42 protein-coding genes (1 of these 42 running past the window's edge) are annotated in these 41685 nt (G+C 66.3%); 11 read left to right on the top strand and 31 right to left on the bottom strand.

Annotation, left to right across the window (positions count from 1 at the left end):
- Positions 1-16 precede the first annotated feature (16 nt).
- The 10 genes from pdxJ to rpoE all read right to left on the bottom strand — a co-directional run bounded on the left by pdxJ (position 17) and on the right by rpoE (position 9018).
- Complete coding sequence (pdxJ, locus tag OXS31_RS13725; protein ID WP_027598583.1) at positions 17-757, bottom strand: pyridoxine 5'-phosphate synthase; 741 nt, start codon at positions 755-757, stop codon at positions 17-19.
- 3 nt (positions 758-760) lie between these two features.
- Positions 761-1444 (bottom strand): DNA repair protein RecO, encoded by a 684-nt coding sequence (gene recO, locus OXS31_RS13720; RefSeq protein ID WP_027598582.1) that lies wholly within the window; start codon positions 1442-1444, stop codon positions 761-763.
- A 2-nt stretch (positions 1445-1446) separates the two neighbouring features.
- The gene (era, locus tag OXS31_RS13715) at positions 1447-2352 is read right to left on the bottom strand and encodes a GTPase Era (protein WP_042136905.1); all 906 of its coding nucleotides are present in this window, start codon (positions 2350-2352) and stop codon (positions 1447-1449) included.
- A complete protein-coding gene (rnc, locus tag OXS31_RS13710; RefSeq protein ID WP_007161997.1) occupies positions 2345-3034 on the bottom strand; it encodes a ribonuclease III in 690 nt (229 codons plus the stop codon). Before rnc ends, era begins: the two co-directional genes overlap by 8 nt.
- The gene (locus OXS31_RS13705) at positions 3031-3426 is read right to left on the bottom strand and encodes a DUF4845 domain-containing protein (RefSeq protein WP_007161996.1); all 396 of its coding nucleotides are present in this window, start codon (positions 3424-3426) and stop codon (positions 3031-3033) included. Before OXS31_RS13705 ends, rnc begins: the two co-directional genes overlap by 4 nt.
- A complete protein-coding gene (gene lepB / locus OXS31_RS13700) occupies positions 3423-4277 on the bottom strand; it encodes a signal peptidase I (RefSeq protein WP_108582567.1) in 855 nt (284 codons plus the stop codon). Before lepB ends, OXS31_RS13705 begins: the two co-directional genes overlap by 4 nt.
- Before the next feature lie 5 nt (positions 4278-4282).
- Positions 4283-6082 carry a translation elongation factor 4 gene (gene lepA / locus OXS31_RS13695; protein ID WP_027598578.1) on the bottom strand — a complete coding sequence of 600 codons (1800 nt, stop codon included), beginning with the start codon at positions 6080-6082 and terminating at the stop codon, positions 4283-4285.
- A 147-nt stretch (positions 6083-6229) separates the two neighbouring features.
- Positions 6230-7654, bottom strand: coding sequence for a DegQ family serine endoprotease (locus OXS31_RS13690; RefSeq protein WP_027603057.1), 1425 nt, complete (start codon positions 7652-7654; stop codon positions 6230-6232).
- Between the two features lie 221 nt (positions 7655-7875).
- Positions 7876-8403 carry an RseA family anti-sigma factor gene (locus OXS31_RS13685; protein WP_267399542.1) on the bottom strand — a complete coding sequence of 176 codons (528 nt, stop codon included), beginning with the start codon at positions 8401-8403 and terminating at the stop codon, positions 7876-7878.
- 33 nt (positions 8404-8436) lie between these two features.
- Positions 8437-9018, bottom strand: coding sequence for an RNA polymerase sigma factor RpoE (gene rpoE, locus OXS31_RS13680; RefSeq protein ID WP_026083736.1), 582 nt, complete (start codon positions 9016-9018; stop codon positions 8437-8439).
- 329 nt (positions 9019-9347) lie between these two features.
- Here rpoE and nadB point away from each other — a divergent pair, with 329 nt between their 5' ends.
- Positions 9348-10970: an L-aspartate oxidase gene (nadB, locus tag OXS31_RS13675; RefSeq protein WP_267399541.1), complete on the top strand. Its 1623-nt coding sequence runs from the start codon at positions 9348-9350 to the stop codon at positions 10968-10970.
- Here the strand turns inward: nadB and OXS31_RS13670 are convergent.
- Positions 10927-11379 carry a protein YgfX gene (locus tag OXS31_RS13670; protein ID WP_267399540.1) on the bottom strand — a complete coding sequence of 151 codons (453 nt, stop codon included), beginning with the start codon at positions 11377-11379 and terminating at the stop codon, positions 10927-10929. The two genes, nadB and OXS31_RS13670, sit on opposite strands and share 44 nt — an antisense overlap.
- Entirely contained in the window at positions 11363-11620 is a 258-nt protein-coding gene (locus OXS31_RS13665) for a succinate dehydrogenase assembly factor 2 (RefSeq protein ID WP_027603054.1), read from the bottom strand. Before OXS31_RS13665 ends, OXS31_RS13670 begins: the two co-directional genes overlap by 17 nt.
- A gap of 122 nt (positions 11621-11742) precedes the next feature.
- On the opposite strand from OXS31_RS13665, the gene OXS31_RS13660 reads away from it, so the two are divergent.
- Positions 11743-12660, top strand: a complete 918-nt coding sequence (locus OXS31_RS13660; protein WP_267399539.1) for a folate-binding protein YgfZ — start codon at positions 11743-11745, stop codon at positions 12658-12660.
- Positions 12661-12701: 41 nt separating this feature from the next.
- On the top strand, positions 12702-13532 hold the full coding sequence (locus OXS31_RS13655) for an HDOD domain-containing protein (RefSeq protein ID WP_027598573.1): 831 nt from the start codon (positions 12702-12704) through the stop codon (positions 13530-13532).
- 2 nt (positions 13533-13534) lie between these two features.
- Here OXS31_RS13655 and OXS31_RS13650 read toward each other — a convergent pair whose 3' ends face one another.
- Both OXS31_RS13650 and OXS31_RS13645 read right to left on the bottom strand, forming a co-directional pair.
- Entirely contained in the window at positions 13535-14938 is a 1404-nt protein-coding gene (locus tag OXS31_RS13650; RefSeq protein WP_007161985.1) for a sensor histidine kinase, read from the bottom strand.
- Positions 14931-15602, bottom strand: a complete 672-nt coding sequence (locus OXS31_RS13645; RefSeq protein ID WP_007161984.1) for a response regulator — start codon at positions 15600-15602, stop codon at positions 14931-14933. The genes OXS31_RS13650 and OXS31_RS13645 overlap by 8 nt, the downstream gene beginning before the upstream one ends.
- Positions 15603-15932: 330 nt before the next feature.
- Here OXS31_RS13645 and OXS31_RS13640 point away from each other — a divergent pair, with 330 nt between their 5' ends.
- Genes OXS31_RS13640 through OXS31_RS13630 form a run of 3 tightly spaced genes read left to right on the top strand, consistent with a single transcriptional unit; the run spans position 15933 to position 18930 of the window.
- On the top strand, positions 15933-16913 hold the full coding sequence (locus OXS31_RS13640; RefSeq protein ID WP_007161983.1) for a tripartite tricarboxylate transporter substrate binding protein: 981 nt from the start codon (positions 15933-15935) through the stop codon (positions 16911-16913).
- 48 nt (positions 16914-16961) lie between these two features.
- The gene (locus tag OXS31_RS13635) at positions 16962-17420 is read left to right on the top strand and encodes a tripartite tricarboxylate transporter TctB family protein (protein ID WP_007161982.1); all 459 of its coding nucleotides are present in this window, start codon (positions 16962-16964) and stop codon (positions 17418-17420) included.
- A gap of 1 nt (position 17421) precedes the next feature.
- Positions 17422-18930 (top strand): tripartite tricarboxylate transporter permease, encoded by a 1509-nt coding sequence (locus OXS31_RS13630; RefSeq protein WP_027598571.1) that lies wholly within the window; start codon positions 17422-17424, stop codon positions 18928-18930.
- A 55-nt stretch (positions 18931-18985) separates the two neighbouring features.
- On the opposite strand, the gene OXS31_RS13625 is transcribed toward OXS31_RS13630, so the two are convergent.
- The 7 genes from OXS31_RS13625 to ppc all read right to left on the bottom strand — a co-directional run bounded on the left by OXS31_RS13625 (position 18986) and on the right by ppc (position 26259).
- Positions 18986-19768 (bottom strand): class I SAM-dependent methyltransferase, encoded by a 783-nt coding sequence (locus OXS31_RS13625; RefSeq protein ID WP_267399529.1) that lies wholly within the window; start codon positions 19766-19768, stop codon positions 18986-18988.
- A gap of 31 nt (positions 19769-19799) precedes the next feature.
- Entirely contained in the window at positions 19800-20501 is a 702-nt protein-coding gene (locus tag OXS31_RS13620) for an extensin family protein (protein WP_267399527.1), read from the bottom strand.
- Between the two features lie 108 nt (positions 20502-20609).
- Positions 20610-21467 carry a DUF72 domain-containing protein gene (locus OXS31_RS13615; protein ID WP_145250215.1) on the bottom strand — a complete coding sequence of 286 codons (858 nt, stop codon included), beginning with the start codon at positions 21465-21467 and terminating at the stop codon, positions 20610-20612.
- The gene (locus OXS31_RS13610; protein ID WP_042136892.1) at positions 21467-21826 is read right to left on the bottom strand and encodes a hypothetical protein; all 360 of its coding nucleotides are present in this window, start codon (positions 21824-21826) and stop codon (positions 21467-21469) included. The genes OXS31_RS13615 and OXS31_RS13610 overlap by 1 nt, the downstream gene beginning before the upstream one ends.
- A 137-nt stretch (positions 21827-21963) precedes the next feature.
- A complete protein-coding gene (tsaB, locus tag OXS31_RS13605) occupies positions 21964-22647 on the bottom strand; it encodes a tRNA (adenosine(37)-N6)-threonylcarbamoyltransferase complex dimerization subunit type 1 TsaB (RefSeq protein ID WP_007161976.1) in 684 nt (227 codons plus the stop codon).
- Between the two features lie 137 nt (positions 22648-22784).
- Entirely contained in the window at positions 22785-23432 is a 648-nt protein-coding gene (adk, locus tag OXS31_RS13600) for an adenylate kinase (protein ID WP_007161975.1), read from the bottom strand.
- 190 nt (positions 23433-23622) lie between these two features.
- A complete protein-coding gene (gene ppc, locus OXS31_RS13595; protein WP_042136888.1) occupies positions 23623-26259 on the bottom strand; it encodes a phosphoenolpyruvate carboxylase in 2637 nt (878 codons plus the stop codon).
- A gap of 163 nt (positions 26260-26422) precedes the next feature.
- Between ppc and OXS31_RS13590 the strand changes: the two genes are divergently transcribed.
- The 3 genes from OXS31_RS13590 (at position 26423) to OXS31_RS13580 (ending at position 28276) form a co-directional block, all read left to right on the top strand.
- The gene (locus tag OXS31_RS13590; RefSeq protein ID WP_007161973.1) at positions 26423-26758 is read left to right on the top strand and encodes a hypothetical protein; all 336 of its coding nucleotides are present in this window, start codon (positions 26423-26425) and stop codon (positions 26756-26758) included.
- 267 nt (positions 26759-27025) lie between these two features.
- A complete protein-coding gene (locus OXS31_RS13585; RefSeq protein ID WP_007161972.1) occupies positions 27026-27457 on the top strand; it encodes a DUF4398 domain-containing protein in 432 nt (143 codons plus the stop codon).
- Between the two features lie 45 nt (positions 27458-27502).
- Positions 27503-28276, top strand: coding sequence for an OmpA family protein (locus tag OXS31_RS13580; RefSeq protein ID WP_267399507.1), 774 nt, complete (start codon positions 27503-27505; stop codon positions 28274-28276).
- Positions 28277-28334: 58 nt separating this feature from the next.
- Here OXS31_RS13580 and OXS31_RS13575 read toward each other — a convergent pair whose 3' ends face one another.
- The 5 genes from OXS31_RS13575 to msbA all read right to left on the bottom strand — a co-directional run bounded on the left by OXS31_RS13575 (position 28335) and on the right by msbA (position 35511).
- Positions 28335-29825, bottom strand: a complete 1491-nt coding sequence (locus OXS31_RS13575; RefSeq protein WP_267399505.1) for a helicase HerA-like domain-containing protein — start codon at positions 29823-29825, stop codon at positions 28335-28337.
- Positions 29826-29874: 49 nt separating this feature from the next.
- Positions 29875-31302, bottom strand: a complete 1428-nt coding sequence (gene hldE, locus OXS31_RS13570; RefSeq protein ID WP_027598567.1) for a bifunctional D-glycero-beta-D-manno-heptose-7-phosphate kinase/D-glycero-beta-D-manno-heptose 1-phosphate adenylyltransferase HldE — start codon at positions 31300-31302, stop codon at positions 29875-29877.
- A gap of 90 nt (positions 31303-31392) precedes the next feature.
- The gene (locus OXS31_RS13565) at positions 31393-32808 is read right to left on the bottom strand and encodes a PIG-L family deacetylase (RefSeq protein ID WP_267399502.1); all 1416 of its coding nucleotides are present in this window, start codon (positions 32806-32808) and stop codon (positions 31393-31395) included.
- A 1-nt stretch (position 32809) separates the two neighbouring features.
- The gene (locus OXS31_RS13560; RefSeq protein WP_267399500.1) at positions 32810-33706 is read right to left on the bottom strand and encodes a GNAT family N-acetyltransferase; all 897 of its coding nucleotides are present in this window, start codon (positions 33704-33706) and stop codon (positions 32810-32812) included.
- Positions 33700-35511, bottom strand: coding sequence for a lipid A export permease/ATP-binding protein MsbA (gene msbA / locus OXS31_RS13555; protein WP_042136879.1), 1812 nt, complete (start codon positions 35509-35511; stop codon positions 33700-33702). The genes OXS31_RS13560 and msbA overlap by 7 nt, the downstream gene beginning before the upstream one ends.
- Positions 35512-35615: 104 nt before the next feature.
- On the opposite strand from msbA, the gene OXS31_RS13550 reads away from it, so the two are divergent.
- Positions 35616-36212 (top strand): serine acetyltransferase, encoded by a 597-nt coding sequence (locus OXS31_RS13550; RefSeq protein ID WP_027598563.1) that lies wholly within the window; start codon positions 35616-35618, stop codon positions 36210-36212.
- Here OXS31_RS13550 and OXS31_RS13545 read toward each other — a convergent pair.
- Together OXS31_RS13545 and OXS31_RS13540 are read right to left on the bottom strand one after the other, a co-directional pair.
- Complete coding sequence (locus OXS31_RS13545) at positions 36187-37026, bottom strand: glycosyl transferase (RefSeq protein ID WP_027598562.1); 840 nt, start codon at positions 37024-37026, stop codon at positions 36187-36189. The two genes, OXS31_RS13550 and OXS31_RS13545, sit on opposite strands and share 26 nt — an antisense overlap.
- A gap of 22 nt (positions 37027-37048) precedes the next feature.
- On the bottom strand, positions 37049-38098 hold the full coding sequence (locus tag OXS31_RS13540) for a hypothetical protein (protein ID WP_027598561.1): 1050 nt from the start codon (positions 38096-38098) through the stop codon (positions 37049-37051).
- A 117-nt stretch (positions 38099-38215) separates the two neighbouring features.
- Between OXS31_RS13540 and OXS31_RS13535 the strand changes: the two genes are divergently transcribed.
- Complete coding sequence (locus OXS31_RS13535; protein WP_027603044.1) at positions 38216-38857, top strand: lipopolysaccharide kinase InaA family protein; 642 nt, start codon at positions 38216-38218, stop codon at positions 38855-38857.
- Between the two features lie 160 nt (positions 38858-39017).
- On the opposite strand, the gene OXS31_RS13530 is transcribed toward OXS31_RS13535, so the two are convergent.
- The 3 genes from OXS31_RS13530 to OXS31_RS13520 form a co-directional block, all read right to left on the bottom strand.
- Entirely contained in the window at positions 39018-40184 is a 1167-nt protein-coding gene (locus OXS31_RS13530; protein ID WP_044342189.1) for a hypothetical protein, read from the bottom strand.
- A 5-nt stretch (positions 40185-40189) separates the two neighbouring features.
- Positions 40190-40921, bottom strand: a complete 732-nt coding sequence (locus OXS31_RS13525) for a glycosyltransferase family 2 protein (protein ID WP_267399567.1) — start codon at positions 40919-40921, stop codon at positions 40190-40192.
- Between the two features lie 80 nt (positions 40922-41001).
- Positions 41002-41685 carry the 3' portion of a glycosyltransferase gene (locus OXS31_RS13520; RefSeq protein ID WP_027598557.1) on the bottom strand. 276 nt of this gene lie beyond the right edge of the window, so only the last 684 of its 960 coding nucleotides appear in the window; the start codon falls outside the window, past its right edge; the stop codon is at positions 41002-41004.

The raw sequence follows: 41685 nt of genomic DNA, 5'->3' as shown, positions 1-41685 counted from the left end.
CAGAGCAGGTCAACAGTTATTTTACGATTGAGTTGCAGCGGATCAATTCGGCCATGTCTTTGACCGCCTGCTTGAAGCCGACGAAGACCGCCTGGGCCACGATGGCATGGCCGATGTTCAGCTCGTTAATACCCGGCAGCGCCGCGATGGGCTGGACATTATGGTAGTGCAGGCCATGACCGGCATTGACCACCAGCCCGAGGCCGGTGGCGAATTCCACCGCCCTGGCCAGGCGCTGCAGCTCATGGGCCTGCGCTTCCTGGGTCTCGGCTTCGGCATAGCGACCGGTGTGCAACTCGATCACCGGAGCACCGCTGTCCTTGGCCGCCTGAATCTGCTGCAGATCGGGATCTATAAAGAGGGACACTTCCGAAGCGGGCAGTGCGGCGATGGCGTCACGGATGCGCTGCACCTGACCCAGCACATCCAGGCCACCTTCGGTGGTCAGCTCTTCCCGGCGCTCGGGCACCAGGCAGACGTGCTCGGGCCGGATCTCCTGGGCAAAGGCCAGCATCTCGGGGGTCAGGGCGACTTCGAGATTCATGCGGGTCTGCAGGAGGTCGCGCAGCAGGCGGACATCCCGCTCCTGGATATGGCGACGGTCCTCGCGCAGGTGCAGGGTGATGCCATCCGCCCCTGCCTCCTCGGCATCCAGCGCCGCCTTGACCGGATCGGGATAGCGGGTACCCCGGGCCTGGCGCAGGGTGGCGACATGATCGATGTTGACGCCCAACAGAACACGACTGAACTCTTTCATGGCTTATTCACTTGGCTTGGCGAACAATTCGCGACTCATCAGGGGTTTGCTGCCCAGGTGCGGCGCCAGGGCCTGGCGCATCAGGCGCTTGGCAGCGCGGACTACGGTGGGATCGTCCCACTCGCCACGCTCCAGTGCCAGGATTTCCGCGCCGGCCAGACAGCCCGGGCGAACTTCGTCGACGGCTTCGAAGCCCTGGTCCGGAATGAAGCGATAGAGGCGCTGGGCGTCGATGGCCTGGCCATCCAGCGCCAGCGACAGCGAGAAGCCGTAGCCCAGCAGGTCGAGCAGGCGCCATTCGAAGGTACGCAGCAGGGGCTCGACCGGTCGCCCCTGGGCGAGGGCCGCCAGGGTCAGACCATAGAGTTCGAAAAGCGCGGGATAGGGATCTTCGGCGGGCAGTAGCCGGACCAGCAGCTCATTCAGATAGAAGCCGCTGAACAGCGCCTGCCCCTGGAGCAGATAGGGTGGCGCCAGGGCCGCCACCTTTTGCAGATTCTTCAGCTCCCCTCGCCCACTGAGCTGAGCCTCGAGGGGAATGAAGGGCCTGGCCAGACTTCCGGAGCGGGAGCGGGCCGCGCGCAACACCGTACGGACCCGGCCGAAGGCGCCGAACACATCCACCAGCGCACTGCTTTCCCGATAGGGACGCGCATGCAGGACGAACAGCGGCTCGGACGCCTGCATCGCTAGAGGTCGGAATAACCCAGAGAGCGCAGGGCGCGCTCGTCATCGGACCAGCCGCCTTTGACCTTGACCCAGAGATTGAGCATGACCTTGGCGTCGAACAGGGTTTCCATGTCCTGGCGGGCTTCCTGGCCGATGCGCTTGATGCGCTCGCCGGCCTGGCCGATGAGGATCTTCTTCTGGCCATCGCGCTCGACCAGGATCAGGCCGTGGATGTGCAGTACCCCGTTGTCGTACTTGAATTCCTCGATCTCGACGGCGACCTGGTAGGGCAATTCCGCCCCCAGCTGACGCATGATCTTTTCGCGGATCAGCTCAGCCGCGAGGAAACGACTGGATCGATCGGTGATCTGGTCTTCGGGGAAGAAGTGCTCACCCTCCGGCAGGCGCTCGGCGACCAGCTCTTCGAGGGCATCGAGATTGTGGCCGTGCTGGGCGGAGATCGGAATGAGCGTGGCTTCCGGCAATTGCTCCTGCAGCCACTGCAGGTGCGGCAGCATGTCGGCCTTGTCTTCCAGACGATCCATCTTGTTGACGGCGAGCAGCACCGGGCACTTCACGAAGCGGACCCGCTCCAGCACCATCTGGTCTTCGTCGGTCCAGCGGGTACGATCGACCACGAACACCACGACGTCCACATCGCGCAGGGCGGTGACGGCCGTCTTGTTCATGAAGCGGTTGAGCGCCTTCTGGTTTTCCTTGTGCAGACCGGGGGTATCCACATAGATGGTCTGCACCTCACCCTCGGTCTTGATGCCGAGCATGTTGTGCCGGGTGGTCTGCGGCTTGCGCGAGGTGATGGCCAGCTTCTGCCCGAGGATATGGTTGAGCAGCGTGGACTTGCCGACGTTGGGACGGCCGACGATGGCGACGTAGCCGCACCGCGATGCCTTCAGCTCATCATTCATGACCATTCTCCACGCCCAGGGCGATCAAGGCCGCCGAGGCGGCTATCTGTTCGGCGATACGGCGACTGGCGCCCTGCCCCGTCGTCTTTTCGTTGAGCATGGCGATCTCGCATTCGACAAAGAAGACCCGGCAATGGGGCTCTCCTTCGATGGCGACCACCTCGTAGCGCGGCAGGTCGCACGCCCGCGCCTGGAGAAACTCCTGCAGGCGGGTCTTGGGATCCTTGTTGGTATCCACCGGCGTCAGCTCGCGCAATTGCGGGCCGAGCCAGGCCATGACCCGATCCTTGGCCGCATCCATGCCGGCATCCAGATAGATGCCGCCGATCAGGGCTTCCATGGCATCGGCAAGAATGGATTCGCGACGGAAGCCGCCGCTCTTCAGCTCACCGGACCCCAGGCGCAGGTAGTCACCCAGCTCGAAGCTGCGCGCCAGCAGGGCCAGGGTCTCGCCTTTCACCAGCTTGGCGCGCAGGCGGGACAGCTGGCCTTCGCGGGCCTGGGGGAAATGATCGTAGAGGGCTTCGCCGATGATGAAGTTGAGGATGGCGTCGCCGAGGAATTCGAGGCGTTCGTTGTTGCGACCGGCAAAGCTGCGGTGCGTGAGGGCGAGCAGCATCAGGTCCGGGTCCTTGAAGGTATAACCCAGCCGACGCTCGAGGCGATCTAGAGATAATGTCACGGGAGATTTATACGGAAATCACGATTGAAACGAACGACCAGATCGATGTTGCGGATCAGGTGTTCACGTTTTTCATAGTCGAGGTGGATCTGCAGGTGGTTGCCGTCGGCTTCGACGCGCATGGCCTTTTGCAGATCGAGATCACGGATGTCGTTCACCTGCATACCCTTCCCCACGTAGCTGTAGACGTCGGACACGCTGCGAATCTGGTTATCGGGGTTGTCGCCGATGGATTCGATGACCTTAGTCAGAGCATTGTAGTCCAGGTAATGCGGCACGAGCTTCATGGCCGTACTGGCCAGGAAGGCGATGACGCAGAGTGCGAGCAGACCACCGAGAAACGACAGCCCCTGCTGACGCGACGGACGACCGGACACTCTGCGTTCATTCATCTGATGATACCTACGCGAGACAGGGTGGGCATGCTCTGCAGCTTGGGCTCAGGCCAGCTCAGCCAGACGGCGAAGGCCTTGCCGACGATGTTGCGGTCGGGAACCATGCCGAGCAGGTCACGGGGAATGTTGGGATCGTCCCAGTAGCGACTGTCGTTGGAGTTGTCGCGGTTGTCACCCATCATGAAGTAGTGACCGGCCGGCACCTTCCATTCGTGGTCGGGCTCCATGCGGTAGCGGGTCATCTCTTCGCGGATCAGGTGCTCGGTCTTGCCGAGTTGCTCCTTGAACAGTTTGACGCTGCCCAGGGAACCCGGCTCGTCACCCACCAGTTCCTCGCTGACGCGCTGGCCGTTGATGTACAGCTGCTTGTCGCTGGTATAGCGGATGGTATCGCCCGGCACCCCGATCACTCGCTTGATGTAGTTGACGCTGGGATCGCTGGGATAGCGGAACACCATGACGTCGCCACGCTGCGGATCACCGATCGGGATGACCTTGAGGTCGATCACCGGCAGGCGGATGCCGTAGGCGAATTTGTTCACCAGGATGAAATCGCCCACTTCCAGGGTCGGTTTCATGGAGCCCGAAGGAATCTGGAACGGCTCCACCAGGAAGGATCTCAGGATCAGCACGATGGCCAGGACGGGAAAGAACGACTTCCCGTACTCGACCAGCGCCGGTTCCTTGTTCAACTGCTCCAGTACCGCGGGATCAGGCTCGCTGACCTGCTGCCCGTAGGTCTGGATCGCCTTGCGACGACGCGGTGCGAGTACCAGCAGATCGATGAGTGCCAGGGCGCCGCAGACGGCGACCGCGAGAACCAGCAACAGAGGGAAGTTCCAGGACATGGGCTTCAGCTATCCACCTTGAGCACGGCCAGGAAGGCCTCTTGAGGAATCTCTACGCTACCAACCTGCTTCATGCGCTTCTTGCCCGCCTTCTGCTTTTCCAGCAGCTTGCGCTTACGGGACACGTCACCGCCGTAGCACTTGGCCAGAACGTTCTTGCGCAGCGCCTTGACCGTGGTCCGGGCCACGATCTGACCGCCGATGGCCGCCTGGATCGCCACGTCGAACATCTGCCGCGGGATCAGCTCCTTCATCTTCTCGGTCAGGGCGCGACCCTTGTAGTGCGCCTTGTCGCGATGGACGATCAGCGCCAGGGCATCGACCTTCTCGCCGTTGATGAGGACGTCGAGCTTGACCAGGCTGGCGGCTTCGAAGCGATCGAAGCTGTAGTCCAGCGACGCATAGCCACGGCTCACCGACTTGAGGCGGTCGAAGAAGTCCAGGACCACCTCGTTCATCGGCAGGTCGTAGCTGACCTGCACCTGGCTGCTGAGGAACTGCATGTCGCGCTGGACGCCACGCTTCTCGATGCACAGGGTGATGACGTTGCCCAGGTGCTCCTGGGGTACCAGGATGTTGGCGCGCACGATGGGCTCGCGCATCTCGGCGACAGAGGCCAGGTCTGGCAGCTTGGACGGGTTGTCGACATAGATGATGCTGCCATCCTTGAGCACCACCTCGAAGACCACGGTCGGCGCGGTGGTGATGAGGTCGAGATCGTATTCGCGCTCCAGGCGCTCCTGGATGATCTCCATGTGCAGCATGCCGAGGAAGCCGATGCGGAAGCCGAAGCCGAGGGCCTCGGAGCTTTCCGGCTCGTATTGCAGGGCCGCATCGTTGAGGGTCAGCTTCTGCAGGGCTTCGCGGAAGTCCTCGAAGTCGTCGGAACTGACCGGGAAGAGACCGGCGTAGACCTGCGGCTTGACCCGCTGGAAGCCCGGCAGCACGGCCACGTCCGGGGTGGCGCTGAGGGTCAGGGTGTCGCCGACCGGGGCGCCGAGGATTTCCTTGATGCCGGCGATGATGAAGCCCACTTCGCCCGCCTTGAGATCGACCGTCTCGGTGTGCTTGGGCGAGAAGACGCCGACGCTGTCGACCTGGTGCACCTTGCCGGTGGACTTGACCAGGATCTTGTCGCCCTTCTTTACCCGCCCGTGCTTGACGCGCACCAGCGAGACGACGCCCAGGTAGTTGTCGAACCAGGAGTCGATGATCAGCGCCTGCAGGGGCGCGTCGATCTCGCCCTCGGGCGGCGGAATGACCTTGACCAGTTGCTCGAGGACATCGGGTACGCCCATGCCGCTCTTGGCACTGCAGGGCACGGCGTCGGTGGCGTCGATGCCGATGATGTGCTCGATCTCGGCCTTGACCTTGTCCGGCTCGGCCTGGGGCAGGTCCATCTTGTTCAGCACCGGCATGACCTCGAGGCCCTGCTCGATGGCGGTGTAGCAGTTGGCGACCGACTGGGCTTCCACGCCCTGCCCCGCATCCACCACCAGTAGCGCGCCTTCGCAGGCGGCCAGCGAACGGCTGACTTCATAGGTGAAGTCGACGTGGCCGGGGGTGTCGATGAAGTTGAGCTGGTAGGTCTTGCCGTCCTGGGCCTTGTAGTACAGCGTGACGCTGTGGGCCTTGATGGTGATGCCGCGCTCGCGCTCGAGATCCATGGAATCCAGGACCTGGGCCTCCATTTCTCGGTCGCTCAAACCACCACAGATCTGGATGAACCGATCCGCAAGCGTCGACTTGCCGTGATCGATGTGGGCGATGATGGAGAAATTGCGGATATGGCTCAGATCACTCACGAATCAGCACTCGAATAGCCAGCAGCGGAACATCCGCCGGGAAAATAGCGGGGGAGTTTACCTGAATGCGGCAAACAAGGGGACTCGCGCCGTTCGAGCGGACAAAAAGAAGGGGCAGTCGCCTGCCCCTCGCTTCGTCCCCTGCCGTTACTTGCCCGGCAGTTTGAAGGTGATGAAGCTGGCGCGACCCTCACGCACCACGCGCATCGAAATGGAGCGCCCTGCCGGCAGTGCCGAGGTGATTTTCTCGAAGGCGGCGGCGGATTCGATGGGCTGATTGTTGAGGTGGGTGATGACGTCGCCCGGACGCAGGCCGATAGCCGCGGCAGGACCGTCGCCACTGAGCTTGTTGATGACCACGCCGCCCTGGATGTCCAGGGTCTTCTTCTGCTCGGCGGTCAGGTTGGCCACGGCGATGCCCAGGCGATTGCTGGCCCGATCGGACCCGCGCTCGCCGCCGGAAGCGGCCTGGTCGTCCTTGGGCATGTCGCCCACGGTAACGCTCAGGTTTTGCCGCTTGCCTTCACGGATGATCTCCATGTCGGCCTTGGCACCCGGCTTGAGATTGCCGATCAGGTGCGGCAGGTCGGCGGATTCCTCGATCTTCTGGCCATTGACCGAGAGGATGACGTCGCCGACCTTGATGCCGCTCTTGGCTGCGGGACCGTCGTCCAGGGTCTGGGCGACCAGGGCACCGGCCGGACGATCCAGGCCGAAGGATTCGGCGAGATCCTTGTCCACTTCCTGGATGACCACGCCCAGCCAGCCGCGGCTCACCTTGCCATCGGTCTTCAGCTGATTGGCCACGTTCATGGCGACGTCGATCGGAATGGCGAAGGATAGCCCCATGAAGCCACCGGAGCGGGTGAATATCTGCGAGTTGATCCCGACCACCTCACCCTTGAGGTTGAACAGCGGACCGCCGGAGTTGCCCGGGTTGATGGCCACGTCGGTCTGGATGAAGGGCACATAGCTTTCGTTGGGCAGGCTGCGACCCTTGGCGCTGACGATACCGGCGGTGACCGAGTGATCGAAGCCGAAGGGCGAACCGATGGCCAGGACCCATTCACCGACCTTGAGCTGATCGGAATTGCCCAGCTTGAGGGTGGGCAGGTCCTTGGCGTCGATTTTCAGCAGGGCGACGTCGGTACGGGGATCCGCGCCGATCAGCTTGGCGGTGTGATCACTGCGGTCGGACAGCCGTACCAGGATCTCGTCGGCATCGGCGACCACATGGTTGTTGGTCAGAATGTAGCCATCGGGCGAGATGATGAAGCCCGAGCCCAGGGACTGGGCCTGCTCCTGCTTGCCACGGGGACCGCGCGGCATCTGCGGGATGCTGCGCTCGAAGAATTCACGGATGCCCGGCGGCAGGCCTTCCAGATCGGGCATGGTCATGGCGCCGGCGCCACGACCTTCAGGAATTTTCTGGCGGGTGCTGATGTTGACGACCGCTGGAGATGCCGCCTCGACCAGGCCGGTGAAATCCGGCAGATCGGCCCGAGCCATGGCCGTCAGTCCCATCAGCCAGAGCCCCATCAGGGCGGCCGTGTAATGCTTTAGATTGCGCATGCGCGTGCAGCTCCACTCTATCCAATGACTTGAACACATCGCTGGCGACCTGCCTGCTCCGCAACGGCGGCACAGTCAGAGACGACTGGCAGCAGAAATAGCACGGCCTTGCTGAACGATAGCTTTCGAAGCATTTTGCGCTCCATCCGGACATCCGGCAGGCAAAAAAAAACGGCGCCCGGAACAGAGTCCGGACACCGTTTCGAGGTGAAGCCAGCGAATCAACGCTGGGCAGGGGCTTCCTGCTTTTCACCTGCCATCGGCTTATCAGCCTTGGCTTCGGCATTCGCCTTGGTGCTTTCTTCGCTGAAGCTGGCCAGCACGGCCGGGCTACGCGCGGGTTGCGGCACAGTCAGCTGGCTCGGCGCCTGCTGGGCCAGACCCTGGGTGGAGACGTCGGACTGGTTGTACATCCGCACGCCTGCCAGTACGGCGAAGGTCACGGACGCGGCGACCGCGACACGACCCAGGCTCGACCAGCCACTCTTGCGCGCCTGGGCAACGACGGGCGCTGCCGGGGCTGCGATGGCCTCATCACGCTCCAGCGTGGTGGTGACGCCTTTGGCGATATCCAGATTCGGCAACATGGGCTCACCGCGAATCACGGCGCTGACCATGGCGTAGCGCGACCAGGTGGCGCGCAGTTCCGGGTCCTTGCTGACCTCGGCGATGACACGCCGGGTTTCGAATTCGTCCGCTTCGTTATCCATAACAGCGGACAGGGATTCCAGCAGGGCTTCACGACTCATACGTATTACCTCTCTAAAAGCTGTCGCCGCTGTCTATGCATCACGCAGCAGGGGCTGCAATGCTTTGTCTATCGCTTCCCGAGCTCGGAAAATCCGAGACCGGACCGTTCCCACCGGACATTGCATGACGTTCGCAATGTCCTCGTAGCTGAGGCCTTCGAACTCACGAAGGGTCAGCGCGGTGCGCAGATCTTCCGGGAGCTGCTGGATGGTCCGATGCACGGTGGCCTCGATCTCATCCCGCAAAAGGGACCGCTCTGGGGACTCGATATCCTTTAGAGCATGGTCGCCTTCATAAAATTCCGCATCTTCGGCACTGACGTCGCTGTCCGGTGGACGACGACCCCGGGCAACCAGATGGTTCTTTGCCGTGTTGATGGCGATGCGATAGAGCCAGGTGTAGAAAGCACTATCGCCACGGAAGTTCCCGAGCGCGCGATAGGCTTTGATGAAAGCCTCCTGAGCGACGTCCTGGGCTTCCTGGGTATCGTGGACGAAACGCACGATCAGACCGAGAATCTTGTGCTGATACTTGAGCACCAGCAGATCGAAAGCACGCTTGTCGCCGCGCTGTACGCGCTCGACCAGTTGTTGATCCTGCTCCTGGGTGGGCAGGGCTTGCTTGCTGTCCTTGGCTTGCAGCTCGGTATCGTCCTTGCTTTCACTATCGACGCGCGCTGCTAGACTGGGCTGTTGCACGAAAGTTCTCCCCTCCACAGCAGTTGATGAGCGAGCACTAAGATGGCTGCTGATCGCTCCTGGGTGTCACTGAATTAGCTTTGGCAGATGGCCCATTCTCGTCTTGGCGTTCCGGCCGCACGGATGAGCAATTATCTATACATAGACCCCGCCTGACGCCCGCGAGTTCCCTGCCGATCCATCCGATGGCTATGCCGTCAGCCGCCTTGTTCCTATACTCGCCGTCCCGGTGAGAAGGAAACGTCATGGCGCGTCATCTGGAATTCGATGTCCTGGTAATCGGCAGTGGCGCCGCGGGCCTGACGCTCGCGCTCAATCTACCGGCGACGCTGTCCATCGCGGTCTTGAGCAAGGGCGAACTGGCGCATGGTTCGACCTACTGGGCCCAGGGCGGCGTCGCCGCGGTGCTGGACGAAGGCGACACCGTCGAGGCGCACGTGCAGGATACCCTAATCGCGGGCGCCGGGCTGTGTGACGAGGGCGCCGTGCGCTTCACCGTCGAACACAGTCGCGAGGCCATGCAATGGCTGATCGACCAGGGCGTGCCCTTCACCCGCGAGCAGGACGCCGGCAAGGGCGGCCTGGGCTTTCACCTGACCCGCGAAGGCGGCCACAGCCACCGGCGCATCATCCACGCGGCCGATGCCACCGGCATGGCCATCTTCGACACCCTGCTGCGCACCGCCGAAGGCCGGCCCAACATCCAGTTGCTCAGTCAGCGGGTGGCGGTGGATCTGATCACCACGGAAAAGCTCGGCCGGCCGGGCGCGCGCTGCCTGGGCGCCTATGTGCTCGACCGGACCAGCGGCCAGGTCGATACCCTGCACGCGCGCTTCACGGTGCTGGCCACCGGCGGCGCCAGCAAGGCCTACCTCTATAGCACCAATCAGGACAGCGCCAGCGGCGACGGCATCGCCATGGCCTGGCGCGCCGGCTGTTCGGTCGCCAACCTGGAATTCAACCAGTTCCACCCCACCTGCCTCTATCACCCCCATGCGCGCAGCTTTCTGATCACCGAAGCCCTGCGTGGCGAAGGCGCCGTCCTGCGTCTGCCGGATGGCGAACGCTTCATGCCGCGCTTCGACCCCCGCGCCGATCTCGCCCCACGCGACGTGGTGGCGCGCGCCATCGACCACGAGATGAAGCGCCTGGGCATCGATTGCGTCTTTCTCGACATCAGCCACAAGCCGGCGGACTTCGTGCAGGAGCACTTTCCCACGGTCTATCGCCGCTGCCTGGAACTGGGCATCGACATCACCCGGGATCCGATCCCGGTGGTGCCGGCCGCGCACTACACCTGCGGCGGGGTGCGCGTCGACCAGCACGGGCGCGCGGACCTCGGCGGCCTCTATGCCATTGGCGAAACCAGCTGTACCGGTTTGCACGGCGCCAATCGCATGGCCAGCAATTCGCTGCTGGAGTGCTTCGTCTATGCCCGCTCGGCGGCGCTGGACATCCAGGCGCAAGCGGCCGAGATCGGCATGCCGCGCGACCTGCCCGACTGGGACGCCAGCCAGGTGACGGATTCGGACGAGGACGTGGTGATCGCCCACAACTGGGACGAGTTGCGGCGCTTCATGTGGGACTATGTGGGCATCGTGCGCACCACCAAGCGGCTGGTGCGCGCCCGCCATCGCATTCGCCTGCTGATGGACGAGATCGACGAGTTCTACAGCAACTACAAAGTCAGTCGCGACCTGATCGAATTGCGCAACCTGGCGCAGGTGGCGGAGCTGATCATCGAAAGCGCTCTCGCCCGCCAGGAGAGTCGCGGTCTGCACTTCACCCTGGACTATCCGCAACTGGCCAGCAGCGCCCGGGACACTATTCTGGCGCCGCGAACCGGCGCGGAGCGAAGCGAAGTCTGACTCTCAGGCGGCGGTGGGCGTCCGCGGCGAGGCTGTCGCGGGCGATGCAGAGACTGCGGGTACGTCTCGCCGCTGGCAGTCGATAGCGCAGGACCACCAGCCGCGGCAGGGCCAGGCTGTCCGGGCGCAGCTGGATGGCCTGCCAGCCGGTCGCCGGCGACCACAGCTGCCAGCCTTCTGCGCCATGGCGCAAACCGCGCGGCACCTCTGGACAGCGCTGCTGGAGCTGGCGCTGGCGCTGGCGGTGCCAGGACCAGAGCACCAGCAGCGTCAAGAGAGGTTTGAGCGTCCAGGGAATGGCCGCCAGCCAGGGGCAGATCCCCGCGGCGAACGCGGCCAGGGCATGCAGTCGCAGGAGGCCGGCGGAGGCACTCCAGCGACATTCGAAGGGCTCAAGCCGGCTGGACACGGTCCAGGATCATGCGCACGATGATCTGCAGATCGGCGTCTTCCGGCTCACCGCGCTGCATGAACCAGTGGAACATGTCCTGATCCTCGCACTCGAGCAGCTTGCGGTAGCGTGCCTGGTCTTCCGCGCCCAGGGAGGAATAGACCTCCTTGACGAAGGGCACCAGCAATACATCCAGTTCCAGCATGCCGCGGCGGCTGTGCCAGTACAATCTGTTGAGTTCGGTAGCTTCGGTACTCATGGGGACTCCTGCGACAATCGGCGCAGTATAAGCCCGAAGCGCCCCGCCGCGCAGTGCGCCTGACATTCCCCCCGGGCGAGCCTATGATGAGCGGCTTCACTCGACAGGGAGCTGCAGCCGCAATGGCCGACTCGCCGTATTTCTGCCGCTTGACCCACGAAGGCGTCCTGGCCATCCGCGGGGTCGATGCGACCAAGTTTCTCCAGGGGCAGGTCACCTGCAACCTCAATTATCTCGCTGACGACCAGGCCGGCCTGGGAGGGCGCTGCACGCCCAAGGGACGGCTGGTCTCCAGCTTCCGCATCGTCAAGCAGGCCGACGGCTATCTGCTGGCGATGGCCGCGGAGCTGGTCGAGCCGCTGCTGACCGATCTGAAGAAATATGCGGTCTTCTCCAAGTCGGTGCTGACCGACGAAAGCGCGCAATGGCAACGGCTGGGACTCTCGGCCGCCGGCTTCGCCAGCGCCTATCCCGACGTGGCGCTGGGCGAGCAGGCCAATGCCGTGGCGCCGCTCGAAGGCGGCTTCGCCCTGCGGTTGGAGGATAGCCGGGTAGAGACCTGGCGCGCGGCCGACGCAGCGGCGCCGGCGCTGCCGGAGGTGGCACTCGACGAATGGCTGCTGGCCCAGGTGCGGGCTGGCGTGGGCCAGGTGTTCGGCGCGACCCGCGAGCTGTTCGTCCCGCAGATGATCAATCTGCAGGCGCTGGATGGCGTGAGCTTTCGCAAGGGTTGCTACACCGGCCAGGAGATCGTCGCGCGCATGCAGTACCTGGGCAAGCTCAAGCGGCGCCTCTATCGCCTCGCCAGCAGCGAGCGGCCCCCTGCCGTGGGTACCGAGCTGTTCTCGCCGGTGCATGGCAGCAGCGTGGGCGAGGTGGTGCTGGCCGCGGCCAGCCCGGAGGGTTGCGAATTCCTGGCGGTGCTGCAGGGCGATGCTGCCGAGGACGGACGTGTCTCGGTGGGCAGCTCGGACGGGCCAAACTGCCGTTTACTCGATTTGCCCTACTCACTCGATAGCGATCGTGAAATAAAGCGCTGAAGGTTGGGATCGCCTTTATCCGCTCCTCACACAGGTACGTCATGACTCCTCTTGCCGAAAAAGTTGTCCAGGATCTTCTCCACGCGATAGACACCGATCGCGTGGTGCTGCCCACCCTCCCCGAGGTGGCACTGAAGGTCAGAGAAGCGGCCGAAGACCCCAACGTGGGCGTCGCCGAGCTGAGCCGGGTGATCGCCATGGACGCCGCCCTGACGGCGCGCCTGATCAAGGTGGTCAACAGCCCGCTCCTGCGCACCAGCAAGGAGATCACCGACCTGCAGATGGCGGTCGGGCGCCTGGGTATCAACTACACGGCGAATCTGGCCACGGGCCTGGCCATGCAGCAGATGTTCCAGGCCACCAGCGACGCCGTGGATCGCAAGATGCGCGAGGTCTGGAGCCAGGGCACCGAGATCGCCGCCATCAGCCATGCGCTGTGCAAGAAGTACACGCGGCTGATGGCCGACCGCGCCCTGCTCGCCGGCCTGGTGCACCAGATCGGCGTGCTGCCGATCCTCACCTATGCCGAAGAACAGGAAGACCTGCTGGCCAACGCCATCACCCTCGACCAGGTGACGGCGCGCATTCATCCGCAGATCGGCGAACGCATTCTCAAGGTTTGGGATTTCCCGGCCGACATCGCCTGCGTACCGCGGGAATATCTGGCGCTGGAGCGGCAGCCCGCGGCGGCCGACTATGCCGATATCGTGCAGGTCGCGACCCAGCTGCACGCGCAGCGCCAGGGTCAGCAGGAGATCGCGGTCCAGACGCTGCCCGCCGGTATCCGCTTGGGGCTGAACAACCAGCCGGATCCGGCCCAGGATCAGTCCTTCTGGGACGCGGTGGAACAGTCGCGCACCCTGCTCGGCTGAGCTTAGGCTTCCTCGGCGGGAAATTCGACCCGCACCCGCAGTCCGCCGAGCGCGCCGTCCAGCAACTGGATGCGCGCCCGATGGGCGGCGCAGATCTCACCGACGATGGCCAGTCCCAGACCGGCACCCCCGGATTGCGGATCCAGACGCTGAAAGCGCTCGAAAACCTTGGCCCGCGCATTGGCCGGAATGCCGGGACCGTCATCCTCGACTTCCAGTACCGCCGGGGCCAGCACCCGCACCACGATGTTGCCACCTGACTGGCTATGGGCCAGGGCGTTTTCCACCAGATTGCAGAGCAGCTCGTTGAGCAGTGTCGGCTCGCCGATCACCGGCGCCTTGGCGAAGGGCTCGAAGGCCAGGGCGACGCCCTTGGCATGGGCCAGGGGGGCCAGCGCCATGGCCAGTTCCCTGGCCAGATCGCTGAGTTCCAGGCGTTCGGCGCCGCCTTCGGCGATGGCCTGGGCGCCGCTCTCGATCCGCGCCAGTGACAGCAGCTGGTTGGCCAGGCGCGCCAGGCGATCGGTGCTGGCGCGGGTCTCTTCCAGGGTGGCGTACCAGGCCTGGGGCTCGCGTTCGCGCAGGCCCAGCTCGACCCGCGCCTTGATCGCCGCCAGCGGGGTACGCAATTCGTGGGCGGCGTTGGCGATGAAGTCCGCCTGACGCTCGAACAGCCGCCGCAGGCGCAGGGTGAAGCCTTCCAGGGCATGCACCAGCGGCAGCAACTCCTGGGGCGCCCGCACCTCGGGCAGCGGCCGCAAGTCGTCCACGCCCCGCTCTTCCACCGCCTGGCGCAGACGCTCCAGGGGGCGCAGGGCGGCGCCGACCGCCATCCACACCAGCAGGATGGCACCCAGCCCCATCAGTCCGAGGCGGATCAGGGTGTCGGTGAGCAGGCTGCGGGCCACCTCCTCGCGGGCTTCGGCGGTCTCGGCGACGCGGATCTCGGCCATGCCGGTGAGATCCGGCTGGCTGACCGGCTGGGCCAGGCTGACCACCCGTACGTCCTTGCCGCGATAGGTACTGTTGTAGAAGCGCGCCAGGGCCGGATAGTCGCGGGTCAGCGGAGCGTCCGCTGGCGGTGGTGGAATCTCTTCGTAGCCGGAGATCAACCGGCCGCGGGTATCCAGCACCTGGTAGAAGATGCGCCCGACGTTGTCGTAGGCGAAATTGTCCAGGGCGATGTAGGGCACGTCGGCGCGCAGGGTGCCATTGGTGGCCGACAGGCCGGCGGCGATGGTGCGGGCCGAGGCCAGCAGCGTCCGGTCATAGGCCACGTCGGCCAGCCGCCGGCCATTGAGATAGGCGGCCAGGCTGCTGACCGCCAGGATCACCGCCAAGAGCACGACCAGTCGCAGCAGCAGTCGCCCACGCAGACTGCCAGCCGCCTTCGCCACTTCAGCCATGCTGCTCTTCCAGCAGATAGCCCAGGCCGCGGAAGGTGACGATGCGCACGGCGCCGGCTTCCAGCTTCTTGCGCAGGCGGTGGACGTAGATCTCGATGGCCTCGGGACTGGCTTCCTCGTCCAGGCCGAAGACCTGGGCGGCCAGTTGCTCCTTGCTCATGACCCGTCCGGGGCGGGCGATGAGCGCGGCCAGCACGGCGTGCTCGCGCGAGGTGAGCGACAGCGCCTCCTCGCCCAGGGTGAAGCGCGAGGTGTTGAGGTCATAGATCAGCGGGCCGCAGCGCTGCTGGCGATCGCCGCCCAGCACGCTGCGGCGCAGCAGGGCCTTGACCCGGGCTTCCAGTTCGGTGAGTTCGAAGGGCTTGGCCAGGTAGTCGTCGGCGCCGAGGTTGAGCCCCTGCACCCGATCCTTGACCTCGCCGCGGGCGGTGAGCATCAGCACCGGCAGGCGATCGCCGCGCTCGCGCAGGCGCGCCAGCACCTCGAAGCCATCCATGCGCGGCAGGCCGACGTCGAGGATGGCCAGGGCATAGCTTTCGCTCTGCAGGGCCAGGTCGGCGGCCACGCCATCGTTGAGCAGATCGACGTTGAGTCCGGCATTCTTGAGCGCCTGGGCGACGCTTTCGGCCAGTGGCGGATGATCTTCGACCAATAGGATGCGCACGCTGACAGCTCCCGCTCAAAAAATCCGAGTTTACCGGATACCGGCCGGCTGGCCTGCAGCCGGAACCCCACTATCGCCGCCTTTCACATCTGAAAGGCTGTTGAAAGCTTGGCGGTCTAGAGTGAAAGGTAGCGGTCCCAGAACCGCATGATGCTTGCCCAAGCGCCACCCCTGGTTGGCCAACAACAATAACAAGCGGAACGACATCCATGCTCGCCCTCGCGCAGCTCCACGTGCTCCCGTATCTCTTCTCCGAACGATCGCCGCCCTGGCGAGCCTGAGCCGTGTCCGCCTGTCAGCTTCTGAAATAACAACAAAAGGAAGACGTCGATGAGCACCACCTTGCGCACCCTCACCCTGACCCTGGCCGCCTCCGTGCTGCTGTCCGCCCAGGCCATGGCCGAACCCAAGCGTCCCGAATGCATCGCCCCGGCCTCCCCGGGTGGCGGCTTCGACCTGACCTGCAAGCTGGCCCAGAGCGGCCTGGTGGAAGCCAAGCTGCTGGACAAGCCCATGCGCGTGACCTACATGCCCGGCGGCGTGGGCGCGGTGGCCTACAACACCGTGGTGGCCCAGCGGCCGGCGGACGGCGACACCATCGTCGCCTTCTCCAGCGGTTCGCTGCTGAACCTGGCGCAAGGCAAGTTCGGTCGCTTCGACGAGAAGGCCGTGCGCTGGCTGGCGGCAGTGGGCGCCAGCTATGGCGCCATCGCAGTCAAGGCAGATTCGCCCTACAAGACCCTGGGTGACCTGGTCGAGGCACTGAAGAAGGACCCGAGCAAGGTGGTGATCGGCTCCGGCGGTACCGTGGGCAGCCAGGACTGGATGCAGACCGCGCTGATCGCCAAGGCTGCCGGCATCAATCCCAAGGACCTGCGCTACGTGGCTCTGGAAGGCGGCGGCGAGATCGCCACCGCGCTGCTGGGTGGGCATATCCAGGTCGGCAGCACCGACATCTCCGACTCCATGCCCCATGTCGAGGCCGGCAACATGCGCCTGCTGGCGGTCTTCGCCGAGCAGCGCTTCGACGAACCGGCGATGAAGGACATCCCCACCGCGCGCGAGCAGGGCTACGACATCGTCTGGCCGGTGGTCCGCGGCTTCTATGTGGGCCCGAAGGTCACCGACGAGCAGTACAACTGGTGGAAGACCAGCTTCGACAAGCTGCTGGCCTCCGACGACTTCGCCAAGCTGCGTGATCAGCGCGAACTCTTCCCCTTCGCCATGACCGGCTCCGAGCTGGACGCCTATGTGCAGAAGGAAGTCGCGCGCTACCGCGGCATGGCCAAGGAATTCGGCCTGATCCAGTAACGAGCCCCCGCCCCTGGCGCCCTTCCGGGCGCCTTCGAGGATGTCGACATGATCTTCCAACGCGCCTTCATGGCGGTCTGGCTGGTGGCCGGACTCGTCATGCTGTTCATCGCCCGGGATTACCAGGCGCCCTTTTCCTACGAGCCGGTCGGTCCGCGAGCCTATCCGATGCTGATGTTCGGGCTGATGAGCCTGGGCCTGGCCTATCTGATCATCCGCCCCACGCCGATCGGCGATGGCGAAGACCAGAAACCGCTGGACGCCTCCTCGCTGCGCAAGGTAGTGGCCTGCTGCGCCATCCTGCTGGGCTATGCCCTGACCTTCCAGCCGCTGGGCTTTCCGCTGAGCGCCTTCATCACCGCCACCCTCTGCGGTCTGCTCTACGGCGGTCGCCTGATGCCCTGCGCCCTGGTCAGCCTGCTGCTCGCCATCGGCCTCTATGTGCTGTTCGACCGGGTGATGGAAGTCCCCCTACCCCTTGGCGTGCTGGAATTCCTGGAGGGCTGACATGGATACCTTGAATTTTCTGATGCAGGGCTTCGGCGTCGCCATGACGCCGACCAACCTGATCGTGGCCCTCATCGGCACCCTGATCGGCACCGTGGTCGGCCTGCTGCCGGGTCTCGGACCGATCAACGGCATCGCCCTGCTGATCCCGGTGGCCTTCGCCCTGGGTCTGCCGCCGGAGACTTCGCTGATCCTGCTGGCGGCGGTCTATCTGGGCTGCGAATACGGCGGGCGGATCTCCTCGATCCTGCTGAACATCCCCGGCGAAGCCGCGACCATGATGACCTGCCTGGACGGCTATCCGCTGGCCCGCCAGGGCATGGCCGGCGTGGCCCTGTCGCTGTCGGCCTGGAGCTCCTTCATCGGCGCCTTCATCGCCACCTGCGGCATGGTGCTGTTCTCGCCCCTGCTGGCGAAATGGGCGATCGCCTTCGGTCCGGCGGAATACTTCGCGCTGATGGCCCTGGCCATCCTCAGCCTCTCCGGCATGGCCGCCGAGAAGCCGGTCAAGACCCTGGTCGCCGCCCTCTTCGGCCTGGCCATCGCCTCCGTGGGCATCGATGCCAACAGCGGCGTCTACCGCTTCACCTTCGACAACGTGCACCTGGCCGACGGCATCGACTTCGTGATCCTGGTGCTGGGTCTGTTCTCGGTGAGCGAACTGCTCCTGCTGCTGGAGCAGACCCATCATGGCCAGGTCGCGGTCAAGGCCACCGGGCGCATGCTGTTCAACGTGCGCGAAGCGCGCAGCGTGTTCATGGTCAACCTGCGCAGCTCGGTGAGCGGCTTCATCATCGGCGTGCTGCCGGGTGCCGGCGCGACCCTGGCCAGTGCCCTGGCCTACACCACCGAGAAGCGCATGGCCGGTGCCGATGGCAAGTTCGGCAAGGGTGACCTGCGCGGCCTGGCAGCGCCGGAAACCGCCATCGGCGCGGCGGTGTGCGGCAACATGATTCCCATGCTGACCCTGGGCATCCCCGGCTCGGGCACCACCGCGGTGATGATCGGCGCCCTGACCCTCTACAACATCACCCCCGGCCCGCTGCTGTTCCAGAACGAGCCGAATCTGGTGTGGGGTCTGATCGCCTCGCTGTTCATCGCCAACGTGATGCTGCTGATCCTCAACGTGCCCATGGTGAAGATGTTCACCAAGATCCTCGAGGTGCCGAACTGGTCGCTGGCCCCGGCCATCGCCATCATCACCGGCATCGGCGTCTATGCGGTGCACGCCACCACCTTCGACCTGGTGCTGATGGTCTGCGTGGGCATCTTCGGCTACATCATGCGCAAGCTGGACTTCCCGCTGTCACCGCTGCTGCTGGGCTTCATCCTCGGCGAGCTGATGGAAACCAGCCTGAGACGCGCACTGTCGATCTCCAACGGCGACATGGGCATCCTCTGGCAGAGCGGCATCAGCCAGGCCATCTGGATCGTCTGCATCCTGATGGTGGCCCTGCCCTTCTACCGTGCCTGGCGCAAGCGTCGCGCGCCCAAGCCCGCGACCGTCTGAGGTCGGCGACACCCGCGCCCGCGGCCGGAGTCCTTCCGCCCGCGGGCTTTTTCATTCAAGAAGTTTTGAAGCTCTTCTTCGGATAGATATCGTAGCGGCTGGACTTGCCCTCCAGCACATAGCCCGGCTTCACCCCCTCGATGGCCGGCGCCTTTCGCGGGCGCTTGACCACCACCCGGTGACTGGCGCGGGCCAGGGCCGCGGCCAGCAGCGCCGGGGCGTCCAGGTCGTCGCCCACCAGCGGCCGGAACAGGCGCATCTCCTTCTTCACCAGGGCGCTCTTGTCGCGGTGCGGGAACATGGGATCCAGGTAAATCACCTCGGGCGCCTCGCCCTCACCGCGCTGCAGGTAGGCGGTGGAGTCGGCCTGCACCAGGGTCATCAGGGCGGCAATGGCGGCCGCCTCGTGATCCCGCGCGGCGCGGGCAAGGCCGTCTTCCAGCAAGGCAGCGATCAGCGGCTGGCGCTCGACCAGCGTCACCGCACAGCCCAGGGTGGCCAGCACGAAGGCGTCGCGCCCCAGACCCGCGGTGGCGTCGAGGATGCGCGGACGCACGCCCGGGCCGATCCCGACCGCCTTGGCGATCATCTGGCCGGCGCCGCCGCCGAACTTGCGCCGGTGCGCCGCCGCGCCCTCGACGAAATCCACCCGCACCGGACCCGGCGCCTCCGGGCCGCGCTGCACCAGTTGCAGGCCCTGGGCGCCCACCTGCACGGCGAATTCCTCGGTGGTGGCGCTGCCCAGGGGCAGGCCCAGGCGCGCGGCCCAGGCCGCGGCGGCCTCGGTGAAGGCGGGTTCCAGGGCTTCGACGATAAGCGCGGGGTGGGCGGTGGACATGGGCGACTCGCAGGCGAAAAGACCCGTCATTCTACCGGCAGACGCGAAAGCCACCCATGTCGACATGGAAATGATCGCGGTGCGCCGCGTTGTAGTCCGGTCCCAGGGTGGTATTGAAGGACCGGCAGGCCCCGTCGCGCACCAGCCGCAGGAAGCGCTGGGCCTGGGGATCGCCGGTCCAGTCCCGCGCCACGCTGATGCGCCGCCCATCGGCCAGGCGCAACCCGGCGATGTCCAGGGCATTGGCGGTGGCGTGCTGACTGCGCCGGCCACTGGCGCGGCCATAGATATTGCGGCAGGCGAAGCTGCCATAGTGCTCCACCTCGGCCACCCGCTGGCCATAGACGGCTTCGGCCGCCGGCTGCAGCGCCTGTCGCTCGAACAGCGCGAAGCTCACCGCCAGGGGACAGCTGGCGACAAAGCTGCCGCTGAGTCTCATCCCTTCACCGCGCTGGATGCGCACGGCCCGCTCCAGCGGACAGTCGGCCGACCCCGCATTGCCGCGCAATTCCCGATAGTTGAGCGCCGAGGTGGCCAGGGACGCCGCGCAATAGTCGGCATCGGCCTGCAGACGCCAGAGCTTGAGGCGAGTGACGGCATTGGTGGGGGCCTGGATATCCAGCGGCGCCCAGGGATTGTAGGCCGGCGGAATGCGCAGCCAGCCCTGGTCGAAGGCGGTATGCAGACCGCCATAGAGCAGGATGACGAGACCGAGCAGGTGTCTGGCTTTCATGCGGCGCGCCGAAGGGGATTCGCGAGGCGGTAGACCTCATCTGACAGGAGCGAGCCGCGGGAATGCCGGCGAAAACGTCGCCAAACGTATCGCGACAACCGGCGTGGGCTAGAGCAGACCGAGTTGTTCGGTGTCGGCGGTGCTCAGCTCGGGCAATGCCGGCAGACCGGGCAGGCGTTCGCGCAGCTGGGCATGGAATCTCAGGGCCAGCTCGGGCGCCTGGCGGTTGTCTGGGGTGTGCAAGAAGACATAGGGCACCTTGCCCGCTTCGATCCAGTCGGCCACCCGGGTGACCCACTTGGCCAGGTAGTAGTCGTTGGCGGCCAATTCCAGGCGGCCGATGAAACGCACCTGGGGATGCTCGCTGAACGCCAGGGCGCGAGCCGGAACCCGCGGTTTCTTGGCTTGGGCCAGGCGCACGGCCGGCTCGCTTGGATCGGCGCTGAACAGGGCGGCCGAATCCAGGCCGACGCGCTCCACGCCCAGGTCCATGAGCAGCCGGTTCAGGGCCCGCTCGGACTCGCCCTTGTCGAAAAAGGCCAGGTGCCGGACCTCCACCGCCAGGGCGCAACGCGGCGCCATGGCCGAGAGAAAGACCTGCAGTTCCTTGAGCCGATCGGGCCCGAAGCCCGCTGGCAGTTGCAGCCACAGCGGGCTGGCCCGTTCACCCAGGGGCGCCAGCGATTCGAGAAAGGTACGGGCGCTGGCGAGTTGCACCCGCAGATCCTCGGCATGGCTGATGTCGCGGGGAAACTTGGCGCAGAAGCGAAAGCCGGCCGGCATCAATTCGGCCCAGCGGCGGATGGTGTCCGCCGCGGGCCAGGCGTAGAAGGTGGTGTTGCCTTCCACGGCGTTGAACACCTGGGCGTAACGCGGCAGGAAATCACCCGGACGCAAGCCGTGGTAGAGGCTCTCGCGCCAGGCGTTATCGTTCCAGGAGGGGCAGCCGAGAAAGTACGGCAGCATCAGGCGTAGAGGTCGAGGCCCACGACGCTGGAGGAGCCGTCCGGCTCGGCGCCGAAGGCGGCGGTGCTGCCGTAGCTGGCCAGGGCCTGCTGGGCACGGGCGGTGAGCTGGCTGGCGAAGCGCCCTTCGCGCTCGCTGAGCACCAGGCCGTTACCATTGCCATTGCCGGCATCGGTCGCCGCAGCCGCTTCCACACGGCGGAGGGGCGCGACGTCGGGCCGGGGATTGCCTGCGGCCTCCCGGGCGATGGCATTCTGGCGGGCGTCCTCATCCTTCGCCACCTCGCGTACGGGCGTGACCGCGCGCGAGGAACGATTCAGGGGATAAGCAGAGGAGGCATAGCCGCTGTCAATGCGCATGGCAGGTCCCGAACGGATGGCACTACTCTAAGTAGGGTCGAAAGCTATGACAATCAAGGGCCGGACGCCCGTCGCGACCGGCGGACGAGCGGCATCTACAGCTTGGACGTCAGACTATTACGCGTGGTTTCCTGCCGTCAGACCGACTGCTTGGGAGTGGCGACCCGATCACGCAGATAAACGGGTTGCGCCGCTTCGGACTCGGCCGACACGGCTTCGCCGCGCTGCCAGGCGGTGGCCGCCAGAACCGCCAGGTCCCGGGCATGGGGCAACAGAGTGGCATCCTGCTCGATCAGCGGCACGGCCATGCGGCCGACATAGCCCCAGCCGGTGCCGGCACCGAACCAGTCGCCGGTGGCGGCGGCCGGCAGGGCAATGGCCTCGGGCGCCAGCACGGCTTCCGCCCCCGCGAGCACCATGGCCGCGCCGTCGAGGCGATAGCAGCCCCAGTAGACCTCGTCCATACGCGCGTCGATGGCCGCAGCCACCTGGGTCACGCCGCGCTCGCGCCAGGCGCGCTGGGCGATGATCGCCAGATTCGACACCGGCAGTACCGGTCGGTCCAGGCCGAAGGCCAGGCCCTGCACCACGCCGATAGCGATGCGCACGCCGGTGAAGGCGCCCGGACCACGCCCGAAGGCGATGGCGTCCACCTGCGCCAGACTCAGACCGGTCTCGGCCAGCAGCTCCTGCACCATGGGCAGGACCCGCTGGGCATGCAGGCGCGGCGCGATCTCGTAGCGATGGATGATCTCGTCGCCCAGGTGCAAGGCGACCGAGCAGGCTTCGGTGGCGGTGTCGAGGGCGAGCAGGATGGACATGGGGCAGATCCGCAACTGGGAAAAGGGCTGCGCATTCTAGAGGAAGACGGGTCGCGAGGGGACCCGCCCATCGGTCGTGACGCCAGGACGGCGCCTTGACCGGACCGCCTGCAGGCACAGGCGGCCGTGACCGGCGCTTAGTTCAGCGCCTGCAGCACCTTGGCGGTGATGGCATCCACCGAACCCACGCCCTCGATGCGGCTGCACTTCGGCGTGCCCTGGGCGGCGCCCAGCTTCTGGTAGAAGTCCACCAGCGGCTTGGTCTGGGAATGATAGAGGTCCAGACGCTTGCGAATGGTAGCTTCGCGGTCGTCTTCGCGCTGTACCAGCGGCTCGCCGGTCAGGTCGTCGGTGTCGGCGACCTTCGGCGGATTGTGTTCGATGTGATAGACGCGACCCGAACCCGGGTGCACGCGGCGACCGGACAGGCGCTGGACGATTTCTTCGTCATCCACGGCGATTTCCAGCACGTGGTCGATCTTAACGCCGGCGGCTTCGAGGGCCTCGGCCTGGGGAATGGTGCGCGGGAAGCCGTCGAACAGGAAACCCTTGGCGCAATCGGCGTCGAGGATACGCTCGCTGATCAGGGCGATGATGATCTCGTCGGAGACCAGGCCACCGTTGTCCATGATGTCCTTGACCTGCAGGCCCAGGGGCGTGCCGGCCTTGACCGCGGCCCGCAGCATGTCGCCGGTGGAAACCTGCGGAATGCCGAATTTCTCAGTGATGAACCGGGCCTGAGTACCTTTGCCGGCACCGGGCGCTCCCAGCAGGATTACGCGCATCTGTAGCTCCTTAGAATGGTCTCGGACTGGCAGCCCGCGCAGGGCGCTGTCGCGATGATTGTTGTCGACGACACGAGACGGCCAAAGGGACCAACCATACACAGCGCCCCCTGGCCGCACAAGTTACCAAGCGTCGCAGGTGCCGGGCCCGTCCAGACGACCCCGGGCGCCGGCAAAAGCGACAGTCTGTTCAACCGGTATTGCGCAGTCCTGCGGCGATCCCGGCCACGCTTACCAGCAGGGCCTGATCGAGCGCCGCCGGCTGGCTTTCGCCGGCCGCCCGCGCCCGGGCCAGCAGCTCGATCTGCAGGAGGTGCAGCGGATCGAGATAGGTGTTGCGCACGGCGATGAACACCAGGGTTTCCGGATGGTGTTCGAGCAACTCGCCCTGCCCGGTCAGGCGCAACACCGCCACGCCCGCCTGGCGCAGCCGCTCGCGCAGCTGGCTGCCGAGCACCTGCAGGTCGGCTTCCACCAGGCGCTGGTCGTAGAGCCGCGCCAGTTCGGCCTCCGCCTTGGCCAGCACCATCTCCAGCATGTCGATGCGGGTCTGGAAGAACGGCCAGCGCTCGCGCATCTCGCGCAGCAGCGGCGACTCGCCCCGGCGCTCGGCTTCTTCCAGAGCCCTTTCCCAGCCGAGCCAGGCCGGCAGCATCAGCCGCGTCTGGGTCCAGGCGAAGATCCAGGGGATGGCCCTGAGGCTTTCCACGCCGCCTTCGCGGCGCTTGGCCGGGCGACTGCCCAGGGGCAGCCGGCCCAGCTCCTGCTCGGGGGTGGCCTGGCGGAAATAGCTGACGAAGTGCGGGTCTTCGCGCACCACGCCGCGATAGGCCTGCAGGCTGTCCCGGGCCAGGCGATCCATCTGCTCGCGCCAGGCCGGCTCCGGCGCGGGCGGCGGCAACAGGGTGGCTTCCAGCACGGCGCCCAGGTAGAGCGCCAGATTCTGCTCGGCGATGGCCGGCTGGCCGAACTTGAAGCGGATCATCTCGCCCTGTTCGGTGGTGCGGAAGCGCCCGGCCACCGAGCCCGGGGGTTGCGAGAGGATGGCCGCGTGGGCCGGGCCACCGCCCCGCCCCACGGTGCCACCGCGGCCATGGAACAGCAGCAGCTCCACGCCCCGACTGGCGCAGATGTCCACCAGGGCTTCCTGGGCACGGTACTGGGCCCAGGCCGCCGCCAGGGTGCCGGCGTCCTTGGCCGAATCGGAATAGCCGATCATGACCTCCTGGGGACCGGCCAGGCGCGCGCGGTAGTCGGGCAGATCGAGCAGGCTGGCGATGGCGCTGCCGGCATGATCCAGGTCGTCGAGGGTCTCGAACAGCGGCACCACCCGCATCGGCTGGCGTACCCCGCACTCGCGCAGCAGCAGCTGCACGGCGAGGACATCTGACGCCGCGCCGGCCATGGAGATGACATAGGAGCCCAGGGCATCGGGCGGCGAGGCGGCAATCACGCGGCAGGTGGCGAGCACCTCCTGGGTATCGGCCTCCAGCTGGGCGTCCAGCGGCAGCAGGGGACGCCGGCTGCCGAGCTCGCCACGCAGGAATTCCAGGCGCTGCGCCTCGCTCCAGGCGGCGTAGTCGCCCAGGTCGAGATAGCGGCAGATATCGGCCAGGGCCGCGGCATGGCGCGCGGCGTCCTGGCGGATGTCCAGGCGCACCAGATAGAGACCGAAGGTACGGGCCCGGCGCAGGGTATCGAGCAGGGAGCCATCGGCGATGACCCCCAGGCCGCAGTGCTGCAGGGAGTCGTAGCACAGCTGCAGCGGGGCGATCAGCTCGGCGTTGTCGCTGAGGATATGACGGGCGCCGGCATGGGGATCGGTGATGGCATGGGCCGCCCAGCTGCGGGTGATCTGCAACCGCTCGCGCAGCACCTTGAGCACCTTGCGATAGGGTTCCGGGTGATCGCCGGCCTGTTCGCGCAGGGCCGGACTCGCCGCCTGCATGGACAGCTCCGCGGCCAGCCGGTCGACATCGCGCAGGTAGAGATCGGCGGCCATCCAGCGCGCCAGCAGCAGCACCTCGCGGGTGATGGCGGCGGTGACGTTGGGATTGCCATCGCGATCGCCGCCCATCCAAGAGGAAAAGCGTACCGGCGCCGCGGTCAGCGGCAGGCGCTGGCCGGTGCGTTCCTGCAGGCAGTCGTCCAACTTGCGCAGCAGGCTGGGGATCGCCTGCCACAGCGAATTCTCGATCACCGCGAAGCCCCACTTGGCTTCGTCCACCGGCGTCGGCCGCTGGCGGCGGATCTCCTCGGTGTGCCAGGCCTCGGCGATCAGCCGACGCAGCCGTGCCTCGATAGCGGCCACCTCGGCGGAGGTCAGGTCGCGATGATCGAGGGCCGCCAGTTGCGCGCTGATCTCGTCGTATTTCTGGATCAGGGTGCGCCGGGAGACCTCGGTGGGGTGAGCGGTCAGCACCAAATCGATGTCCAGCGCCGCGACCCGCTCGGCCAGCTGCTGGCCGGAGTGACCGGCCACGGTCAGGCGTTCCAGCAACTCCGGCAACACCTGCTGTTCGAAGGGCGGTGGCTCGTCTTCGGTACGCCGTCTGACCCGGTGATATTCCTCGGCGATGTTGGCGAGGTTGAGAAAGTGACTGAAGGCCCGCGCCACCGGCAGCAGTTCGTCTTCGGCCAGGGTATCCAGGGTGTCGCCCAGTTGGCGGGCACCCTCCGCGGAGCCGCCACGGGCGGCCTTGGCGCCCTTGCGGATCCGCTCGATCTTGTCGAGAAAGGCCGCGCCATGCTGGTCGGCAATGGTCTGCCCCAGGAGCTCACCCAGCAAACGCACCTGCTCGCGCAGGCGAACATCGATTTCCACCATCTCGTGCTCCTCGAAAGTACCGGTTCGGACCTCACGGCAACCGCTGCGGTCTAGCGCAGAGGACAGCACCCCGCTGTCACGGTTGCAAGCCCCGGCTGTTGCAGGGTGCCCAGCCGCGCTCGACCTGAATATCCGACCTTTGCCTAAGCCACGGGAGATGCCCATGAAGATTCGCGAACTCGCTCACCAATGGGAGCAGCAGGCCACCACCTCCAGCACCACCCGCCGCTACCACCTCGACCTGGAGCTGGAGACCGCGGCCCGTCTCGAGGCCCTCTGCGAACTCTATCCCCAGCGCACGCCCGAGGCCCTGCTCGGTGAATTGCTGGCGGCCGCCTTCGAAGAGCTGGAGGCCAGCTTTCCCTATGTGCAGGGCGAGGACGTGGTGGCCACCGACGAGCTTGGCGATCCCCTCTACGCCGATGCCGGCACCACCCCGCGCTTTCTCGAATTGGCGCGCAAGCACCTGCATCGCCTGCAGTCCGAAACGCCCGACTAGCCGCCAACCTGCACCTTTACCTACATCGCTACCGCTCTGCCAAGGGCCTCCGCGCCCTGGCGAAATTCGATAGCCAGTGAACATTTTTGTCGGATGAGCGGTCACAGAGTCAGACCGCAGCGCTGGACGAGGGCTGGTTGTCAGCACCCGCCTCGGGCCTCTCAGGGCCGCGCCGGGCTTGTTTCCACATGCGGCTTTACATGACCAGGCGCCCGCCCTGCCCGTGCCGGCGGCGCGCTTTTCGGATCAACAACGGAGCTTGAATCCATGAAGAGTGCCACTGCCCAAAAGTCCCTTTCCAAAGCCTGCACCCTGAAACTGGCAGCCCTTGCCCTGGGCAGCTCGCTGTTGCTGGCCGGTTGCGCCGGCAATCCGCCGACCGCGCAGATGGCCGTGACCCAGTCCGCCGTCAACGAGGCCGTGAGCTCCGGTGGCAACCAGTTCGCGCCCATCGAGACCAAGTCGGCCCAGGACAAGTGGACCCAGGCCCAGACCGCTCTCTCCAACGAGAAGTACGACGAAGCCAAGCAACTGGCCGAGCAGGCCGAGTGGGATGCCCGCCTGGCCACCCGCAAGACCCAGGCCGCCAAGGCCGATGCCGCGCTCAAGGATGCCCAGAACAGCATCCAGCAGATCCGTGAGGAAGGTCAGATCAACCTGCAGCTCCAGCAGAACCTGCAGAAGAAGGTCCAGCAGTAAGCGACCGCCCCTTTCCTCCCTTCACGAATTAAAAGGACGACCATCATGCGTAAACACATTCTGATCCCTGCCGTGTCGCTGCTCAGCCTGGCCCTGGCCGCGTGCTCCACGCCGCCCAACCCCAACCTGGAAAAGGCCAAGTCCGACTACTCCGCCCTGGAATCCCAGCCGCAGGCCGCCCAGCTGGCCGCCCTGGAGACCAAGGACGCCGGCACCTGGCTGCAGAAGACCGAGAAGGCCTACAAGGACGGTGAAAACGAGAAGACCGTCGACCAGCTGGCCTACCTGACCAACCAGCGCATCCAGACGGCCATGCAGACCATCAAGCTGCGCATGACCGAAGCCCAGATGCAGGGCGTCGATGCCGAGCGCACCCAGGCCCGCCTGGACGCCCGTACCGCCCAGCTCAAGCAGCTGCAGGACGCCCTGCAGGCCAAGCAGACCGAGCGCGGCACCGTGGTGACCTTTGGCAACGTGCTGTTCGACTTCAACAAGGCCGAACTCAAGCCCCAGGGCTATGCCAACGCCCAGAAGCTGGCCGATTACCTGAAGCAGAATCCCGAGCGCAAGGTGATCGTCGAGGGCTACACCGACAGCGTCGGCAGCGACTCCTACAACCAGCAGCTGTCCGAGCGTCGCGCCCAGGCCATCCAGACCGCCCTGGTCAGCGCCGGCGTCGAGCCGAACCGCATCCAGGCCCGTGGCTATGGCAAGAACTTCCCGGTGGCCAGCAACAGCAACGCCTCCGATCGCGCCCTGAACCGTCGCGTGGAAGTGACCATCTCCAACGACGCCAACCCCGTCGCCCCGCGCATGTAAGCGCGGTGTGAAAAGAAAGGACCCCGCCAGGCGGGGTCTTTTTTTGCCGGCGAATCGGCTAGCGGCGCCTGCCACCCAGCAGAGAGCCGAGAAGTCCCCGTACCAGCTGCCGCCCGAGCTGATTGGCCGCCTGGCGCGCCGCGCTCCTGAGCGCATTGCCCGCGAGTTCGCCCACCAGATCGCCGAGGGCACCACCCTGCCCGGCCTGGGTCTTTTCCGCTACCGGCGCCTGCGCCGGGACCCGCTCGGCCTGACGATCCCGCAGGATCTCGTAGGCCGATTCGCGATCCACCGCCCGGTCATAGCGACCCGCCTGGGGCGACTGACGGATCAGCGTCTGGCGCTCGGCTTCGCTGAGCGGGCCGACCCGGGATTGCGGCGGGGCGATGGCCACGCGCTGGACCATCGCCGGCGTACCCTTGTCTTCCAGGCTGCCCACCAGGGCCTCGCCAATGCCCAGCTCGGTCAGCACCTCCAGGCTGTCGAAGGCCGGATTGAGGCGGAAGCCGTCGGCCACCGCGCGCAGCGCCTTCTGCTCCCGGGCGGTAAAGGCGCGCAGGCCGTGCTGGATGCGCAAGCCGAGCTGGGCCAGGATGGTATCCGGCAGATCGGCGGGGGACTGGGTGACGAAATAGACGCCGACGCCCTTGGAACGGATCAGCCGCACCACCTGCTCCAGGCGATCGCGCAGGGCCTTGGGGGTGTCGCCAAACAGCAGGTGGGCCTCGTCGAAGAACAGCGCCAGCACCGGCTTATCGGCATCGCCACGCTCGGGCAACTGCTCGAACAGCTCGGCCAGCAGCCAGATCAGAAAGGTGGCGTAGACCTTGGGCGCCTCGTGCACCAGGCGGCTGGCGTCGAGCAGGTGGATGCGTCCACGGCCGTCGGGCTCGGGGCGCAGCACGTCTTCCAGTTGCAGGGCCGGCTCGCCGAAGAAGGCCTCGGCGCCCTGCTGCTCCAGGGTCGCCAGCCTGCGCAGCAGCGCCTGGGCCGAGGCGCCGGTGAACAGGGCACGGTCCTCGCCCAGGGCGTCGGGCTGTTCGCGCAGGTGATTGAGGACCGCCTTGAGGTCCTTGAGGTCGAGCAGCAGCAGGCCTTCGCGATCGGCCACCTTGAAGGCGGCGTGCAAGGCGGCCTGCTGGCTGTCGGTCAGCTCCAACAGATTGCCCAGCAGCAGCGGGCCCATCTCGCTCAGGGTGGTGCGCAGCGGATGACCGCTCCGGCCGTCGACGTCCCAGAGAGTGACCGGATAGGCCTGGGACTGGTGCGGCAGGCCCTGGGCGGCGATGCGCTCGGCCAGCTTGCCCTGAGGCGCGCCGGCCGCGCCGAGGCCGCAGAGATCGCCCTTGATGTCGGCGGCGAAGACCGCGACGCCGGCATCGCTGAAGGCTTCGGCGAGGCGCTGCAGGGTCACGGTCTTGCCGGTGCCCGTGGCGCCGGCGATCAGGCCGTGGCGGTTGGCCAGCTTGAGTGGATGGCCGAGCGGTTGACCAGCGCTCTGGTCATTGGAAACGGCAGTACCCAGGATCAGCAGGGGCGTCGAGGACATGGCGCAGCTCCGTAGCGGTTCTGCGCCAGCTTAACCCGAGCGTCCGGGCTCAGGTACGGTTGCGAATGCGCTCGACGATGGCGGTGGTGGAGCTGTTCTCCACCAGACCGAGGATGCGCACCTCGCCACCGTAGCCCTGCACGATCTGGGCGCCGACCACCTCGTCCACGCTCTTGTAGTCGCCACCCTTGACCAGCACATCCGGGCGCACCTGTTCCAGCAGGCGCTCCGGGGTGTTCTCGCTGAAGGGGATGACCCAGTCCACCGCGCCGAGGCCGGCCAGCACCGCCATGCGCCGGTCGACGCTGTTGATCGGTCGACCGGGGCCTTTCAGCCGGGTCACCGAGGCATCGTCGTTGACCGCCACGATCAGCCGATCGCCCTGGGCGCGTGCCTGTTCCAGATAGGTCACGTGACCGGCGTGGAGGATGTCGAAGCAGCCGTTGGTGAAGACGATCTTCTCGCCATGGGCGCGAGCGTCCTCGATGGCCAGCTGCAATTGTTCGAGGGACAGGACGCCGCGCTCGGAGCCTTCCGAACGCTGCACCGCGCGACGCAATTCGGGGGCGCTGATGGCGGCGGTGCCCAGCTTGCCGACCACGATACCGGCAGCCAGATTGGCCAGCCCCACGGCCTGCGGCAGGTCCTCGCCAGCAGCCAGGGCGGCGGCCAGGGTGGAGATCACGGTGTCGCCGGCGCCGGTGACGTCGAACACCTCGCGGGCGCGGGCCGGCAGGTGCAGGGCCGGCTGGGCGGGACGCAGCAGGGTCATGCCGTGCTCGCCACGGGTCACCAGCAGGGCGCCCAGCTCCAGGCGCGCCATCAGCTCGTTGCCCTTGGCGACCAGCTCGGCATCGTCGGCGCAGACACCGACGATGGCTTCGAATTCGGACAGATTCGGCGTGATCAGGCTGGCGCCACGATAGATGGAGAAGTCCTTGCCCTTCGGATCGGCCAGCACCGGGATGTTGCGGGCCTTGGCCAGCTGGATCAGCGCCTGGTGGTTCTTCAGCGCGCCCTTGCCGTAGTCGGACAGCACCAGCACCTTGACCCCGGCCAGCATGGCGGCGGTGTCCGAGGCCAGCGCCTGGGGATCGGTGTCGAAGGGCTCTTCGAAGTCGACGCGGATCAGCTGCTGGTGGCGACTCATGATGCGCAGCTTGACGATGGTCGGCTGCTGGGCGATGCGCTGGAAGCGCACCTGCACATGGGCGGCTCTCAGGCTGTCGGTGAGGGCATCGGCGGCTTCGTCCTGGCCGGTGACGCCGACCAGGTAGGCCGGCGCGCCCAGGGCGGCGATGTTGAGGGCGACGTTGGCCGCGCCACCGGGACGATCCTCGTGCTGGTCGACGCGGACCACGGGCACCGGCGCCTCGGGGGAGATCCGCGAGGTGGTGCCGTGCCAGTAGCGGTCGAGCATCACGTCGCCAACCACCAGGACCGGCGCGAGATCGAAGCGAGGCATGGTCAGCTTCATAGGGACAGGCTCCAAAGCGCGAAAATGGCGGCGATCATAGCATAGGGGCCAAGGCGCCCCGGAAGCGCCTGCCGGCGGGAGAGGCCGGGGTCAGAGCTCGTCGCGGCGGCTTATCCAGAACAGCTCGTGACGCCGCACGGCCTTGCGGAAGAATTCGTCTTCCCCGGTGCGCGGCCAGCGGCGACCGGCCAGCAGCCACTGGATGGCCCGGCGCAGGCGCTTCTTGGCCGGCAGCGGCACCAGCAGGTCGTGCTGCATCCCCAGGGCCATGGCCTTGTCCAGCCGCCGCTCGGGAGTCAGCAGCGGACTCCAGGGCACCAGGGGGGCCGGCGTCTCGATGGCGGGTGGCAGGGCGATGCCGCCCTCGGCCGGCCCCATGGGCCAGCGGTCGTTGTCGTGCAGGTGATTGGCATAGAGCAATTCGAGCTCGGGCTGCCACTGGCTGAGGGTCAGGGCCTCGCGCAGGGCCTGGGTGCTGGCCACGTGATCGGCATGGGGATCGATCTGCGGATGCGGCAGCACCACCACCTCGGGGCGGAAGTGCTCCAGCAGGGCCACCAGATCGGCCACCAGGTTGCGCCAGGTGGGGGCGCCGTCGACATCGCCGGGCAGTTGCAGGGGGTTGTGGCGACGGGCACTGCGCACATCGCCTTCGCCGGATTCGCGGGAGCCGAAGGCGTCTTCCGGCGCCTGGCGCATGGCCGGCAGCTGCAGGCAGTAGTAGCCCAGCTGCACGCAACGCTCTGTTGGTACCCCACCCCACAGCGGGGTGACCAGGCTGTCCCAGGTGCGCAGGCGCCCCTTGAGCCGGGCCGCCGCCTGGCGATCGAGACCCAGGCGCTGGTAGTGCCCGGCCTCGATCTCGCCCTGGGTCAGGGTGACGATGCTGGCTTCCCGCGCCTGGCTGTAGAGACCGAAGGCGGCCAGCTCGGCGTCGTCGGCGTGGGGCGCGATGACCATCACTCTCTTGCTGCGGAGATCCGGCTGGGCGAAGACGTGCAGGCGCAACTCGCCCTGCAGCCGGCAGAAGCGCGTCCAGAGGTGCAATTCGCCGCGCCGCAGGGCCTCGGCATAGCCGCTGAGATTGACATAGCGCCGCCCGGCCACGCCGCGCTCGAAGTCCTGGCGATCCGCGTCGTCACCTGCGCGCAGACGTACTTGGGGATCCAGTAATCGGCCCAGCCAACTGGCCTTGAGGCGGCATTCCAGGAACAGCGTCAGCTCGCCCGGCGGCAATTCCACCGCGGCCAGGCGACCGTGCTGCAGATGCAGGCCCAGCACCAGGGTGTCGGCAGGGAACTGGTAGCTGTAGTTGTCGCGCGGCGAATAGAAGAGGTGATCGGCGAACCAGGCCTCGTGGCCGAGCCACACCAGCAGCGCCAGCAGCGGCGCGCTCCACCAGGGCCCCAGCGCCAGGCAGCCGAGCAGCACGACGGCGATGACCGCCAGGACCAGCCGCTTGTGGCGGCGGTGACGTTTGAGCAGGGCTTGTTTGCGGGCGGTCATCTCAGCTCTCGAAGACGGTGACGCGGTGGCACCAGCGGTCCTTGTAGTCGCGATCGGCGCGGCCGAAGGAATAACGCAACGTCTTGCCCAGGGCGCGGGCGTCCTGCCAGGCGGCCTGGGTGTTCAGATAGGTGAGGACGCTGCCCGGACTCAGGTCGCTGGCCGCGGGATCGACGCCGCCGTTGACGTACTCGACGCTGATCCAGTCGGGCGCTTCCACCCGATAGAGCACCTGGATCGCCACCGGGCGCTCGCCGAGCATGAGCAGCGAACCGGTCATGAATTCCCGCAGCAGGGCGAACACCTCGGCCAGCCGCGCCTTGCCCGGTACCTCGAAGCCCCAGCGCGCCTCGAACAGCTCGGCATAGATCCGTGCCTGCTCGGCGCTGTCCAGCTCGGCCATGGGGACCGCGCGGCCACCGGCGTCTTCGAACAGCCGCTGCTCGCGTCTCTGGTTGTAGCGGAATTTCTTCGACCAGGCTTCCGGCTCGCGGAGCATGGCCAGCTCTTCGCTCTGCCGGCGCAGACCGGCGAAACGCTCGTCGCACAGCGGCGACAGATAGCGGGCGCGCTGGCGCAGGGGCGCCAGCGCATCAGGGGCGGCCGGCAGGATGATCTCGGCGTTGCCCAGGTCGAACAGGGCACGCTGGCGGCGCTTCTTCAGCACCGAACGCGACAGCGCCAGCTCGCGTCCCCAGCAGGGTACCGCCGCCTGCAGGCCGTCCGCGCCGGGCCAGCCCAGGTAGCGCACCGGAATGCCGGCCAGTTCGGCCAGGCGGGCGATGACCTCGGGGTGGGTGGCGACGCTGCCGCCATAACGCTGCCAGGTGGCGGCGTAGTCGGCGGCGGAAATCGTGGTCCAGCCGCGCTCGCGCCAGAAGCGGAATCTGTTCAGCATTCGATCGTCGGCGCCGGCGGCGCGACCTCCTCGAACTGCTTGGCATGCAGCCGCGCATAGTAGCCGTTCAGCGCCAGGAGCTCGCCATGGCTGCCACGCTCGACGATACGGCCATTGTCCATCACCAGGATCAGGTCGGCCTTCTCGATGGTGGAGAGGCGGTGGGCGATCACCAGGGTGGTACGGCCCTGCATGACGCGATCCAGTGCGGCCTGGATGTGGCGCTCGGACTCGGTGTCCAGCGCCGAGGTGGCCTCGTCGAGGATCAGCAGCGGCGCGTTCTTCAGCAGGGCCCGGGCGATGGCCAGGCGCTGGCGCTGGCCGCCAGAGAGCAGCACACCGTTCTCGCCGACCTGGGTGTCGTATTTCTGCGGCAGACGCTCGATGAATTCGTCGGCATAGGCCGCCTCGGCCGCCGCCCTGACCTGCTCCATGGGCGCCCCGGCCAGATCGCCATAGGCGATGTTGTTGGTGACGCTGTCGTTGAACAGGGTGACGTGCTGGGTGACCAGGGCGATGTGCCGGCGCAGGTTGGTCAGGCGATAGTCCTGGATCTCCAGGCCATCGAGGAGGATCTCGCCCTCTTCGTGCTGGTAGAAGCGCGGGATGAGATTGGCCAGGGTCGACTTGCCGCTGCCCGAGCGACCCACCAGGGCCACCATCTGGCCGGGCTCGGCGACGAAGTCGATGCCTTCCAGCACCGCCTTCTCGGTACCCGGATAGCGGAAGGTCAGGTTGCGCACCTCCAGGCGACCCTGGACGCGCTCGCGCTCTTCGCGGCCTTCGTCGCGCTCGGCGGGTTCGTCGAGTTGCTCGAAGATGCTTTCCGCGCCGGCCACGCCGCGCTGGATGGTGGAGCTGACCTCGGAGAGCTGGCGGATCGGCTTGGGCAAGAGGCCGGCCATGGTGATGTAGGCTACCAGGTCACCGGCGGAGGCTTCGCCGCGCAGCCAGAGCACCAGGAACATCAGCACCGCCATGGCCGAGTAGATGACCAGCTGCAGCATGGGCGTATAGACCGCGCCGGTCTTGGTCATGGTCAGCTGCTTGTCGGTGTTGGCCGTGCTGGAATCGAGGAAGCGCTGCTGCTCGTAGCGCTCGCCACCAAAGCTGCGCACCACCCGATAGCCCTGGATGGCTTCGGAGGTGATGTGGGTGACGTCGCCCATGGCCGACTGGATCTTGCTGCTCTGCTTGCGGAACTTGCGACTGGCGCTGGTCACCATCAGGGCGATCAGCGGCAGGATGGCCACCATCACCAGGGTCAGTTTCCAGTTCATCCACAGCAGGGAAGCGAACAGGAAGACCACGGTCATGCCTTCGCGGATCACCACCTTGATCGCCTCGGTAGCGGCGCCGGTCACCATGGTGACGTTGAAGGTGATGCGCGAGATCAGATGACCCGAGTTGTTGGCGTCGAAGTAGCGATTGGGCAGCCGCAGCATGTGGTTGAACAGCGCCACCCGCAGGTCGTGCACCAGGCCGAGGGAGACCCGCGCCAGGAAGTAGTTGCCGAGAAAGGAACCGACGCCCTGCCAGGCGGCGATCAGGATGATCATCAGCGGCACCGCCTGCACCAGGTGCAGGCCACCGACGATGGGCCAGCCCGGAAACATGGAGGCATTGGGGTTGTTCAGGCCATCGACGAAGTACTTGAGGATGCCCGCCAGCATCGGCTGGGTGGAGGCGAAAATCAGGAAGCCGACGATACTCAGGGCGAACATGCCGATGTAGGGCCGCACGTAGCCGAGCAGGCGGAAATAGATCTTCAGACTGGAGGTCTGCGCAGGGGAGTCTTGGCTCATGGTCTCGTCGTGACGCAAAAGCGCCATGTTAACACGCACCTGCCGCCGACCCAGCGGCGGGATTTTCCGCTAGGCTTGCCCTCCCCTGCTCCGGAACGTCCGTCATGCCCCCACTCATCGCCACCTTCGCCGAACTCAAGGACTTCTGGCGCGTGGAGGTGCTGGATGCGCCGGGCAAGCCCTTGCGCCTCAAGCGCCTGTTCCGGCGCGTAGCGGCCGGAGAGAGTCCGAGCTTTCTGTTCTGGTATCGCCTGGCGCAATTTCTCTACTGCCGCCCGCGCGGCCTGCTCAACTATCGCAAGCTGGCCGAGCGCATCAATCGCCGGCTGATCCGCCGGCACAATATCGAGATCCTGCTGGGCGCGCGCATCGGTCCCGGGTTGCGCCTGCCCCATCGCATGGGCATCTGCGTGTCGAATCTGGCGGTGATCGGGCGCAACGTGATGATCCGCCAGCACACCACCATCGGCATCAAGAGCGATGATCCGGCGCGACTGGTCGGCATCTTCATCGGCGACAACGTCAGCCTCGGCGCCCACGTCTGCATCGTCGGCGACCACCTGACCATCGGTGACAATGTGGTGGTCGGCGCCGGCGCCCTGGTGATGCGCGACATCCCCGCCGACAGCCTCTACTACAGCCGCCACGAGGCGGTGATCCGCCCGCTGCCGGGCACTACGCCCGGGGATGCCGCCCGCTGAGGACGGTCCGCAGCATCTGCGGCAGGACGCCATACAGATACAGCCGGTTGCCCAGCAGCTGCCGGCCCAGATAGCGCAGCACCTTGCCGCGCGAGGCGCCCTTGTAGTGCAGGCGCAGCAGCAGGGCGACATAGAATTTCTCGATGTCGCGAAAGCGCCGCTGGGCCGGGGTCTCGGCTTCCAGCTCGGACAGCGAATGGTCGAGGATGCCCGCGCAAAGCAGTTCGACCGGCTCTTCCCGCGCCAGCGCCTGCACCCGCAGGAAAAAGGAGACATCGACGCCATAGAGGGCGAAGCGCTCGTCGAAGACATCGCCGTGGCGGGCCGCGATGCGCGCGGCCAGGCCCTGCGTCAGGCACAGCCCCGAACTTATGGTCACGGTAGCCTGGGGATCCAGGGGGCCCTCCACGGTCACCACCGCCTTGTACTGATGGGGATAGCGGATGGCGCCCGCCCCCAGCACCAGGGGCACCAGCAACTCGGCCTGCTGCCCGAGCGCCTGCAGAAAGCGTGCGTCCACCACGGTGTCCTGGTCGAAGATCACCAGGCGCTCGGCGCCCAGCCGCAAGGCCTGGTTGTAGACCCGGCTCAGCGGCGGATTGCCGAGGTCCTCGCTGATGAGCACCTCCGTCCAGCCCGGCGCGGCGAGCAGCGTCTGGCGATCCGCCTGAGCCAGGGGCTGGGGCCCGTTGTTCCAGACCAGCAGGACGCTGTCGGCCGGCAGGCTGGCAGAGGGCTGGGCCAGCAGGCTGTCGAGGGTGGCCGACTCCCCAGGGCGCAAGCCATAGAGGACGACGAGAAAGAGCGTTCGCATGGGCTTTCCTGAGGATGGCGGCCTAGCCGCGCACCCGCTTGCGCAGGTAGTCGAGGGCCGCGCTGGCTTCGTCGGCCAGGTGCGGACGCGGCAGGTCGTTGGGCCAGATGCCTTCGGCGAAGGCCTGGCGATCACCGCCGCCGAGGCGCTCGCTCAGCGCCCGCTCCCACCAGACGTGGCGGCAGGCGCGGGCATAGCTGTCCTGGGGCGCCAGGCAGCCGTAGAGCAGCTTGCGCCCCAGACTCGCGCGCTGCTTGTCCAGTCCGGCCAGTTGCCACTTCACCCGCAGGCGGGTCCAGACATCGGGCAGCGGCTTGGTCAGGGGCACCTCCTGCCAGTGCCGCTGCAGCTCCGGGGAATAGTCTTCGCCATAGCGCTCGAAGAAGTGCGCCAGCATGAAGTGCAGAAAGCGCTTTTCCGCATAGTAGTGGCGCACGGGACCGCGCGCTGCGCTGATGGCCAGATCCGCCAGGCTGAACGACAGGGCGATCTGCTCCAGGGTATGGACCTCCTCGTCGTGGCCATGCCAGTCGTCGATCAGGGCGATGGCCCGCTCGACCCGCGGCAGATGGCTGCGTGCCAGACCGCAGACGCCGCTGTTATAGAGCCGGGTCTCTTCCGCCGGCTCCTGGCCACGCGCGGCCAGGGCGGCGGCGAAACGGGCGAATTCCGGACGGGTACGGGCCTTGCGCCACGGCCACTCCTCGATGTCCATCAGCCCGCGCTGCTCATCGATGCCGTCGAACAGCGCGGCCAGCGGCGTCTGGACCACGGTGTCGCTGTCGAGGAACAGGGTCTTGTCGGCGGCGGGCAGCGCCCAGGCGATGGCGCAGGCCTTGCTGCGGTGCAGATAGCCGTGCTGCCCCTGCCAGGCCTTGAGCGTCGCCCCCTCGATGGCCAGCACTTCCACCGGCCAGCCGCGATAGTCCTGCGGCCGATCGGTCAGGATACGGAGGGCGATGTCCTGGCCCTGGCGCCAGTGCAGGGCGCTGAGCAGGCTGAATTTCAGCTCCTGCCGATAGGCCTGAGCACCGCCGTAGACGAAATACAGGAGTTGGCGTGTTGGGCGCATGTAAAGCTGCCGGCAAAAATCTGATTCTAGCAACAAGCGGCCGGATAGGTCGTAAGGGTCACTTCACAGCCTGCCACCTTCGGGTAACATGCACGCCCTGACGTTGACGGGTCCTGCATGAAGCCTCTCGAACATTCGCGCTATCTCGAACTGCGCGACGCCGCCCAGGTAGTGGAAGCCGACCACCATGGCGACAAGGTCCTGCGCCTCACCGATGGCAGCTATCTCAAGCTGTTTCGCCGCAAGCGGCTGTTGACCTCGGCGGCGCTGTTTCCCTACGCCCAGCGTTTTGCCGACAACGCCCGCCAACTGGCCGAGCGCGGCATCCCCTGCCCGCAGGTTCTGGAGGTCTATCGCGCCGCCTCGCTGCAGCGCGACCTGGTGCACTACAGTCCGCTGCCGGGCGCCACCCTGCGTCAACTGCGTACCTCGAGCGAGGCCGCGACCCTGCGGCCGGCGCTGGGTCGCTTCATCGCCGAATTGCACGACAGTGGTGTCTATTTCCGTTCGCTGCACCTGGGCAACGTGGTGCTGACGCCGGAAGGCGAACTGGGGCTGATCGATATCGCCGACCTGCGCTGCCATGCGCGGCGTCTGCCGCTGCGCCTGCGGGTGCGCAACTTCCACCACCTGCTGCGCTATACCGAGGATCGCGACTGGCTGTTCGAACCCGGTCGCGAACCCTTCCTCAGGGCCTATGCCGAAGCCTGCCGCCAGCCCCTGGATTGGCGCGAGCTCGACCGGCAACTCCAGGACTAGTTCGGTGTTTCAGAAATTATCTGCACAATTTCGGCGGCGCTTTTTTGGCCTTGGCGGCGTTGCCGCTCCTCGCCATAGCCCTGCTATGACTCGTCGCGGCGCCTAGCCCATACCAAAAAAATCACTCGCCGATTCTTGCGCGAACTTCTGAAACACCACACTAGACCGGCACCGCCTGTCCCAGCGCCAGCTTGCGCCGGCGCTGCACCTCGGCGCCGGCGATCATCGCCGCGGGCAACAGCACCAGCGGCCACAACTCGTCCGGATTGCCGATCAGCTTGGCGCCATCGAAATTGAGCATCAGCAGGGCCACGGCCAGATAGAGTCCCCAGGGATCGCGCTGCCGCAGGGCCGCGCCCAGGCTGGCCAGCATCAGCACGCCAAAGATCAGCAGCGACACCAGGCCGGTGTAGATGCCGAAGGACACGAAGATGTTGTGCGGGTGCTGGATGGCCTCGGTGCCGTGCAGCAGGTCGTGACTCTGATAGCCCAGACCGCAGCCCAGCCACCAGCCGCAGGACTCCCAGTCCTTGATCATGAAGTGGAACAGCTCGATGCGCCCGGAATCCGCCCGGCCCCAGAAGGCGACGAACCAGGCTTCGGTGTGCACCACCTGGACCACCCCGGCGATCAGGGCACTGACCAGGACCACCAGCGCCAGGGTACGCAGCGGAAAGCGCGGAAAGGCGAAGAGCACGCCGAGGGCGGCCAGGAAGCCGATGCCGACCAGGCCGGTGCGGGTCTGAAGGGCGAAGGAGATGCCGACGATGGTGACCACCACCGCCGCCAGCAACTCGATCCAGCGCCGCTCGCGGATCCAGGTGGGCGCCGCCAGGCCGCCCAGGCAGACCATCCAGATGCTCACATAGATGGGATTGGAAATGCGTCCCGGCAGGTGGATGACCCGCTGGCCGACGGCATAGTGGCCGGTGAGCCAGAACACCAGGCTGGAGCCCACGGCATAGGCGCAGACCACCCAGAAGGCCAGGCGCACGAAGCCGGGGCGACGAAAGAAGTCGCCGTCCACCAGGCAGGCCACGCTCAGCACGAACAGCAGCACATAGAGGATGTGCTTGAAGAACTGCCCCTCCTCGGCCCGCACCCCCGGCACGATGAACCAGGCGAGAAACACCAGCCAGAGCAGCAGCAGCGGCGAGCGCCAGTCGATCAGCCGCGGGCGCAGCACGAAGAGGATCAGTGCCGGCAGGGCGATCGCCGCATAGTAGTAGCTGTTGATCCACTTCGCCGTGGGGATGCACAGGTAGGCGGCCATGAACACCAGCACCGCCAGGGTGAAATAGCGACTCTGCTGCAGGCGATCGAGCAAGGGTGTCACCACAACAGGGCTCCCAGGAGTGCACCGACCAGGAAGGCCAGTGCCAGTTTGATGCGTTCCATCCGCCGGCGCTTCTGTTTGTCGTTGCGGTCCTTGTCGCTGACCACGTGCTGGCCGAAGCCGGTGTGCAGCACGGCATCGTTTTCCAGGATCAGCGCGTGGCGCTGGGCGTCGGCATAGCGCCGGGACAGTTCCTTCTCGCCGCTCAGGTCGCCATAGGGTGCGTGCAGCAGGTAGTCGGCGCGCCGGCGCAGACCGGGATTGAAGGAAAAGCCCTGCCATTCGAGCTTGTGCGAGCCGACCTCATGAAAGGCGATGCCGGCATGCACCTGGCGCGGCTTGAGATAGACGTAGGGGCTGTGGATCGCCAGGTCATGGGCATGGCTGCGCAGCCAGACCTGCAGCGCCTGGGGATCGGCCTCCAGCAGCGCCTGGGAATCCTCGATGAAGCCCGGGCGATAGAAGGCCCAGTCGTCTTCGCAGTGAAAGATCCAGCTTGTCTCGACCCGGGCATAGGCGGCGTCGACGCTGCGCATCTGGCCGAGCTTGGGGTTGTTGACGATGAACTCGGTGTGCTCGCGCCAGTGCGCCGGGATGTAGTCGCGTACCGCTTCGTCGCCGGAGTCCTCGGTGATGAAGACCCGGCGGATGGGCGCGGTGTTGAATTCGTCGAAGGTCGCCAGCGTCTGCCTGAGCAGGTCGAAGCGCCCGCAGCTGGTGACGACCATAGAGATGTCGCTGTCGGCGGAAAACTGCACGTTCTACCCTTTCTGCCAGTTGAGTCGAAAGCCGGACCTTGCGCGGCGCATCAGCGTCCCAGCCAGCTCAGCAGGCGGCGGAGGAACCCCGGTGCGACGGCCGGTCGCAGCGCTGGGGTTATAGCCGAAACGATGCGCTCACCCAAGTGGCCGAAGGCGAAAGAGTGACGCGCCAGGGCCTCTCCCGCCCTGGCGATGGCCGCGGCGTGCGCCGGATCGCTTCGCAGCCGGGCGAGTTTCTCGCGCAACTCCTCCAGCGAGCGATAGAGCACCACGTTGACGCCATCCTCGAAGCCCAGCGCCCGGTTCTCTTCTTCGCCCTGGTCATAGGTGAAGAGCACGCAGCCGCAGGCCATGGCCTCGAAGTTCTTGATCATGTATTCGCCCATGCCGACATCGGCGCCGACAAAGAAGCGGATGCGGTTGAGCGTCTGCAGGTATTCGTCGCCCGAGCGGGTCTTGGTGATCAGCAGCGGCTCGACCCTGGCCAGATCTTCCAGCAGCTGCTTGCGGCCGCTGTAGGCCACGCTGCCCAGGCTGCCGACGAAGCCCAGCTCGATGTCGCGCTCGACACCCAGGTCGCGCAGGCGACTGTCGTCGTAGCCCTTGGGCACGAAGTGGGCGTCGATCCCCTCCTCCTGCAGCCGCCGCGCCACCCCGGCGCCGGAGACCAGCACCCGGACGTGGGGCATGGCCCGGTAGTAGCGGCTGAATTTGCCGGTGTACTTGCAGGG

It is taken from the genome of Pseudomonas sp. GM_Psu_1 (assembly GCF_026544185.1).
Classification (GTDB): domain Bacteria; phylum Pseudomonadota; class Gammaproteobacteria; order Pseudomonadales; family Pseudomonadaceae; genus Chryseomonas; species Chryseomonas oryzihabitans.
This window is presented reverse-complemented; position numbering and strand designations above follow the sequence as displayed.

Bases quoted from the DNA above. Each gene is read 5' to 3' on its own strand.
- pdxJ (WP_027598583.1), bottom strand. From the start codon at position 757: ATGAAAGAGTTCAGTCGTGTTCTGTTGGGCGTCAACATCGATCATGTC.
- recO (WP_027598582.1), bottom strand. From the start codon at position 1,444: ATGCAGGCGTCCGAGCCGCTGTTCGTCCTGCATGCGCGTCCCTATCGG.
- era (WP_042136905.1), bottom strand. From the start codon at position 2,352: ATGAATGATGAGCTGAAGGCATCGCGGTGCGGCTACGTCGCCATCGTC.
- OXS31_RS13705 (WP_007161996.1), bottom strand. From the start codon at position 3,426: ATGAATGAACGCAGAGTGTCCGGTCGTCCGTCGCGTCAGCAGGGGCTG.
- lepB (WP_108582567.1), bottom strand. From the start codon at position 4,277: ATGTCCTGGAACTTCCCTCTGTTGCTGGTTCTCGCGGTCGCCGTCTGC.
- OXS31_RS13690 (WP_027603057.1), bottom strand. From the start codon at position 7,654: ATGCGCAATCTAAAGCATTACACGGCCGCCCTGATGGGGCTCTGGCTG.
- OXS31_RS13685 (WP_267399542.1), bottom strand. From the start codon at position 8,403: ATGAGTCGTGAAGCCCTGCTGGAATCCCTGTCCGCTGTTATGGATAAC.
- nadB (WP_267399541.1), top strand. From the start codon at position 9,348: ATGGCGCGTCATCTGGAATTCGATGTCCTGGTAATCGGCAGTGGCGCC.
- OXS31_RS13665 (WP_027603054.1), bottom strand. From the start codon at position 11,620: ATGAGTACCGAAGCTACCGAACTCAACAGATTGTACTGGCACAGCCGC.
- OXS31_RS13660 (WP_267399539.1), top strand. From the start codon at position 11,743: ATGGCCGACTCGCCGTATTTCTGCCGCTTGACCCACGAAGGCGTCCTG.
- OXS31_RS13655 (WP_027598573.1), top strand. From the start codon at position 12,702: ATGACTCCTCTTGCCGAAAAAGTTGTCCAGGATCTTCTCCACGCGATA.
- OXS31_RS13650 (WP_007161985.1), bottom strand. From the start codon at position 14,938: ATGGCTGAAGTGGCGAAGGCGGCTGGCAGTCTGCGTGGGCGACTGCTG.
- OXS31_RS13640 (WP_007161983.1), top strand. From the start codon at position 15,933: ATGAGCACCACCTTGCGCACCCTCACCCTGACCCTGGCCGCCTCCGTG.
- OXS31_RS13635 (WP_007161982.1), top strand. From the start codon at position 16,962: ATGATCTTCCAACGCGCCTTCATGGCGGTCTGGCTGGTGGCCGGACTC.
- OXS31_RS13630 (WP_027598571.1), top strand. From the start codon at position 17,422: ATGGATACCTTGAATTTTCTGATGCAGGGCTTCGGCGTCGCCATGACG.
- OXS31_RS13625 (WP_267399529.1), bottom strand. From the start codon at position 19,768: ATGTCCACCGCCCACCCCGCGCTTATCGTCGAAGCCCTGGAACCCGCC.
- OXS31_RS13620 (WP_267399527.1), bottom strand. From the start codon at position 20,501: ATGAAAGCCAGACACCTGCTCGGTCTCGTCATCCTGCTCTATGGCGGT.
- OXS31_RS13615 (WP_145250215.1), bottom strand. From the start codon at position 21,467: ATGCTGCCGTACTTTCTCGGCTGCCCCTCCTGGAACGATAACGCCTGG.
- OXS31_RS13610 (WP_042136892.1), bottom strand. From the start codon at position 21,826: ATGCGCATTGACAGCGGCTATGCCTCCTCTGCTTATCCCCTGAATCGT.
- tsaB (WP_007161976.1), bottom strand. From the start codon at position 22,647: ATGTCCATCCTGCTCGCCCTCGACACCGCCACCGAAGCCTGCTCGGTC.
- adk (WP_007161975.1), bottom strand. From the start codon at position 23,432: ATGCGCGTAATCCTGCTGGGAGCGCCCGGTGCCGGCAAAGGTACTCAG.
- ppc (WP_042136888.1), bottom strand. From the start codon at position 26,259: ATGGTGGAAATCGATGTTCGCCTGCGCGAGCAGGTGCGTTTGCTGGGT.
- OXS31_RS13590 (WP_007161973.1), top strand. From the start codon at position 26,423: ATGAAGATTCGCGAACTCGCTCACCAATGGGAGCAGCAGGCCACCACC.
- OXS31_RS13585 (WP_007161972.1), top strand. From the start codon at position 27,026: ATGAAGAGTGCCACTGCCCAAAAGTCCCTTTCCAAAGCCTGCACCCTG.
- OXS31_RS13580 (WP_267399507.1), top strand. From the start codon at position 27,503: ATGCGTAAACACATTCTGATCCCTGCCGTGTCGCTGCTCAGCCTGGCC.
- OXS31_RS13575 (WP_267399505.1), bottom strand. From the start codon at position 29,825: ATGTCCTCGACGCCCCTGCTGATCCTGGGTACTGCCGTTTCCAATGAC.
- hldE (WP_027598567.1), bottom strand. From the start codon at position 31,302: ATGAAGCTGACCATGCCTCGCTTCGATCTCGCGCCGGTCCTGGTGGTT.
- OXS31_RS13565 (WP_267399502.1), bottom strand. From the start codon at position 32,808: ATGACCGCCCGCAAACAAGCCCTGCTCAAACGTCACCGCCGCCACAAG.
- OXS31_RS13560 (WP_267399500.1), bottom strand. From the start codon at position 33,706: ATGCTGAACAGATTCCGCTTCTGGCGCGAGCGCGGCTGGACCACGATT.
- msbA (WP_042136879.1), bottom strand. From the start codon at position 35,511: ATGAGCCAAGACTCCCCTGCGCAGACCTCCAGTCTGAAGATCTATTTC.
- OXS31_RS13550 (WP_027598563.1), top strand. From the start codon at position 35,616: ATGCCCCCACTCATCGCCACCTTCGCCGAACTCAAGGACTTCTGGCGC.
- OXS31_RS13545 (WP_027598562.1), bottom strand. From the start codon at position 37,026: ATGCGAACGCTCTTTCTCGTCGTCCTCTATGGCTTGCGCCCTGGGGAG.
- OXS31_RS13540 (WP_027598561.1), bottom strand. From the start codon at position 38,098: ATGCGCCCAACACGCCAACTCCTGTATTTCGTCTACGGCGGTGCTCAG.
- OXS31_RS13535 (WP_027603044.1), top strand. From the start codon at position 38,216: ATGAAGCCTCTCGAACATTCGCGCTATCTCGAACTGCGCGACGCCGCC.
- OXS31_RS13525 (WP_267399567.1), bottom strand. From the start codon at position 40,921: ATGGTCGTCACCAGCTGCGGGCGCTTCGACCTGCTCAGGCAGACGCTG.